This window comes from Deferribacter desulfuricans SSM1 (genome assembly GCF_000010985.1).
GTDB classification, from domain to species: domain Bacteria; phylum Chrysiogenota; class Deferribacteres; order Deferribacterales; family Deferribacteraceae; genus Deferribacter; species Deferribacter desulfuricans.
In genome coordinates this window covers 115,344-173,014 of record NC_013939.1, presented here as the reverse complement: position 1 = coordinate 173,014, position 57,671 = coordinate 115,344, and the positions used below count along the sequence as shown (strand labels likewise).

Genomic DNA, 57,671 nt, shown 5'->3' with positions numbered 1-57,671 from the left:
TGTTTCCAATACCACTATTTTTATCATTCTCTAAGAACAAACCACCTTTAATCATTATGACCAAACTAAAAGTAGGGTTATAATCTCTTTTATTCTCAATAAACTTTATACCATTATCTAATATCACTTTGGAACCTCCAGCATATACAGCACTACTAAACAATAACAAAATAATTATAAATCTAGCTCTTTTTAACAATTACTCTTCTCCCCTTAATTTCTACCTTATCATTTACAATAAGATTTATAGCTTCAGGATAAATCTTATGTTCCTCTTTTAATATTCTTTCAGACAACGACTCAACATCATCATCATCAAATACTGGCACAGCTCTTTGTAATATAATGGGGCCATGATCAACTTTTTCATCAACAAAATGAACAGTACATCCAGTAATTTTTACCCCATATTCCAATGCTTGTTTCTGAGCATTTAGACCAGGAAAACTTGGCAACAAAGATGGGTGTATATTTATAATTTTATCTTTATAAGCATTAATAAAATAGGAAGTTATTAATCTCATAAAACCAGCTAAACAAACTAAATCTATCTGTTTTGAGTTAAGTATATTTACCACATGTTTGTCAAAATCCTCTCTTGAGGAAAAAGAAGCTGGATCAATAAATCTTGCATCCAATCCCACATCTCTAGCAAAAAGTAACCCCTTTGCATCAGCTTTATTACTAATAACGATAGCTATCTCTGCATTTGTGATATTACCATCTTGTATAGCTTTATATATCGCTTTAAAATTTGAACCTCTACCTGACAATAAAACAGCTAATCTTTTCAAAAATCTACTCCCGAAATTTTTACCACTTTTTCTCCACTAAAAACTTTTCCAATTTCTAAAGCTACCTCATCATCTTTATTTAAAATGTTTAATATTTTTTTTGCATCTTCTTTATCTGCAACAATCACCATACCTATACCCATATTAAAAACGGTAAACATCTCTCTTAAATCTATGTTGACATTATTCATGATAAAAGAGTACTCAAATAGTTTAGGGATTTTATCTTTGTATATCTCTACCCCACAATTATCTGGCAATATACGTGGGATATTTTCATAAAAACCACCCCCTGTAATATGGACTAAACCTTTTATTGATATTTTTTCATTGAGTAGTTTAAAGATTTCCTCATAATAAATTTTCGTTGGTTTAAGTAATAAGTCACCAACTGTAATGTTTTTATCTAACTTATCGTCAATCTTTAACCCCAACTGCTCAAAATAAATCTTTCTTAACAACGAATAACCATTGCTATGATAACCATTAGATTTAATACCTAAAACCACATCACCATCTATTATATTTCTGCCATCAATTATATTCTCATAATCAACAACTCCCACACAAAAGCCAGCAAGATCAAACTCCCCTACATCATACATCCCAGGCATTTCTGCAGTCTCACCACCAATCAGAGCACAACCAGCCTCTTTACAACCTTTTGCAATCCCTTTGACAATATCACTCATACTCTCTGCATCAAGTTTTCCTGTGGCAAAATAGTCCAAAAAAAACAGGGGCTTAGCCCCTGTTACTAACACATCATTAACGCACATCGCCACAAGATCAATACCAATCGTATCATACCTTTTTGCCATTATTGCAACTTTTAATTTAGTCCCTACTCCATCAGTACCTGAGACTAAAACTGGTCTTTTATACTTTTTAACAAAAGAAATATCATAAAAACCAGCAAATCCACCAAGTGAACACAAAACATTTGAATTAAAAGTAGATTCTACATAATTCTTAATATTTTTAACAAATTTATTCCCTTCCTGTATATTTACACCACTACTTTTATAATCAACTTTCTTCATTTTCAGTAATACCCTTTTTTAATCTTTCAATCTCTTCAATTATTAACTTTTCAGCTAACTCCGGAACAATCTCCCAAATCACTTTTTCTAAGGTTTCTTTCAAAACATTATTTAACACTTCTTTTAACATCTCTTCACTTAAAACATCTTTAATCGCATTCTTAACAATCTCATCATTTAATTCGCTTTTAAATATATCCTGCAGTTCCTCTTTAAAGGAAGTTAATTCATTTTTAATAATCTCCCCTAACTGTTCAATATCAACAGTAGTTTTAGGTTGTTCGTCAGACTCTTCTATTTCATCAGTTACACTAACAGTCTCTTCATCTATAGACAACTCTCTATCCAAAGCATCATCTATTCGCTCATCCACCAAACTAGATTCCTGTTTCTCAACTTCACCTAAAGATTCACCTTCCTCCACAACAGGCTCATCTTCAGATTTATCTATATCAGCAAAAGTCTCATCTTGGATCTCATTTTCTTGAATTAATTCCGGTTCTTCATCCTGCTCATCTTCTTTATCCAAATCCTCTTCCAATTCCTCAAAGATAGAATCCACATCTTCGGGTATCTCTTCTTCTATTTTCTCATCAGTATCATCACTAAACGCTTCTTCGAGCTCCTCTAACAAATCATCTTCTACCGATTGATCTAATCTATCTTGTTCATCCTCAGCTATTTCAGGGGAAATTTCCTCTTCCAAATTCTCTTCTTCAATTTCAAATTCTTTTTTATCTTCATCTTCTTCCATATCCTTAGAGAGTTCTTCTTCTAAATCTTTAAAAATATCCTCTACTGATTCATCCTTACCTTCTACTTCGCTTTCGAATATATCTTCCACACCTTCAGATTCGCTTTCCACATCCTTCGTTTCCTCTAAAATATCATCAAAAGACTCAATCTCTTCATCAACTATTTTATCTTCAGTTTCTTCAACCCCTTCTTCTGTCACTGTGGATAGTAATTCTTCAAAATCCTCAGATCTTTCTTCTACCTCAGTATGCTCCTCCTCTACAGTTTCAACCTCAGAAAATTTTTCTATAGATTCCTCTAAAGCTTGCGAGTTAAAAGGTTTAAGAAGATATGCATCAGCACCAACTTTCTCTAATTCAGATTCATCAAAATTATCAAAAGCTCCAACTAATAAAATGACTTTACCAGCAGGATTAACCCCTTTTATATCTCTTATAAAATCATCAACTTGAATATCTGGCAATTTATTGTCCAATAGCACAATATCCGGAACAAACTCATTTAACTTCTGTTTTGCTTCTTCAGCTGAGAAAGCCTTTATTACCTGATATTTTTCTTCATCCAAAGAAAGATCAATAACTCTGTGGATTGTAACACTATCATCAATTAACATGATCTTTTTCATACGCAACCTCTATTAATTTTTCGGCATCTATCAAATATAACAAACTATTATTATAATCCACAACACCTTTTAAAAAATTCAATTTTCTTTCATCCTTTTCAAAGGATTTGTATTCATTATACTCTAAAATATCATAAATTTCATCAGAAATTACACCTACATACTTTTTATCGTCAGTTATAAATAAAATATACTTTTTATTCACAGTGCCTTCCAGAAAATTGGATAGATCTAAAATTTTTATATCTTCCTTCGGATCATACTCTTCATATAGTGAAACATGTAACAAATCCTTTAAATCCACTAAAAATAGAACATCAGCTACTTTAAACATCAATGCTTTCATAATCTGGCCCTTTTAAAATTTCCAAAATTGTCTCTTCAGTGAAAGGTTTTACAATAAAACCATCAGCCCCCAATTCTAAAGCCTTCGATCTGTGTTTTTCTGTCCCTCTTGAAGTAATTACATAAATTTTCACACTTTTATCTTGGATATTATTCCTAATTTTATCAATTAGTTCATAACCATTTAAATTTGGCATTTCAAGGTCAGTTATAATATAAGGAACTCTATTAAGCTCCAATGTTTCCAAAGCCTGTAATCCATCCTTTGCTTCCAAGACTTTATAACCATTTTTTGTAAGTATATCTTTTAAATATTTCCTAACAGATATCGAATCATCAACTATCAAAACCCCATTTGAATAATATGTCACTGATTTCTCATCCTTCAATTTATCAATCTTAATAAACTCCCGAGATTTTATTTTAGAGGAGAATAACCTAATGGTATCTAATATAAGTCTTATATCTCCACCTGCACTAACAGAAGTTCCTAAATACTTATCAAGTCTTGCAATAAATGGTTTAAATTTCTTAGTGATTGTTGTTTCTCTACCAAGTATTTCTTCAACTTGGATAATATATTTTTTACTTGGCCCTGAAACTAATATACCAAAAGTATCATTACGGAATTCATTTCTCTTTTTTACCCCCAAAGCAACCATTAAATCTACTATTTCATACACATCTTTTCTTAAATTATAGAAAAAGTGATCACCAATCTTTTTAATATTATTTACATCGATAGGTATAATTTCATAAATCGATTGCAAAGGTATTGCAAACTTCTTATTTTCGCTTCCTACAATCAAATAATCTGCAATAAATTGAGTAACTGGTATCATCAACGTAAACTTAGTAAACTGATCCTTTTTGCTGGAAACATTTATTGTGCCACCCAAATTTTCCACATTTTTCTTAACAACATCCAAACCTATGCCTCGACCAGAAACATCTGAAAGCTTATCCGCTGTAGAAAAACCAGGGTAAAAAAGGTATGATATTAACTCATCAGTTCTTAACTGATTAACTTCATATTCTGAAAGCAACCCATTTTCAACAATTCGCTTCTTTATTTTATCAAGGTCAATCCCTCTGCCATCATCTTCTATTTCAAAGATGATGGATGTCCCAGATCGAAAAGCTGATAATTTAATATTACCTATATTACTTTTCCCTTTTTGTAATCTTTCTTGCTTACTCTCAATACCATGGGAAACCGCATTTCTTACAAGGTGCAAAAACACATCCTGAATTATATCTATAATAGCTTTATCAATTTCTAAATTTTCACCAGAAACAGTTAAATTGACATCTTTACCTTCTTGACGAGCTGTTATAGAAGCAGTCCTCATTGCAATATTAAAAAGGTTTTTTACAGGAACAAGCTTAATATTAGTCAAACTTCTTTCTAATGAGTGAGTCACCCTGTTTATATAATCTATATCATTTTGAATACTTGAAAATTTTTGAAACAGCAAGGTGATAAGACTTGTAATATCTGTGCCTACTTCAACCATTTGCCTTGATAAGATATTTATGTCTGTATACTTATCAAATTCCCCTTCCAAAAATTCTGCCAATAAAATATTCTCACCTTTCTCATCATCATCCTTATCCTTGTCAGTAGAATACATATATTTTTCTCTAAACTTATCAAGGATTTTAACAAGTCTGCTTCTTGCATATTCTAATTCTTTCGAAATAGAGATTATCTCCTTAATATTCTCATTCTGTTTATTTCTCGTAACTACTAATTCACCTGTTAAATTTAACAAGAAATCTATCTTTTCTAAACTTACTCTAACAAAAGACTCCCCAACCTCAGGCTCTTTCACAGGGAAATCTTTATCAGCAACCTCTTGAGCTTTTTTAAAACTAGCAACCGTTGAAATTTTCTCTAATTCAGGTTCATTACTATCTTTCTTGTCACTATCTCCCATTTCTAACAAATTTAAATAGTGTTCTTTTAATTCATCTGTTAAATCCTGTTTGTTTTTCTTTAAGTAATCACTAAGTTCGTGAAATACTTCTAATATTTTTAATATTAAATCTTTTTTCCTCTCAAGCTGGCCAGTTTTAATAGCATCAAATATATCTTCTATACGATGTGTAACCGTAGAAAAATTCTTAAAATCAACCATCGCAGAAGAGCCTTTTAAAGTATGGGTACTTCTATAAATTTCTTCAACAATTGACCAGTTATCTAAATCGTTTAATAACACATTTATACCATTAAAAATGGTCTCAAAATGCTCTTCAGACTCTACTAAGAAAAATTTTATTAATTCTTTTTTATCTATTTTAGCCATAACAATTATACTTTAAATCTATTAACAGCATCATTAAGCACTTCAGCAAGCTGTGATAGAGTTGCAATAATTCTGTTAGTATTTTCAACATTATTAGCAGTATCAACGGCAATATTTTTAACTCTTTCTGCCACTTCAATTACCTCATCAGTTTCCTCCGCCTGAGTAGAAACATTTTCTGCCATTTCTTTCATAGATTCACTAACCTTCTCAAGGCTAACATTAATTTCGATTAAAGCATCACCTGCCTCTTCAGTTTTATGTGAGCTCACTTCAATTTTTGAATAACTTTCTTCAACAAGTTTCACAGTATCCCCTGTCTCTGACTGCACAGTTTTTATCAAATTACTAATCTCTTCTGTTGCCTCATTCGTCCTCTCTGCAAGTTTCCTAATCTCGTCAGCAACCACCGCAAAACCATGTCCATATTCACCAGCTCTTGCTGCCTCAATTGCTGCGTTTAAAGCAAGCAAGTTTGTCTGGTTAGAAATTTCACTAATAACTCTTGTAATTTCATTAATTTCCATCGATTTTTCGCCAAGAGATTTTACTTTCTTACTTGCAAGTTGCGAATACCTTCTAACATCACTCATAGCTTCAATAGTTTCTTGTAATAGCTTACTACCGTTTTTAGAGCTTTCGTTTGCTTGCATAACAAGTTTTAATGACCTATTGGCACTTTCAAGAACGGAAATCATCTGCTTTTTAAATTCACCCAATTTTTCAACAACTTTTTCCAACTCTTCTATCTGTGTTTTAGCTCCAGCTGTTGTCTTTTCCGATGATTGCAATAACTCCTCTGTAGATTTAACAATTGAATCACCAGCTTTCTTAATTTCACCAATTAACTCTTTAATACTTTCAGTCATCAAGTTAAAAGCATCAGCAACCGACCCTAACTCATCTGCAGTAACTTCTGCTTGGACTGTAAGATCACCATCAGCAGCTCTAGATACTACATCCATTAAATGAATAGCTTGACGCTGTAATCTTTGTCTATCCTCTTCTGTTTGGATATAATTTTTGAGTTCATCAAGCATTTCGTTTAATGTTTTTGCAATATCACCAAGCTCATCGTTTCTTCTCACATTAACCCTAACATCATAGTCCCCTTTTTGAATTTGCTTCATCGTTTCATTTATTCTAAAAAGTGGTGAAAAGAGGAGCTTAAAAACTATAAAAGATATTATAAACATTGCAGCAGCAATAACTATCGTAGTTATAAAAGCTTGCTGTCTACCTTTTTCTACCTTACTTAAAACATATGCTCTATTTTTAAAAAAACCTACAATGATACCAAATTTATTCAGTTTCACCCTACCTATAGAACCAATAAAATTATTATTTTGAATGGTTACTTCTTTGCTAATAGATGTTTTCTTAAACAAATTATTTTTCTCTTTCTTAACTAATTCAGAAAAGAATTTATCAGGAGCAATCAACAAACCGTCTTTAACTAAAGTATTCACAAGGACATTACCATCATCATCTAATGAAACAGAAAACCCATAATTTAACAAGTTCTTAGCTGCAGTATGACAAGATTTACAACTTGCTTCAGGAGTGTGAGTATCACTAACAGTAAATGTTTTATTTATAGAGCTTAAGATATAATTTGCATCTATTACAGCACCCAAAGCTCCAATCAATTTATTATTAGAATAAACACCTGTATAATATACAAAGTATGGGAAATCCAAACTTAAAATCGGTTCAAAATAAATTTTACCCTGCTCAAAATCATCAAAATAGATAAATTCATCGATATCAGGCACTTCACCTTCAAAAAGATATTTTTTAGTTATATAATTATAATCTTTATCTATAACAAAAAAACCTTTTATGTACCCTATCTCTTTTCTTGATAAAAGCTCGTCAAATACAGTACCAAGCTTTTCCTTACTTGCAGTTGAAGAAAATGCACTCCTAACCTCTTGTAATCTCGATGTAACTGAGACTGTTGAAATAATATCTTCGTTAACCTGCCCCAAAATTACTCTAACGTTATTAACTTTACTGGCCAATTCTTTTTGGGCCTGAGAAATAGCCAGATTTGTTGAACTTTGATACAAAAAGTAAATTGAAACAAAACCTGTAATAAAAATTAAAAGTAGTACTAAAATAAATAACTTAAGATTTAAGCTTAACCTCATAACAAACTCCTTATGAAACTTTAAGTTTATTGTAAAACTTCTCTATATCTATTACTTTATTTATTTCGTCACTAAGTTTAACCGTTGCGCTGAAAAAATCTTCATCAGTTTGTTTTAATAAAGCTTTATTAATATTTTTTATTCCTAAAACCTCATCTGCAAAAATTCCAATTAATTCATTGTTATATTTTATTATCACAAAACGTGTATTCTCTGTCCTAAATGTGGTAGCCTCATTAAAAATCCCTTTTAAATCAACTATAGGGATAACTTCACCTTGATAATAAATAATTCCTAAAATATGTGAAGGTGCTCCAGGCAATTCAACTATTTGTTTATATTCTAAAACAACAAATACATTACTCATATCCAACAATAAAGATATACCGCCTACTTTAAATTGAATAAAACTCTTTTCATCCTTTTTGACAACAATTACTTCTCTTTTTAATTTTTTATTCAATAACTCTTTAATCATAAAAATCTCTTAACAGTCGAAATTAAAAGATCTACATTAAAGGGTTTTACTATATATTCATCGGCACCTTGCCTTTTACCCCAAAACTTATCACTCTCCTGCCCTTTACTTGTAACAATTATAACTGGGGTATCTTTCAAAAGCTCATCCCTCTTTATTTCACGACATACCTGATAACCGTTTTTACCAGGCATAATAACATCCAAAATGATTACATCATATTCGCTTTTTTTCACCTCTTCCAAAGCTGCATCACCATCAGCAACCGCAACAACAGTAAAACCTTCAGCCTCCAAGGCCTTTTTCATAATCTCTCTTTCAGTCGAACTGTCTTCTGCAATCAATATTTTCTTCATCAAGACCTCCTTACTAAATAGTTAAAAAACCAGTTAAAATTAATGCACCAATTGTATTTTTTGCTATCTCTTTATTATTTCCAAAATAACTTATTATCTTGCTTATATTTCTCTCATTATTGCATAGCTCATAAATCCTCTTTTCAAACTCTGTTAAAGAAGAAATATCTGCTTCAACAGTTTTAGGTGTCAACGAACCATCAAAAATAATCTTATTTATCTCCATCTTCTCTTCTAAATAAAGGTTGTAATTATCTATAAGTTTAGAAACATCATACTTTAGTCTTGAAAACATATTTTCTGGGATATCCACTTCATTTAAATAATATCTATAATCTCCATTCAATAATTCTTCTATTATAGTATTTAAATAAAATTCATAGTATTTCTTCAAAAAGAGATCATCAAAACCTAAATTTCGAAGCTGTTCATAAAGTTCAAACAAGCTTTCTACCTCTAATAAACAAATATTACAAACATCCTGATATAACTCAAATATATCTGCCAGTTTATTATCACCCCTAAAACCATGGATAATAAACCCATTTTGAATATAAAAATGTATATCCCCGTTTTTATTAAAAAATATCAACTCCCCTTCAAACTTATTAATTAATTCTAATAGTTTTTCTATATTTATAAAATCACCCTTCACATCGCTTATCATATATCCAGTTTCAAATTTTAAAACTTTATCAATCAATTCCCTTAAGGATGGTAATACCTGCTCTTCAACTCTAGAAGCTATGCCTGAAACTGCATTTTCACTTTCATTACTCACATTTACTTTAAAATCAACTTGCTCTACACTTTCACTATCATCAATATTTAAAGATTCCGGTTTCTCTCCACTAAGCATCTCTCTTACTTTACGTTCTAAATCTTCTGCCTGAAAAGGTTTGGCAATACAATCAATATTGCTAAATTTATTAATAAACCTATCGCCAACCTTTTCTGCTTTACTGGTAATAAGCAAAATCGGTGTATTCTTCTTTAAATCCTCTCTAATTAGCTTAGCAAATTGAAACCCATTTAGTTTTGGCATTACGAAATCTAATAAAATTATATCAGGATCTGATTCTCTCAGCTTATCTAAACCTTCTTCACCATTGTAAGCGGAAATAAGTTGATAACCATTTTCTTCAGTAAAAATCATCTTAAATAGACGGTGCATTGTGGGGCTATCATCTATAGCAAGAACCTTATACATAAAGCAACCCTCCCTAATTAAATGTGCCAATTTGATGGCAAATAAATTCTCTTATATTCCTCAATAGCATATCTATCAGTCATTCCTGCTATAAAATAAACTATTGCAGTTTTTTTGTCCTTTGCAGCTTTTCTAAAAAGCTCAGGCACTGCATCATAATTATTTTCATAAAACTTATATAAATCAAATAAAACTTTATACGCTTTATCAAACTCTTCTTTAATTATATCACACAAATAAACATTGGCAAATAAAAATTCACGTAAATCTTCAATTAATTTTAGCATTTTATCAGACATCACCACTTTTTCATAATTATTTTCAATAGTTGATAAAACTACATCTTTTACAGCATTATGTATACGCTCACCATGCGTATAACCAAGATTTTTCAAAATATCTTTTGGGATATCATCAAGAGAAATAATTTTTGCTCTAACTGCATCATCTATATCATGATTAACATACGCAATAATGTCAGCTAATCTGACTATTTGCCCCTCCAATGTTTTTGCCAACTTACTTTCATCAAAAATAGGCCCTTTCCCTTTTGAATGTTTTACTATCCCATCCAATACTTCAAAAGTGAGATTTAATCCAAAACCATCTTTTTCCAACTTTTCTACAACAGTTATAGAGTGAGCATAGTGCCTAAAAGGTTTACCTAAAATATCACTTAAAATCTTCTCTCCAGCATGGCCAAAAGGGGTATGCCCTAAATCATGCCCCAATGCTATAGCTTCCACTAAATCTTCATTTAATCTGAGCGACTTTGCTATAGTTTTAGCAATCTGCATAACTTCCAAAGTATGAGTTAATCTTGTGCGATAATGATCACCAAGTGGCGATAAGAACACTTGTGTTTTATGCTTTAATCTTCGAAATGCTTTTGAATGAATTATACGATCTCTATCTCTTTGAAAGTCAGTGCGTAATTCGCACTTTTTTTCAGGTTTACCTCTCCCTTTAGAATCCTTTGACCTAGCAGCTTTGGGGTGTAAAAACTTATCTTCTAAATCTTCAAGTTCTTCCCTTATCATTTATTTTCCTTAAAATAAAATCATTTACAGGTTTAGGGACAAAACAACTTACATCCCCACCAAGTAAAGCAATCTCTCTAACCATACTTGAACTTAAAAAAATGTACTTTTTATTTGGCATCAAAAACACCGTTTCACAATTAGCATTAAGTTTTCTGTTCATTAATGCCAATTGAAGCTCATATTCAAAATCAGAAACAACTCTCAGACCTCTTAATATAACATCTGCATTCTTCTCTTTCATAAAATCAACTAAAAGATTAGAAAAAGATTCCACTTCTACATTAGGCAGATGTAAAACAGATTCTTCAATCATAGTAACCCTATCATTTAAATCAAACAAAGGTTTTTTCCTTTTACTTTCAGCAACCGCCACAATCAATCTATCAAACATTTTAGCACCACGCTCGATAATATCAAGATGCCCATTTGTTAATGGATCAAAAGTCCCTGGATAAATTGCAATCATAATGTCAACTCCAAATAATATATTTTTGTATCTCCATAAGTTTTTGTATCAAACAAAATAAACCTTTCCTCAATTTCAAATTTTGTTCTAATACTTTCTTCATATATTAAAACACCTTTTTTTGCAATAAGTTGATGAGATTTAATAGCATTTAACAACTCTTTTGAATCAATTTTCCCATAAGGGGGGTCAATAAAAATAATATCATACTTAATTCTTAGCTTTTTAAAAGCTTTAAAAACATCGGATTTTATAATCTCGAATTTTTCATTTTGTATAAAACTTGTATTTTTTAAAAGAGTTGAAATATTGATATCAACAAATGTTACAAATTTTGCCCCTCTACTCAATGCTTCAATACCAAACGCACCAGTGCCAGCAAAAAGATCTAACACATATGAATCTACCACTTTATTATAAAGCTTAGAAAAAATTGCCGATCTTACTTTATCACTTGTTGGCCTTACTCCAGAACTCTTGGGCGAGATCAAAGATCTCCCCCTTAATTCCCCACCAGTTATTCTCAAAATACTCACTCCACAATTTATAAGCAATACTGTTTATATCGATTTTTTCATCATAACTAACATTAAAAATTTTTGCAATTACTCCCCCATAGTTTGGATAATTTTTGTATAATTTTGATTTTTTAAATAATTTCAAATAGATATAAATCATAAAAGTTTTAACTACATCTCCAAAGGAAGGGTGAAAATAACCACCCTCTATAAAACGTTCAATACCGCTTGAATTATGCAAACCAATCCGTAAGACAGTAACCCCTTTTTTAATGGCTAAAATATAATAAAATGTTGTAATAGCAATTATTTCACTAAAACCATAATTTAAATTTTTGCCTGATTTTATTAACGCTGCCAGTTTAGTATCTTTAAAAATAACTGCTGGATAAATCCTAATATATTCAAATTTTAACTTATCTATAAAATCAATATTCTGAATTATATCACCATATTCCTCACCAAACATTCCAACCATTATTTGAATCCCTACATTAAAATTATTCTGCTTAAGTAACTTTAAAATCTTAACAACCTCATTAGATGAATAATCCCTACCATTTAATCTTAAAACTTTCTCAGAAAAACTCTGAACCCCTAACTCAACATCCTCAACATTATTATCTTTCATTTCATTAATTAATTCAGTGTCAAAACCAGAAGGGTAGCAAGAAACCCTAACCTTTAAAATATTTATAGAATTTGCTACTTTATACAAAAATTCTCTCTTATCTTTTGGTAATAAATTAAAACTTCCGCCATAAAAAGCTATTTTCCCCCATTTTTTTTTAACTCTTAAAAAAAGATTTACTTGATCTTCTACATCCTTTTTAAAATCATGTAATTTAACACCAGTGATACTGTTTTGTTGACAATAAATACATTTTTTGGGACATCCCGCAAAAGGGATAAAAACAGGTAAAATATCTTTGCCGTTTTTCATTTAGATTAACTGATTATCTTGCAAAAAGGTCAACGCCTTGCTTGCAGCATCAATTTCTGCCTTTTTCTTATTTCTACCTACACCAATAAATTTATTCCCATCAGCAAGTTTTAATTCCACAGTAAAAACCTTATCATGCTCTGGACCTTCTTCTTTCAAAACCTTATACTCTGGGATATAACCAAATTTTTGCTGAGTTATTTTCTGTAGCTCTGTTTTTGGATCAATTATAATCCCTTTTTCAATATATTCATCCATCAATTCACTCATCAGCATCAAAACAATCCGTCTTGCTTCATTATATCCACCATCAAGATATACAGCGCCCAAAAGTGATTCAAAAATGTCTGCTAAAATGGAAGGTTTTGTATATCCCCCACTCACTATTTCCCCTTTACCAAGCATCAAAAAGTCATTTAATCTTATCTTTAAAGCTATTTCACTTATGATATCTTCACTAACAAAAAATGAACGGTATTTTGATAAAACACCTTCTTTAAACTCTTTGTACTTGATTACAAGGTATTCAGTAACAATAAGTTGTAAAACAGAATCCCCTAAAAACTCAAGTCTTTCATAATTTCTCTTCAATTTCTTTTCATAAGCATAAGAAGAGTGTGTGAGGGCCTCAAGTAGCAACGATTTATTTTTAAATCTATACCCTATTAACTCTTCTAATTCTTCAATGTTACTCATACTTTTTCAAGACTAAACAAGCATTAGTGCCACCGAAACCAAAAGAGTTACTCAAGGTGTATTTAATATTTGCATTTATAGGTTTATTTGGAACATAATTTAAATCACATTCTGGATCTGGATTTTCTAAATTGATGGTTGGTGGAACAACACTATTTTTAATAGCCAAAGCACAATATGCAGCCTCCACACTACCTGCTGCACCTAAAAGATGACCTGTCATAGACTTTGTAGAACTTACATAAAGATTATAAGCTTTTTCTCCAAAAACCTTTTTTATTGCTTTTGTTTCAATCAAATCATTGTAAGGAGTGGAGGTCCCATGGGCATTAATATAGTCTATATCTTCTGTAGAAATACCAGCATCTTTAATAGCCAGCTTCATTGCCCTACATGCACCATCCCCTGATTCATCAGGAGCAGTAATATGGTAGGCATCTCCAGTCATACCATACCCAACTACTTCTGCATAAATCTTAGCTCCTCTAGCAAGCGCATGCTCTAACTCTTCTAAAATCAAAATCCCAGCTCCTTCCCCCATAACAAAACCATCTCTATCAGCATCAAAAGGTCTACTTGATTTTTCAGGTTCATCATTCCTCCTTGATAAAGCTTTCATATTTGCAAAACCGGCTACTGCAAGTGGAGTTATGGCACTTTCTGCACCACCAGCAAACATAATTTTAGCATCACCTCTTTGAATAATCTTAAAAGCATCACCTACAGCGTGAGTCCCTGTCGCACAAGCAGTAACAACACTACTGTTTGGCCCTTTTAAACCGTAACGGATAGATATTGCACCACTTCCCATATTGATAATAGCAGAAGGGATGAAAAATGGAGAAACTCTCCTATACCCTTTCTGCATATATACAGCATGCTGATCTTCTATAGTTTTAAAACCACCTATCCCTGATCCTATTATTGCTCCCGCTTCTTCATGGTCTATATTCCCAAAATTTAAATTTGCATCCCTTGCAGCTAGCTCTGCAGCAACCAACGCAAGAACAATAAACTCATCAAATCGTTTTATATCTCTTTTATCTACATATTCTTCTTTATTAAAATCTTTTACCTCTGCAGCTATTTTCACCGGAAACTCAGAGGCATCAAACCTTGAAATATAACCAATTCCAGACTTCCCTTCTAAAATATTCTTCCAATTTTCTTCTACCCCTATGCCTAAGGGAGTAACTAAGCCTATTCCCGTAATAACAACTCTTTTATTCACAAATTCCTCCTAATATTCATTTTATAGATTAACAACATATTACTAGATTCTATCTAAAACAAAACCTAATAATATGCTGTTGTAAAAGTAGAAGGGGTAACCCTTCTACTCCATATGAGCTTTAATATAGTCTATTGCATCTTGTACTGTTTTTATTTTTTCAGCTTCCTCATCAGGGATTTCCATTCCAAATTCCTCTTCAAAAGCCATAATGAGCTCAACAGTATCAAGAGAATCAGCTCCTAAATCATCTACAAAAGATGATTCTGGTTTAATCTCGTCTTCTTCAATATTAAGTTGCTCTGCAATAATTTTTTTTACCTTTGCTTCAATATCTGCCATCTGTTCCTCCTATTTTTTATTAACTAAAATACATGCCACCATTTACATGTATTGTTGTGCCGGTAATATAATCAGATTCAGGGGAAGCTAAAAATGCTACCGCATTTGCTACATCCTCTGGTTTACCAAAATAACCCAAAGGGATTTTTTTGAGCATTTCATCTTTCACATCTATAGACAAACTCTGAGTCATCTCTGTATCTATAAATCCTGGGGCTACAGCATTAACACGTATACCTCTAGTTGCAAGTTCTAGCGCAACACTTTTAGTAAGCCCAATAAGTCCACTCTTAGTAACCACATAATTTGCCTGACCAATATTGCCAGTAAACCCTACCACACTACTAATATTGATAATTTTACCATAACGTTTCTTCATCATACCTCTGGCTACTGCTTTTATACAGTTAAACGCACCTTTTATATTTACATTAAATACTTCATCAAAGTCTGCTGTTTTTAATCGCAAAATAATATTATCTTTTGTTATCCCAGCATTATTTACCAAGATATCAATAGCCCCGAACTCATTTTCTATAAATTTTACCATCCCTTTTACTTCTTCTTCATCTGCAACATTACCTTTATAAATAATACACTCACCTGAAAGAGTATTTTTTATGTAATCTGCTACTTCTTTTGCTTTCTGCTCGTTTGAAGAGTAGTTAATTGCAACTTTACACCCAAGTTGTGCAAGTTTAATAGCAACTGCTCTACCTATCCCCCTTGAGCCACCAGTAACCAAAGCAACTTTATCTTTTAAAATCATATATCCTCCAGCTTACCCAAATCCTCAACTTTTGAAATATTTACAGTTTTAACTTGTCTGTTAATTTTTTTTATTAAACCTGTCAACACATTTCCTGCTCCAATTTCCACAAAAGTTGTGAATCCATCTTCAATCATCTTCTCAATTAACTGGCTCCACCTAACTGGGGACGAAACCTGTTTAATCAAGTTTTCTTTAATTTCAGTAGCTTTAAACTCTAAATCAGCGGTCACGTTAGAATAAACAGGTTTATCAATATCTGAAAATCTCACCTTCTCAAGATAATTTTTCATTTTCTCTTCTGCTGGTTTCATCAAAGCACAATGGAAAGGTGCACTTACAGGAAGTTTAACGACTCTTTTTGCACTTATCTCTTTCGCCCTACTCATAAACTCTTCCACAGCATCACTATGACCAGCTACCACAATCTGATTTGATGAATTATAATTTGCTGGTTCAACTAAAAAACCTTCTTTACTAATACTAATACATAATCTTTCTACATCTTCAACATTAGCTCCAATAACAGCAGCCATTGCACCAACACCTACAGGCACAGCTTCCTGCATAAATTTGCCTCTGTTATGCACAGCAAGTAACGCATCTTCAAAAGTAAGCCCACCAGCAGCAACAACTGCAGAATATTCACCTAAAGAGTGTCCTGCAAATCCATCAAAGTTTATTTTATCTTTTATCAGGTTAAATATACCAACACTCATAACCAATAGAGCAGGTTGTGTATTATAAGTAAGCCTCAGTTCCTCTTCCGGTCCATCAAACATCAACTTTGATAAATCATATTTTAAAATTTCATCTGCCTTTTCTATTAAAACCTTATATTCTTCAAATTTATCAAAAAAATCTTTACCCATCCCAACATACTGAGACCCTTGTCCAGGGAATACCGCAGCAATTTTTGACATATTAACCCCCGATAATTACTATATAGTAAATACTGTTGCAGCCCAAGTTAAACCGCCGCCAAAAGCAGCAGAAACGATATTTGCACCTTCTTTAATTTTCCCATTTTTTCTGGCAATATCTAATGCTGTAGGGATTGATGCTGCAGATGTGTTTCCAAATTTATCTAAAGTGACAATTACTTTATCACTATCAAGTTTTAGCCTCTTGGCCACTGCATCTATTATCCTTAGGTTTGCTTGATGAGGTATTAAAAAATCTATATCTTCAAAATTTAAACCACTTTCTTCTACAGCTTTTACAGCTACATCAGCCATAGCTCTAACAGCAATTTTAAAAACCTCATTACCTTTCATCGAAAACAGATTGCTTTCTATATCAAAATCTTCTCTATTTGATAAAAATGTTGAACCTCCAGCTTTACATTCAAGTAAAGATGTATACTCTCCATCAGCATGTAATAATAAACTTCTTACTCCAGGCTTATCACTTTTAGATAAAATAACAGCCCCAGCTCCATCCCCAAGAAGTACACAGGTGCTTCTATCTTTCCAGTTAACTATTGAACTCAACCTTTCAGCACCAACTATCAATATATTATTTGCAAGATTATTTTTAATTAATGAATCTCCAATGGCTAAAGAATAAATAAATCCAGAACATGCAGCGTTTATATCAAAAGCAAAAGGCCCTTTAATCCCCAATTTACCTTCTAAGTAACAAGCTGTAGAAGGAACTAAAGAATCTGGTGTACATGTTGCTACAATAACTCCATCTATATCTTCTTTTCGTATTTGTGCATCCTCTATTGCTTTAATTGCAGCTTCATAAGCCATTTCACTTGTAGTTTTATCTTCTGAAATCCTGCGCTCTCTAATGCCTGTGCGAGTTACTATCCATTCATCACTCGTATCAACAAACTTTTCAAGATCTTTGTTTGTAAGAATTTTTGATGGGAAATATGAACCTGTGCCTATTATCTTTGAATAACTGTTCATGACACACCTTTTTTTTATAACAAAAACAAAGTAAAAACCTAATCCTAAATTACTTGAAAAAAATTCATTTAAATATGTTGCACAATCATATAACTTTTTGAAAGTTCGTATAATTATGAGTTTGCTTCGTCACTAAAAACCCTCGCAATGACTTTACATTGATCATTACGAGCTCCAACGAAGCAATCTCAAAATGTTTTTTGTCGTGCAACATCCTATATTTCTAAAACTTAATCAGAAGTAATCTTTTTAAATCTGTCTTTTATATTGTTCCAAAAAGTTTCTACTTTGTCAACTTTTAATCTCTCAAGAGATGCCTTAACTCTTTCCTCTATAAGTTGATTTAACCTTTGCTCTGCTAACTCATAAGCAACTTTTATACCATTCTTAACAGCATTAGCATTGGAACTACCATGCCCTATAATACATATACCATTCACACCCAACAAAGGAGCACCACCATATTCGGTATAATCAGCTCTTTTCTTCAGAGATTCAAAAGCAGGTTTTAAAATCAGTGCGGCCATTTTTCTGATAAAATTTTTAGTTAGCTCCTCTTTTAATAACTTGCCAATATACCACGCTGCTGATTCGCTAACTTTTAAAGCTATATTACCTGCAAACCCATCGCAAACAACCACATCTGCCCCGCCTTTATAAAGCTCTTTCCCTTCAACATTACCTATAAACTTAATCAAAGGGGATGTTTTTAAAAGATTAAACGCATTTTTTGTGCTTTCATTACCTTTTAAATCTTCTTCTCCGATACTGAGTAATCCAACAGTTGGTTCATCTTTTTGAAAAACTATTTTAGCATAAGCTGAACCCATAATTGCAAATTGTAAAAAATGTATAGACTTACAATCTACATTTGCACCTATATCTAGTATAACTGAATGCCCCTTTGCATTTGGCAAAACCGCTCCTATGGCAGGTCTATCAACTCCTTCTATCGGTCTCAATATAAGCTTAGCACATGCCATCACAGCGCCAGTATTTCCTGCACTAAAAAAAGCTCTAGCTTCACCTTTCTTAACAAGTCTTAACCCTTCATGAACTGATGATTTCCTCTTTTTTCTAACTGCAACTGAAGGCAAATCATCCATAGTAATAGCTTCTTCTGCGTGTATTACAGATATTTTCTCTTTTGGATAATTCCCAGCCTTATCAAGCTCTTGTTGGATTAAGGTTTTATCACCCACCAATATTATATGAATATCATACTCTTTGGCAGCTAAAATAGCTCCTTTGACTATTTCACGAGGGGCATGATCGCCCCCCATTGCATCTACAGCAATTCTCATAATTTCAGTTTTTACAATTCAGATACTTCTAAAACCTGTTCTTTCTTATAATAACCACACGCTGGGCATACAGAGTGAGGTATTTTTAGCTCACCACAATTATCGCATTTTACAAATGCACCACTTTTCACATGATGATGGCTTCTTCTATGCCCTCTTTTTAATCTTGTTGTTTTCTTCTTAGGAGCACCCATTTTTCACCTCTTCTTTTATTTTTTTAACTTCTTTAAAATTTCTAATCTCGGATCTATAAAAGTATCACTACACTTACAATCTTCATAATTTAAATCAACACCACACCCTGGACAAATCCCCTTACAATCTTCATTGCACAGCCACTTCATAGGTTTTAGCAACATAACCTCTTCTTTTATAATTTCATCGACATCTATAAAATCACCAAGAACATTATAAAAAGATAAGTCCTCATCTTTCAACTCAATTTCTTCTTCACTATTTTCTTCCAGTTTGTTTCTCACAATCTCCAGCTGAATCCTTTCGCTAAACTCTTTCTCAACTAAATCTCTGCACCTATCGCATTTATCCTCTATTGTAAAAGTAACTATCCCGTCCAAAAAATACCCTTTTTTTATAGGATAAATTTCGCCTGTAAAATTTTTTACAACAATATGAGCATCAATATACTCAAAATCAAAGTTAGTATCAAATTTTAAACCATCTGATTTAATTTGTTCGAAATAGATTTTCACTTTTTATACCTCAAAGTAGCGGATAAATATATTTAAACTACTCTTCGTTGTCAAGGACAAACTCAGTATTAATCCTTATAAAACACATTAACAAATCACTAATTATTTGACTTTTATAACAATATTGTTTATAATCTATTATAATATATAATTAATTTATTTTCGAGGTTTTTTCATGTTATATGCCCAAATAGAGTTTGTTTATTTACACAATGCAAAGATAAAAGATGCACCATTACTTTTTATAATGAGGAATAAAGAGAGATTTAGGGGAAAAATTTACGACTTTGATCCCTATTCAGTTATCATTGACGATGCAGAAGTTAAAATTCATATTTACAAAAGGGATATTGCAACAATTGCTTCTGCAAAAACTATTATCGATGTAGACTATATTAGTAAAACCTATTATCAAACTCATAGAGGGAGACACCCAAAACATACAAGACCTCCAATGCAGGATATATTTTTAAATGAGGTTAGAAAATCCAAATCCCCAATTATAGCATATTTAACCAACGGAGTAAAAGTTAGAGGGTTGCTTGTAGGTTTTGATGACTATGTTTTGCTTACATCCTATGAAGACAGACAACAACTTATTTACAAAAGTGCAATATCAACAGTTTACCCATTATATCAAGACAAAGAAATCATTAAATATGATGATGAGAGGTAAGTAATGGAAAAAAACTACAAGATATTAGTAGTTGACGATGAAGAACATACAAGACTGGGTTATGCAGAAGTATTAAAACTTGATGGATATGAAGTAGAAACTGCAGAAACGGGATTAGAAGGTTTAGAAAAGGCCAAACAATCTGATTTTGATGTAATAGTTACAGACCTTAGAATGCCACAAATGGATGGCTTAACCTTTATTGAAAAACTTAGAGAGTTTAACAAAGATGTTAGGGTAGTTATCATTACAGCCTTTGGGACATATAAATCTTACCAAAAAAGTAAACAGCTTGGTGTAATTACATACTTAAATAAACCTGTAAGAGCTAAGGATTTAAAAGACGCTATTACAGATGTTTTGGCCAAGTAAGAGTAAAAATGTTTTATAGTAATATAAACGATATATACGATTTTTTATTCCCTTTTGATGAAACAACTTACAACTTTTTAAAAAGTTATGCAAAAAAAGATCTCCCCATATTGGATATAGGTTGTGCTACAGGAAAATATGTAACCAGATTTAGAAACGATAACTTTAAAGCTTTCGGCCTTGAGTTTGAAAAAGGGTTTAATTTAAACAATCATTTTATTTATGGTGATATGAATCAATTACCATTAAAAGATGAGAGTAAATTTGGATTAATATATTCTATTGGCAATACATTGGTGCACGTAAACGATAAACTTCAATTTTTTAAAATTATTAAAAATAGTATGAAGTTATTAGATCACAAATCATATCTTTTGATACAAATAATAAATTACGATAGGATATATGGTTATAACATAAAAGAATTACCAGTAATTGATAACGAATATATATATGCAAAAAGGCTCTACCATTATGATGATGAATCAAAAATAACCTTTGAAATGGTAGTTACCGACAAAAAAAATAATACCACAAAAACTATAAAGCAGACTATAACACCCATCTTTTTAGAAGATATAAAATTAGCTGCAACGAAAGCAGGCGCTGGTTTTGTCCAGTTTTTTGGCAGTTTTGATGAAGATAAGTTTTTTATCAAAGATAGTTTGATGCTTATCGCTGCTCTATATAAAAATTAACCTATTTTAGCTCTACTCTATTTTCTAAAGCTTTTAAAATAGCAAATTCATCAGAATATTCTATATGTGTGCCAACGGCCAGACCAGATGCAATCCTAGTAATTCTGATGTCGTAATCAGCAAGCAATTTTTTTAAATAATATGCAGTAGTTTCACCATCAACATCTGGATTAGTTGCTATAATTACTTCTGTTACACCCAAATCCCCAACCCTATTTAATAACTTCTCAAAACTCAACATATCTGGAGTAATACCATCAAGAGGTGCTATTCTCCCCCCCAACACATGATATAGCCCCTTATAAATCCCACTATTTTCTATAATGATTACATCTTTTGCTTCTTCAACTACACAGATAGTTTTTCTATCTCTACCTTCATCTAAACATACATAACATATATCTTTATCAGTCAGCGAACCACACTCTTTGCAAAATTTAATATTAGTTTTCAACTTATTAATACTGTTAACAAGCGACTCAACATCTTTATTTGTCATTTTTAAAAGATGTAAAGCCAGCCTAGTGGCCGTTTTTTTCCCAATCCCAGGCAGCTTACTTAATTCAAATACACATCTTTCAAAATCAGCTAATTTAATCATAAATATAAAAGTTAGAACATCCCAGGAAAGTTTAGACCCATGCCACCTGTAAGTTTACTCATTTTTTCTTGCATTAACTCCTGAGACTTTTTAATCCCTTCATTTACCGCTGCTAATACAAGATCTTGTAACATTTCTACATCCTCAGGATCAACAACATCTTTTTCTATCTTGATTTCTACCAATTCCTGTTTCCCATTTACTTTAACTGTCACCATACCACCACCAGCAGAAGCCTCAACTACCTCTTTTGCAGCTTCTTCCTGCATCTCCAACATCTTCTTTTGCATTTTTTGAGCCTGTTTCATCAATTGTTGTATATTCATCACTTCCTCCTTTTTTAAATTTTGATATGCATATAGATTTTTTAACTATTTATCAAGTTTAATTTCTTTTATAGTAGCATCAAATTCATTTTCAATAAGCTTAACAGCACTATTTTCCTTTAATTCATTTTTTAGCATTTTATCTTTAAAAGTTTCTATCTCGGTTACTTTCTCAATCACCCCTTTTTTTTTACTCCCATTTTCGAGCTTTATTACTACATCTTTTACCCCATCAAAAAAACGCTCAGCAGCCTTTTTTACATAATCTAGATTTCCATTCTTCATGATTATATTATAATGGAACACTTTCTCCTCAGAAAAACCTATTACAAGCTTATCATTTTCTATTGCTATAAGATATCCATACCCCAGATTAGAAGCGATATTTGGCCTTTTTTCACCCAACTTATCAATAAAATCTTTCCATAATTTATCTTTATCACTTAGATTAGTAACTGGCTGTGGCTCTATTTTTTTTATCTTACTATCTTTATTTTCACTCATTTTATTATCTGAACTGAAAGCAGATATGGGTAAAATCTTTTCTAAATTTAAAAGCTTAAAAACACCTATCTCAAAAATATCTTTATCAAAAGAATAAAACCTTAAGTCATTATACATTTTTAATAAAACTTGGTGGACAGCAAATAAATACCCATCATCTACATAATCTAGCAATCTATCAAAAAACACTCTTTCATCGTTAGTTAATGAAACATCATTTTTATCGTTGAACTGTTTTAGGATTAACAATGTCTTTGTAAAACTAAGAAACTTTTCAACAACGTATTTATAATCCAAGCCTTTCAAATCTATCTCACTCAATAGCTGTTTTATAGAATCATTATCCTTTAAAATTATCTTTTCAAAAAGTTCATTAATAATCTTATCTTCTGATAAACCAAGTAAATATTTGGTATCATCCAAGAAAACTTTACCGCCAGTATACGCTATAACTTGATCAATAAGGGAAAGACAATCTCTAACACACCCATCAGAGTTCCTAACAATCAGATTAACTGCATCTTCTTCATACTCTATATTTTCTCTTTCTAATATACTCCTGATATGTTCAATAAGTTTTAAATCAGGTATTTTAGAAAAATTAAAGCGTTGACATCGCGAAAGGATGGTAGCTGGTATTCTATGGGCATCAGTTGTAGCAAAAATAAATATCACATAAGATGGTGGTTCTTCTAATGTCTTTAGCAGTGCATTAAATGCCGCCTCCGTCAGCATATGAACTTCATCTATAATGTAAATTTTATATTTAGATTTTGTTGGTAAAAACTTTACAGATTCTCTTAGCTGCCTAATCTCATCAATACCTCTATTTGAGGCTCCATCTATTTCATATACATCTAAAGATGTCCCGTTAGTAACTTCAACACAATTTTCACATTTATTACATGGATTTACACCTTCAGGGCTCAAACAGTTTAATGCCTTTGCAAAAATCCTCGCAGTACTCGTTTTACCAATACCTCTAGGCCCAGTAAAAAGATAAGCATGACTTATTCTGTTTAGTTCTATAGCATTTTTTAATGTCTTAACAATATAATCTTGATATACAATCTCATCAAAAGATTGAGGTCTATATTTTCTTGCTAAAGCTAAATAACCCATAAAATCACCTCGTTAAAAAAATATACCAATATTCAATCTTAATCAATGAAAATTAAAAACCTTATCAATTCTAAAAAATATATCCAAAAGTGAACATTTATGTCAATATATACTCCTCAAAGATTTTTTTGACGAAATTTAACTTTTTCAAATAACTTCAACAAAAAACAAATTAATCAACCCTTCAATATATTTTAATTATCAATATGTTGACTTCATAGCAAAATATAGTTTATCACTTATTTACCGATTTATTTCTAATAAACAGCTATTATAATAGTGTTTTATAAATACTTAATGTATACCAATAAAATATATTGAAATAATTTTATTTTTATTATAAAATATAACTATGTTATATAAATTTAAAAATGTTCAACACAACTAAACTAGGAGGTAATGATGAAAAGAAGAGAATTTTTGAAAAAGGCTGCTGTAACAACCGCTGCAGCTGGCGCTGCATTATCTTTCGGTGCTCCTGCTGTTCATGCTAAAAAAAGATATCTTTGGAAAATGGTTACTACATGGCCACCACACTTCCCTGTTTTTGGTGAAAGTGCTGAATTTATAGCTAAATGGGTTGAAAAAATGTCCGATGGAAGGCTCAAAATACAGGTATATGGCGGTGGCGAACTTGTTCCACCTTTGCAAGCTTTTGATGCTGTTAGTGGTGGTATGGTAGAAATGGGACACGCATGTGCTTACTACTGGGCTGGTAAAGCTCCTGCTACTCAATTTTTTGGTGCAGTTCCTTTTGGACTCAATAGTCAACAGATGACATCATGGATATTGGCTGGTGATGGTCATAAACTTTGGAGCGAACTATATTCAAACTTTAACCTTGTCCCATTTTTAGTTGGAACCTGTGGTGTTCAGATGGGTGGATGGTTTAACAAGGAAATTAACACTATTAACGATGTAAAAGGCCTAAAAATGAGAATCCCTGGCCTTGGCGGTAAAGTAATAGCTAAAGCTGGTGGTACTGCTGTTCTTTCAGCTGGTGGTGAAATTTACACCAACCTTGAAAGAGGCGTAATTGATGCTACCGAATGGGTTGGACCATATCACGATTACAAAATGGGTTTTTATAAAGTAGCAAAATACTATTACTATCCTGGTTGGCATGAACCAGGTACTGCAATTGAAATGTTTGTGAATAAAAAAGCTTATGAAAAACTCCCAACTGATTTGAAAGAAATCATCAAATATGCTGCACAAAGCTCTGCTGCATGGATGTTATCAGAATTTGAAGCAAAAAATAACTATTACTTGCAAAAACTTATAAAAGAGCACAATGTAAAACTCAAAAAATTCCCAACTGACGTTCTAAAAACATTTAAAAAGTATACAGAAGAAGTATTAGATGAAATTACTACAAAAGATCCAATGAGTAAAAAAGTTTACGAAAATTATAAAGCGTTCCAGAAAAATATTGTTGATTGGGATAAAATCTCCGAATTTGCATACCTTAGCGTTCTATATTCATAAAAGAGGGGATTTCCCCCTCTTTTTTTTAAAAAAGTCTATTTAGTCTCACTTTACAACATATATCTTAATTAAATTCTGTTTGAATTTTTGACAAAAACTTATATAATCTAATTATAAATTCACTTGGAGGTAATGATGAAAAGAAGAGAGTTTTTAAAGAAGGCTGCTGTAACAACCGCTGCAGCTGGCGCTGCGTTATCTTTCGGTGCTCCAGCTGTTCATGCTAAGAAAAGATATCTTTGGAAAATGGTTACAACATGGCCACCTCATTTCCCTGTAATGGGTGAAGCTGCTGATATGCTTGCAAAATGGGTTGAAACAATGTCAGAAGGTAGGCTCAAAATACAGGTATATGGTGGTGGTGAACTCGTCCCCCCTCTACAAGCTTTCGATGCTGTTAGTGGCGGTATGGTAGAAATGGGCCACGGAGCATCTTATTACTGGGCTGGGAAATCTCCTGCTACTCAATTTTTTGCTGCAGTTCCATTTGGTATGAATGCTCAGCAGATGAATGCATGGATTTATGCAGGTGATGGCCTTAAACTATGGGAAGAAGTTTATGCAAATTTCAATGTAAAACCAATGCCTGCAGGAAATACTGGCGTTCAGATGGGCGGATGGTTTAACAAAGAAATAAAAACCATCTCTGACTTCAAAGGCTTAAAAATGAGAATCCCTGGTCTTGGTGGTAAAGTACTCGCTAAAGCTGGTGGTACCGCTGTTCTTTCAGCTGGTGGAGAAATCTATACAAACCTTGAAAGAGGTGTAATTGATGCCACCGAATGGGTTGGTCCATATCATGACTACTTGATGGGATTTTATAAAGTAGCTAAATACTATTACTACCCTGGATGGCATGAACCAGGTACAGTTTTAGAAATGTTTGTAAACAAAAAAGCTTTTGAGAGCTTGCCAAAAGATTTGCAGGAGATCATTGTAACTGCTGCTTATAGATCCAATCTTTGGATGCTATCAACATTTGAAGCAAAGAATAATTTTTATCTCAATAAACTTATCAATGAGCATGGTGTTAAACTGAAACAGTTCCCAGAACCTGTACTAAAACAACTCAAAAAATATTCTCAAGAAGTATTAGAAGAAATAGTTGAAAAAGATCCTTTGAGTAAAAAAGTATATGACAACTTTCTTGCATTCAAAAAGAATGTTGTTGCATGGGCTAATATTTCTGAAATTGCTTACGCAAAAACACTTAACCTATAAAAAGAGGGGGTACCCCCTCTTTTTTAAATCATCAATCACAAAATAAACAGCATCTAACAAATTTTCACCAATAAAATCTGCAGTAATATTTTTACTTTTAAGTTTTTCTATTTCTGCTTTTCCATAACCTGTCATAACAAGGGCAGTTTTACACTTACAATTAACTCCTAGTTCAATATCACTAACCTTATCTCCAATAACATACATAAAATCGGTATCAACAGCTAATTCAGTAATAGCTCTATTAATCATGCCAGGTTTAGGCTTTCTACATCCACAATCCTTTTTAAACTCTCTTATTTTTGCATCCTTATGATGTGGACAAAAGTATATCCCATCAATTTTTGCTCCATTATTTTCTAAAAGTCTTACCATTTTGTTATGCAGTTTATATACATTTTCCAAAGGGAAATAACCTTTTGCAACTCCAGCCTGATTCGTAACAACAATGGCCAAAATATCCAATTTGTTAAGTAATCTAATAGCCTGATAGACGAATGGGTAAATTATAAAGTTATCTTCATGATTAATATAACCTGCTTCAATATTGATTGTGCCATCTCTATCAATAAATACTGTAGGTCTCTTCATCCTTTTTCACCCTTTTAAATCTTTTATGAATTAAATACCATTGATCTGGATGCTTTTTTATAACATCTTCATAAACCATATTTATTTTTCTTGCCATAGAATTTAACCTTACTTTTAAATCCCCTTTTTTTTCAGGAAATATTAAATCATAATGAATCATTTTATAATAGCCATTTTCCCTTATGACAAAAATGGGTAAAATTGGTATTTTTTTACGAATAGCAATCAATGGAATTCCAGCTATAAAAGTCGTTTTTAATCCAAAAAAATCAACATAAATACTATCTTTTTCCATTGCACCATGATCAAGTAAGCTTCCAATATAATAATCATCGTCCAATAACTTTGATACTTTCAAAGCCACATCCCTATGAGTAAAATATTCTATTCCCTGGCTCCCCCTCTGCTTTTTAACAAAGCTATCAATTTTCTTATTTTTAATCCTTCTACCAATGATTGCTATTTTCTTCTTAAATATCTTTTTTACAAAAACTGGGCCAAACTCCCAAGAGCCAATATGAGCACTAACCACTAACAAAGAATTATATTTACCAATTTTATTATATAAATTTTTTTCATCTTCAATAATTACATTGTTTACTATAAACTCAGCGTCAATTTTATCTAAATAAAGCAACTCGAAAAAAGATCTAAAGATATTTTGAAAATTTCTCTTCAAAAAAAAGTTATTAGGCCTAACACCTATTACTTCACAATTTTTTATAGCTACTTTTCTGCGATCTTTTATAACATAAAAAGCGATAATCCCCAATATATCAGCTAACTTATACAAAGTTTTAAGCTCAAATTTTCTCAATATGTTAATAAAAAAGAGCACTACAACTTCCTATCTATAAAATCTAAAATCTTAGAAATTTTATTTTTAGCAATATTATTTAGCTCATTTTCAAATCCATCAAAATCACAATTTAAAATTACTTCATCTTTTAAATATGACTCAAAATCTTCCTTATTCTTTACAGTATAAATCAAATTATATTTTTTAGCCAAATCGTATATCTCTTTAAAATTCCACATATTTTCACCACATCCTATAACTTTTCTAAACTGCAACGACTCAAAAATATTATGCCCACCGATATTGTTTACTACTGAGCCCCCAACAAAAATTTTGCTAGAAATTTTATAAAACTTCTCCAACATCCCAAACTTATCCACTAAAATAACTTTACTTTTTAATATTTTATCTTCTCCTTCACTCCACTTAGCAACGCTATAATCATAATTTTTTATAATTTTATATACTTCATCAACCCTGTTTAAATGCCTTGGTACAATTATCAATTTATCGTATTTATCTTTTACTTGGCCAAATGCATTCAAAACTAACTCTTCTTCCCCTCGGTGTGTACTTCCAGCAGTGAAAAAATTCCCTTTTAAAAACTCTAATTCATCAATTTCCACATCTTTTTTTACAAAAAACTTCAAATTTCCTAATAATTCTAAATTTTCTTCTCCCTCTAATATCTTCTTAAATTTTATATAATCATCTTCACTTTTTACAAAAATTTTATCAAATCTTGTTAATAAATATTTAAATATAAATTTTAGTTTATAATAACTTTTAAAACTCCTATCAGATATCCTGCCATTAATCATAACTAAAGATGTTTCTTTGCTTGCAGTAATTATTAAATTTGGCCAAATCTCTGTATCTACAATAAAAAAAAGTTTTGTATTCAAAAGCTGAATTAAGTATCTTATTGCAAAGCTGTTTTCAATAGGCAATAAAAAACATACATCAGGTTTTAATTCCTTTATTGCGATCTCCTTCCCTGAGTAAGTAACAGTGGTCACAACAATTGATAGATCAGGAAATCTCTTTCTAATCTCATCAACTAATACTTTAAGGCTTCTAACTTCTCCAACACTTGCACAATGAAACCAAATACTCTTTTCTATCTCTTTATCTATTTTAATAAACCCAAACCTTTCAAAATAATCTTTTTCTTCTTTCTTCCAAAGAGCTGCTAAATAACCTAAAGGTACAATAAAAGGGATTAAAATAAAAATAAGCAAATTGTATATAATTTTAAGTATTGTCATTCAACAACTCCAGCATCCTTTTCTGAAGGAATAATCTATCCTGCTCCAAAAGAGTTTCATCCATATTCTTTGAAAAATAGATCGGCTCACCATATACTATTTTTATTTTTGAAAAAGGGTATGGCAAAACAAATCTATCCCAACTTTTAAACTGTTTATACTTATAACATTTTGCGATAGCAGGAACAATTGGCCTCAATTTTTTCTTGGCAAGATAAATTACTCCAGGCTTCACTTCATAAATTGGCCCCTTAGGGCCATCCACAGTAATAGCAGCATCATATTCTTCACCCATTAAACGCTTTGCACCAATAACGGCCTTCACCCCACCTCGAGACGATGAACCTCTCACTGTTTGAAATCCAAACTTCTTTAAAAAATAATCGGCAATGTCACCATCTTTACTTTCTGAAACAATTGTAACAATTTTTTCATTTTTATGTAAATTAACAAAAGGGAACAGCTGCCCATGAAAAATGGCAAAAACTATTTGCTCCCCTCTTTCTCTTAAACTATCCACTACTTCTCTATTAACTAATTCATACCTCAACGTTTTATAGTAATTTTTTAGTATGTGATATCCTATGTTTAAAACAGATTCATTCATTTACAGCGTTTTTTACCACACTTGAAATTATCTCAACTTCTTCATCTTCTAAAAATGGGTTCATTGGTAATGACACAACCTTTTCAGCTAATTTTTCAGATACTGGGAAGTCTCCTTTCTTATAACCAAGTTTACTAAAACTCTTTTGCAAATGAACAGGGATGGGATAATAAATAGCAGAAGCGATTTCATGCTCTTGTAATCTTTTTTGAATTAAATCCCTTTTCTCACTTACTATAGTAAATTGATGATAAACATGTTGACCATTATCATTTTCAGCCTGTATCTTTACAAAATCAGACAAACGATCTCTATACAAATTTGCTATCCTAATTCTGTCATTGTTAAGTTTATCAATATACTTAAGTTTTACTCTCAAAATTGCAGCCTGGATATCATCTAGCCTAGAATTAAATCCCAACATCTCATGGTAATATCTTGTAAAAGAACCATGATTTCTCAATGCTTTTAATGTATTGTAAACACTTTCATCATCAGTCGTTATGAGACCTCCATCCCCATAACAACCCAAATTTTTACTTGGAAAAAAACTAAAAGCACTTACATCACAAATTGAGCCAATTTTTTTCCCTTTGTATTCTGCACCAAAAGATTGAGCACAATCATCAAGTACTTTTATATTGTATTTCTTCGCTACTTCAATAACCTCATCAAGATTAGCTGGATTACCAAATAGATGAACAGGGATTATAACTTTTGTTTTTTCAGTAATTTTATTTTCTAACTGAGTAACATCTATGTTCATAGTTTCTTCGTCAACATCCACAAAAACAGGTTTCGCATTGCAATAAAGAATAGCCTCAGCAGTTGCAATAAAGGTAAATGGCACAGTTATTACCTCGTCCCCCTCGCCAACACCTAATGCTCTCAAAGCAAGATGCAAAGCCTCAGTACCACTGCCAACACCAACAGCATATTTAACTCCAAGATATTCAGCCACTTCCTTTTCAAAGGATTCTACATTTGGACCTAAAATAAATCTCGTTTCTTTTAAAGAGCTTTTAACTGCCTTATCTATCTCTTCTCCAATTAAATTCATTTCCCTTTTTAAATCTAACATAGGTATCATAACTTTCCTCCAAACTTATTTTCTTTGTTCTTCTTTTGGATCTAATAAATCTCTTAGCCCTTCACCCAAGAGATTGTACCCAAGCACTGTTAAAAATATTGCAACTCCAGGGAAAAATGATAACCACCAGGCAAACATTATATTATCTTTTCCAACTGTCAAGATATTTCCCCAAGATGGAGTAGGTGGCTGGACACCAAGCCCCAAAAAGCTCAATGCAGACTCTGTCAAAATAGCTCCAGCTATCCCCAAAGTTGCAGTAACAAAAATAGGTGTAAAAACATTTGGTAAAACATGCTTTAAAAGAATCTTCCATGTTCTAAGCCCTAATATTTTTGCAGCAATTACATAATCCCTTTCTTTTACGCTTAGAACTTCTGCTCTAACCATCCTTGCGACACCCATCCAACTCGTCAAACCAATAACTATCATTACATTTACAAGACTTGGTTTTAAGAAACCGATAACTGCAAGGATCAGAAAAAAAGATGGGAAGCTTAGCATAACATCAACAAAACGCATAACCATACTATCAATAAAACCCCCATAATAACCTGCAATCAATCCGAAAGCTGTACCAATAACAATTGAAATACCAACAGATATAAAGCCCACTAAAAGTGATACCCTAGAACCATAAACTATCCTACTAAATACATCTCTCCCTAAATCATCTGTCCCAAAGAGATGATCTTTTGATGGTGGTAAGAATATATTATTCAAATCTATCTTATAAGGATCATGAGTCGCAATAACTGGAGCAAAAACAGCTATAACAAAAAAACTAACAACAATAACCAAGCCTACCCAAAAAAGTGTACTACCCTTTTTTCCCATACCTAATCCTTGGATCTACTAGAGCATAAACCACGTCAGCAACTAAATTTCCAATCAACGTTAAAACTGCTCCAATAACCAAAATACCCATTATTGTTGGATAATCTCTCATCATAACAGATTGGTAGAAAAGCTGCCCCATACCTGGTAGCCCAAAAATAGATTCAAATATCACACTACCACCAATAAGCCCTGGAATCGATAAACCTAATATTGTAATTATTGGTAACAACGCATTTCTTAACGCGTGCTTAAACAATATTTTATTTTCTGGAAGACCTCTACTTCTAGCAGCCTCTACATATTCTTCATTTAACACTTCAAGCATACTGTTTCTTGCAAATCGTGATAACCCAGCAAGTCCACCAAAGACCGATATTCCCACAGGCATTATAGTATGTTTGATAACATCAATAATTTTACCAAACATAGTCAATGAATCAAAATTATAAGATTTAAGACCTGATATTGGCAGCCATCCAAGAACAACGCCAAAATAATACATACAAAGAAGAGCTAGCCAGAAAGTGGGTATTGCAAAACCGATAAAAACAAAAATAGTTACCCCTCTATCAAACAAGGTATCTTTATAATAAGCAGATAAAACACCTAAAGGTAACGCTATAATAAAAATTAACACCATAGCAGTTACATTCAAATAAATAGTCAAAGGCAATCGCTCTTTTATTTTTTCTAAAACCGGCTTCCTATCTAAAGCAAATGATTCACCAAAATCCAATTTGGCAACCTTTTTTAGCCAATTAAAATACCTGATATGTATGGGCTTATCAAGTTCATACATTTTAATAAATTTTGCTCTTGCAGTTTCTGAAACTTTAGGATTCATCTGAGATAAAAACTGCACAGGGTCACCTGGAGCAAGATTGATAACAATAAAACTAATCATCGTAATCCCTATAAGCATAGGGATCATACCTAGCAATCTTTTAATTATATAATTTAACATATTTCTACTTTTATCTACTTTGTAAAATGATATCGCTGTTCAGCTTTTGGAACGTACCAATCTATAAAATTGTACATCAGACCCGCTGGAGCTGGAGAAACATTTCTAAACCTCTTGTGAAGAGCTATCAATGCATCAGGTACATACAGAAAAGTATAAGGTTGATCTTCTGCTAAAATTTCTTGAATTTTGTGATAATAACTCTTTCTCTTTTCAACATCAAACTCAACACGAGCCTTTTCAATTAGATTATCCACCTCTTTATTTTGATAACATATAAAATTTAACTTTTTATCTCTACAATTTGAAGAGTGCCATACATCATACAAATCAGGCTCCTGAGGTATACTCCAACCCAAAATAACAACCTGAAAATTCCGTTTATCAATATACTCGCTAATAAATGTTGCCCATTCTAAAATTCTAATTTCTACCTTAATCCCAATTTTTTCCCAGCTTTGTTGAACTATTTCAGCTATCCTACTTCGAGAACTGTTCCCCTGATTTGTCAAAATAGTTATCTTAAACTTTTTTCCGCTCTTTTCTAAAATACCATCGCCATCCACATCAGACCAACCAACCTCTTTTAAAAGTTCTTTAGCCTTTTCCAAGTTATAATCATATTTTTTTACATTTGGGTTATACCAAATGGTCCCTGGCTTGTATGGCCCTGTAGCCTTTACACCAAGACCAAACAAAACCCCTTTGATAATATCATCTTTAGGGGTAGCATAGGTTAATGCTTGTCTAACCCTTTTATCAGCAAATAAGCTATTTTTCAGATTATAACCAATATATGTGTAGGAATTAGCCAAGTATTTATATTTTTTATAATATTTTTTAAATCTTGTATTCTCAGTCTGTTTTGTATATTGCAAAGGGAATAAACCCATCATATCAATGTTTTGATTTAACAGTTCTAAGAACATTGATGAAGTATCAGGTATAACTCTGTATATATATCTTTCTATGTGTGGTTTCCCTTCAAAATAATCTTCATTTGCAACCAATGTAATATGGTCCTGAGATTTCCATTCTAAAAATTTATATGGTCCTGTTCCTATTGGTTTCCTCTGTAATGGGGATTTTGTTATTGGTTTCCCTTTTAACAAGTGTGCAGGTAAAATCGATACTGTCCAACTTGCTAATGCTGGTGCATAAGCCATTTTATAATAAACTTTAACTGTATAATTATCGGGTGTTTCAACTTTTTCAATTAATCTAAAATCTGCATCATACGCAGTAGGTGTTTTATCATCCACAATTATTTCGTATGTATACTTTACATCCTCAGATGTAAAAGGTTTCCCATCCTGCCACTTTACACCCTTTTTAAGATAAAATGTGATTACTTTTTTATCCTCTGAAACTTCCCATTTCTCAGCCAAATCACCTACAAGATTAAGATTTTTATCATATTTTAATAAGCCATTGTAAATAAGCCCTGCAACAGAATGAGATGCCGAATCAGTAGCTAATATTGGTATTAAATTACTTGCGTCACCAATACTCCCCTCAACTAAAGCATCACCAAAAGCTACAGTTTCATTTTCAAGCTTTTCTTTGTTTTTTTTAGATACAGGTTCCTCGTTTGTCCCACAAGAAGTAAAAACAAAAATTAACAGTAATAGTAAAAAAAGCCTCTTGGCAAATATCATTTGCTCTGCAATGGAACCTGAGGCAAATTGTTTTTCTGCTCTACCGGCGCATTAACAGGAATATTATTTAAAATACTTTCTCCTGTTCTATTCTTTGACATAATTGTCAACGTAATTGAAGTAAAAAAGAACACAATAACCAAAATTGTCGTAATCTTATTCATAATATTTGCTGGTGTAGCTGGCCCAAAGCTATCACTTGAACCACCACCAAAAGCTGAGCCTAAATCAGACTCTTTTCCCGACTGCAATAAAACAGCTAAGATTAAGAGTATACTAACAAACACATGAATGGCTATTATTATGCTATACATTACTCACCTCTTTATTCATAATATTTTAAAATTTTTATAAAAGATTCAGCTTTTAAGCTTGCACCACCAACTAAAGCACCATCTATCTCTGGTGAACTCATCAATTCTTTAATATTCTCTGGTTTGACGCTTCCACCATACATTATTCTAATACGTTGAGCTACATCATCGTCATAAAGCTTAGCTATATATTTTCTAATTTCCATATGCATCTTTTCAGCATCGTCTTTCGAGGCTGTTTTTCCTGTCCCTATTGCCCATACAGGCTCATAAGCAATTACAACATTATTAATCAACCCTTTTTCAACACTTTTTAATCCCAAACCAACTTGCCTTAAAACTGTCTCAACCTCACAACCAGCTTCTCTCTCTTCTAAAAGCTCACCCACACATAAAATAACATTTAATCCTTTTTTTAGTGCGTGTAATACTTTTTTATTTATTACCTCATCTGTTTCCCCAAAAATATGTCTTCTTTCAGAGTGTCCTAAAATAACATAATTACACCCAGCACCTAAAAGCATATCAGCAGAAATTTCTCCAGTATACGCACCAGAATCTTCAAAATACATATTCTGACCAGCTAAGATATGGCTATCATTTAAATATTTCTTGATTTCATATATAGAGATAAATGGTGGTGCAAAACCAAAATCCACACTTAATTGATCCACACCACTATCAATAACAGATTTCACAAGCTCAACGCCCTCTGAAATAGTGGTATTCATTTTCCAATTACCAACGATCAAAGGCTTCCTCATCCTTCTTTCCCCTCACTTTTCTTTTCCACAATAGTTTTAATATCTTTACCCATTTCGCATGTCCCATTAAAAATAACACCATCTTCAACTATCAAAGATGGCGTTTTAATACTTCCGTTTACAACTGCAGGCTTATACAACTCTACTTTATTTTTTGCAACAATATTTCCTTCAAAATAACCAGAAATTTTTACAACACCAGCCTCTATATTTGCTTTAACTTTTCCAGATTCAGCAATAACAAAAGTATCACTACTTTTAACATCCCCTTGAAAATCACCATCAATTCTCACCATACCATCAAAGATAAGTGTCCCTTCAAATTTGGTATTTTTACCCAAAAATGCATTAATTGCATTACTTTCGTTTTTACCCTTTATCATAACTCGCCTCTCAAAACATTTATTATTCTATTTAAATCATCATTACTATTAAACTTTATAACAATGCTTCCACCCTTTTTTTTCAATTGAATGTCTACCTTGGTTTCAAAATAACTCTCAAGCTCTTCTTCTAGTGTGGAAATAAAGAGGTCCTTCTCAATACTCTTTTTAGTTTCTGCAGGTTTACTTTTAAGCTTAGAGACTAACTTTTCAGCTTCCCTTACTGATAGTTCTTTATCTATAATATCTTTCAAAACTCTCAACCTGCTTTGAAGATCATCTATCACAAGTAAACATCTTGCATGCCCCTCACTTATAAGCCCTTCTTTTAACGCTTTAAGACTTTTTTCATCAAGCGCCAACAATCTAAGAGTATTTGCAACAGCAGATCTACTTTTACCAACAATACTGGCAACCTGTTCCTGAGTATAACCATATTTATCCATCAATTTTTTATAAGCTTCTGCAAGCTCAACAGGATTCAAGGATTCTCTTTGTACATTTTCAATTAAGCCTATCTCAAGTCTCTCTTTATCATCCTGCTTATCTATAACTATTGCTGGAATCTTTTTAATACCAGCAAGACCAGCAGCTCTCCACCTTCGCTCACCAGCTATAATCATAAAACTATTTTGAGAGATTTTTTCTACTAATATGGGCTGTAAAACCCCTTTTTTCTTAATAGATTCAGCTAAATTATTTAAAGATTCTTTATCAAAATTTTTTCTGGGTTGATTTGGATTTGCCTGTATATTTGTAATATCTATTTCTATAACCTTTTTCCCCGCTTCTCTATCTTTGCTTGTAGGTATAAGAGATTCTAATCCTCTACCTAGTGGGTTTCTTTTCGTCATCTTCTACTTATCACCTCTTTTGCTAATTCTATATAACTTTCTGCACCTTTAGACCTTATATCATAAGAAATAATTGGTAATCCATGGCTTGGAGCTTCACTAAGTTTAACATTTCTTGGAATTATGGTTCGAAACATATCTTCTCTAAAATATTCCCTCACTTGTCTGTATACTTCTTTTGATAAATTATTTCTGGGGTCATACATTGTAAGTAAAATCCCTTCCAATTTCAACTCAGGATTTAAATTTTCTCTAATTAATCTTACAGTATTTAACAGTTGGCTCAACCCTTCTAATGCATAATATTCGCATTGCAACGGGATCAATACAGTATCAGCTGCTGTCAGAGAATTTATCGTCAATAAACCAAGAGAAGGCGGACAGTCTATAATAATGAAATCAAAATCATCCTTTTTCATATCAAGATGTTTCTTTAATCTTGTCTCTCTAGATAGAACTGTCACCAACTCTATTTCAGCAGCAGTTAAATCTATTTTACTAGGAACTAAGTAAAGATTGTTTATTTGAGTTTCTAATATAATCTCGTCTAGAGAAACGTCACCCACTATAGCGTCATAAACAGACTTTTCCAACTCATGTGGTAGATAACCAAGCCCGCTTGTAGCATTTGCTTGCGGATCCATATCCACAATCAAAACCTTAGCTTCTGCAATAGCTAAAGCAGAAGAAAGATTTACTGCTGTAGTCGTCTTACCAACACCACCTTTTTGATTTGCTACTGCTATAATTTTACCCATAACTTGGAAGATTACTCCATATTCATCTAAAAATCAACCCACCGATTTTTAGATTTTTATATCTAAAAACTGAAACAGTTCGATTAAAGAAAACCTGTATTTATTGTAAATATCATTCATCATAATTTTGAAAATAACAGAAGTAGCTTCAGCATCATAAAGCGCTCTATGCCTCTTATAATTAGATTTTATTCTAACATTGTATTTTTCTATTAAAGCATCCAGATTGTGATATCTTGACAACACATTTACTTTTTTAGAAAGTGCTAATGTATCTAAAACAAACTCAAAAGGTTCATCTATTAAATATTCCTTTGATATTCTTCTCAAAAAAGCCATATCTTTCCTTGCATTATGAGCAACTGGAATACACCCTTTTGCAAATTCTATAAAATTATAATAAGCTTCACATTCATCAGGAGCATTTGCAACATCCTCATCTGTAATCCCATGAATCTTTTGAGAATCCTCTGGAATAGGTATCCCAGGATTTACTAATACATGAAATTTGTTTTTGTAATCAATCACAAACCCAGGCTTTATTTTTACTGCGCCGATTTCAACAATTCTATCTCCATCAAAAGGATTTATCCCAGTAGATTCTATATCAAAAACACAATACTCAACTTCATTAATTTTTTTATCTAACAATTCTGCGTATTCAAGTATCATACTATTTTTTGATTATCCTTGTAATATCATTATAAAAAGCAAAAAACATTAATGATATTAGCAATGCAAGGCCAATATATTGAGCAACCATTCTAACCTTTAAACTTACTGGTCTTCTTATTATCATTTCAATGATATAAAATAAGAGATGTCCACCATCCAAAACAGGTATAGGCAAAAGGTTCAAAATAGCAAGATTTATACTGATTACTGCCATGAATGCAAGCAAGCTAGAAAACCCAGCTTTTGCAGTCTCTGATGCCATCTGAAAAATCATTATTGGACCACCGATATTATCAGCTGGCACAACCTTTTGTATAATTTTAACAATCCCTAAAAGGGTAAGTTTTGTAACCTCATTTGTCTTCTTAAACCCCAAAACAAAAGATTCAAACAGATTATACTTTACTTCTATATAATCACCTTTAGGCATTATGCCTATTAAACCAACATATTTATCTTCACCAAAAATATTTTTCACTTTCTCCTTTTTAGGTACTAAAGTTAAACTGATTATATTGCCATCTCTATCAATTTTAACATGTACCTCTTCTCCAGCTTTGAATTTTATATAATTTCCGATATCTTCCCAAAACTTTACTTTGTGGCCATCAATTTCTATTATTTTATCACCAGGCTGTATCCCTGTTATAGCCGCAGGCATCCCATCTTTTACTTCACCAATAACAGGTAAAAGTTTTTCTATACCAGACATAAAGATGAAAGAAAAAATAATGATAGCAAGTAAATAATTAAATAAAGGACCTGCCAAAACAATAAAAAATCTATACCATACAGGCTTATTTGAAAAAGCCTTATCAGCATCTTCATCACTTACAACATCATCCTCTTCATCTGGATTTTCCCCATACATTTTTACATATCCACCTAATGGGATCAAAGACAAAGCATATTCAGTCTCGCCCATTTTTTTTGAAATAAGTACAGGCCCAAATCCGATTGAAAACCTTAATACTTTTACACCGAACAATTTTGCAAATATAAAATGTCCAAATTCGTGGATAAATACTAAAATGCCAAAAACTAAAATTGCAGATATAATACCCATCAAAACCTCTTTTTTATAAAATCTAATGCATACATTCTTGCGGTTTTATCTACTTCTATAATATCATTGATAGATTTGACATCAACTTGTTCTATTTTTTCAAGAACCGATTCAATTACACTTGGGATATCAATAAATTTTATCTCTTTTTTCAAAAAGCCTTCCACAGCCACTTCATTGGCAGCATTTAATGCAATATAATACACTGCCTTATCATTATTCAAAACTTCGAATGCCAACTTTAAACATGGATACCTTTTAAAGTCCGGTTTTAAAAACGTCAATTTTTCAAGTTCATAAAAGCTCAACCTTTTTGTATCAAGTGTCAGTCTTTCAGGATAACTCAACGCATAAGCTATTGGAACTCTCATATCAGGAAAACCAAGCTGAGCGATATAGCTCCCATCACAAAAAGAGACCATTGAATGAATAATACTCTCAGGGTGGATAATCACATCTAATTTATCAGTTGAAACATCAAATAAAAATTTTGCTTCAATCAGCTCTAACCCTTTATTCATCATAGTTGCTGAATCTACAGTTATTTTCTTACCCATTTTCCAATTTGGATGTTTCAACGCTTCATCAATTTCAACAAATTCAAGAGAATCTATTGGTCGCCTTCTAAATGGACCACCACTTGCTGTTAAAATTATTTTTTCTAAAAATTCTTTTTTATGCCCTAAGATTGATTGAAATATAGCAGAATGCTCACTATCTACAGGTATTATTTTTGCTCCATTTCTTTTAGAAATGTTATTTAGTATGCTACCAGCTGTTACCATAGACTCTTTATTTGCTAAAGCAATATCTATCCCTCTTTGTAAAGCGTGATACGTTGGTAATAATCCAGAAAACCCTACTGCAGCAGAAAGTATAATATCTATTTCTTCATTTTTTATAATATTCAATAACTCATCTAATCCAAATAAGACATCTCCATTATCACTACTATCTACACCTGTTAATATTGCATATTTTGCATCGATATCTTCTTTGAAGTTTAATAATTTATCCTTACTACTATGGGCAGATATAAAAACTACCTCAAATTTATCCTTATTTTTCTTAATTACATCAATTGCTTGAGTACCAATGGATCCAGTGGCTCCAACAACTCCAACCTTTTTCATCCTACCTCACAAAAAAATAAATATAGTAATAGAGAGCTGGAGCGCCAAAAATCAGAGAATCAATGCGATCAAGCATACCACCATGGCCAGGGAATATATTCCCACTATCCTTAACCCCTGACTTCCTTTTAAACATTGATTCCACTAAATCTCCTAAAACTCCTGCTGTAACAACAATAAAAGCGCTAAAAATTATATTTTGAAAGTTTAACTTAAGAAAAACCGTACCATAAATTATTGCAGCAATAAACCCACCGATATACCCTGCGATCAACCCTTCCACACTTTTTTTAGGACTTATAAGTTCGTAAAGTCTTCTTTTTCCAAATTTAATACCAAAAAAATATGCAAAACTATCGCTTAACCATATAATAAAAAAGAGGTAAAAGATATAATGGTAACCTTCATGTCTTAAAAGCTGTAAATGTGAAATCATAAAAGATATATAAAAAACTGCTAAAAATGTTATTGAAATCGTCTTATAAGTATCATCTAAGGGCTTTGAGCCTAAGAGTTTTAATACCAACGTAAAAAAGCATATAATAAATACTGCAAACAGAAAAATATTTAAATCCTTTAAATAAAAGGCAAACGGAATTAAAAACGCACCTATAAAAGTAGGTACCTTTAAAAATTTAAACTCACTTTTTTCTATCAGTCTAGAAAACTCATATGTTGCAATCAATATCACAACTTCCAAAACTAAGAAAAAGTAAAAATCACTGAAATAAATTACAGCAAAGATAAGTAAAGGGATCAATATTAATGCTGTTGCTACCCTTTTCTGTTTTTCGCTCAAAATTCTCCTCTCATAATCTGTTCATCTGTCATCCCAAAACGTCTAACTCTCGATTTATAATTATCCAATGCCTTATCAAACTCTTTCTCATCAAAATCTGGCCATAATACTTCAGTAAAATACAACTCAGCATATGCAAGACGCCACAACATAAAATTGCTTATTCTCATCTCTCCACTTGTCCTAATCAAAAGGTCCACATCAGGGATTTCTGGATTATATAAAAAGTCTTTAAAATCTTCTTCTTCTTTAATCTCTTTTAAGCCTGACTTCAAAATTTTATTTACTGCATCTACAATCTCACTTCTACCACCGTAGTTTAATGCTAGGTTTAATACCATCCCAGAATTATTACTTGATGCATCAATAAGTTTTTCCAACTTAGATCTCGGCTCCTCAGGTATCTGTTCTAACCTCCCAGATACGACAAGCTTTATATTTTTGTCTATTATTTCATTAAACTTTTTATCAATAAATTCATTTAATATTTCCATTAAACCATTTACTTCATCCTTTGGCCTAAGCCAGTTTTCTGTGGAAAAGGCAAAAAGAGATAAATATTTAATCCCCAGTTTTGAGGCATAACTTACAATTTTATTGACAGATTCCATACCGGCCCTATGGCCAAAAATACGCGGCAGGTTTCTCTGCTTTGCCCACCTGCCGTTGCCATCCATTATTATTGCAACATGTAAAGGGTTTTTATCGTTAGTCACTTATAATTCCATAATCTCTTTTTCTTTTTTTGCTGTAATTTCATCAATTTTCTTAATATATTCGTTTGTTAATTCTTGGATTTTTTCTAAAGCTTTCTTTGCCTCATCCTCTGAAATTTCTTTCTCTTTTTCCAACTTTTTAATCTTATCATTTCCATATCTTCTTTCATTACGTATTACAACTCTTGCCTCTTCAGCCATTTTATTTACAAGTTTCATCAACTCTTTTCTTCTTTCTTCAGTCAACGGAGGAATCGGAACCCTGATCATTTTTCCATCATTAGAAGGGTTAAATCCCATACCGCTATTCATAATAGCTTTTTCAATCACTGGTACCATATTGGGTTCCCAAGGCTGAATAGTAACAAGTCTAGGGTCAGGAACTTGAATAGTAGCTACCTGTGGAATTGGAGTAGGGGTCCCATAATAGTCAACTTTAATGTTTTCAAAAAGTGCAGCAGAGGCTCTCCCTGTCCTAACACCTTTTAATTCTTCCTTATAATATGCAACACTTTTCTCCATCTTACTTTTTACTTCTTCAAAAATTTCATTTATCATTTTCACCCTCCACTAAAGTTCCTACTTTTCTGCCCAAAACAATATCTTTTAAATTACCTTTACCAAAAAGATCAAACACTATAATAGGTATTTCATTATCCATACACATACTTATTGCAGTAGAGTCCATCACCTTTAAACCTTTTGTTAATACATCAATATATTTTATTGTATCAAATTTCACAGCATTTTTGTTCTTCATCGGATCAGAGTCATAAACTCCATCCACTTTTGTGGCTTTGATAACTACGTCAGCATTTATTTCTGAAGCTCTCAATGTGGCTGCTGTATCAGTAGTAAAATATGGATTCCCAGTACCTGCACCAAAGATTACAACACGCCCTTTTTCAAGATGCCTTATAGCTCTCCTCCTTATGAATGGCTCAGCAACTTGTCTCATTTCTATTGCTGATTGTACCCTTGTGGGAATTCCTAAAGTTTCAAGAGCATTTTGAAGGGCTAAAGAATTAATAACTGTGGCTAGCATCCCCATATAATCTGCTGATACTCTATCCATCCCTTTAGCTGATTCAGAGACACCTCTAAATATATTGCCTCCACCCACTACTATTCCAATCTGCACACCTAAATCATAAATTTCCTTAATTTCCTGAGCAATAAATTTAACCACATCACCATCTATACCAAAATTCTGTTTCCCCATCAAAGCTTCGCCGCTTAATTTTAACAATATCCTTTTATACTTTGTATTATCCACCTTCACCCTCCAGCTCTTTTTCTGCCTTTAATACATAATTAAAAACAAATTCCTTTTTAACAAAAGGTAATTTCACAATCTCTTTATATTCAATTTTATAAACTTTTTTATAATCATCATTTATAATTTTAATATCACTCTTTTTAATCGGGATATTTAAATCCGTAGCCTCATCCATTAAATTTCTTACAATATTATAATCGGGAAATCTCTTCTCATTATATATAACATTTTCAAATGCATTCTTAAATATATAATATTTTACCCAAGGTTTAGCAAAGAGAACACCCACATATATTAAAATGAAAAATATAGCTAATTTAATTATTAATCTAAACATAATATTCTCCTGTGTTAAATATCAATTTAACACATTTAATGTATAACTTTCAATACCCTATTTAATCTTAACTTAAAACCGTCACGGAAATCCCAAGACCAATAAATTATCCAGGCCTTCCCTTTAATTTTATCTTCCGATACAAAACCCCAATATCTACTGTCATAGCTTGAATCTCTATTATCCCCCATTACAAAATAGTAACCTTTTGGTATAATAAAACTTTCAGTATTATCCCTTGGAGTAAAATTGCCTGGTAATATAAAACTTGATTTATAAATAGCGTAAGGCTCATTTAAAGGTTTATCATTTATATATACCTTTTTGTTTATAAGCTGAAATTTATCCCCAGGTGTTGCTATAACTCTTTTTATAAAATCCTTTTCTGGTTCCACTGGCCATTCAAAAACTATTATATCACCTCTTTTAGGTTTGCCAAATTTATAAGCCAATTTATTAACAAGGATATGATCACCTATCAAAAGCGTATTAAGCATTGAGCCAGAAGGTATTTTATAAGCCTGTATAATAAAGGCTCTGATAATCATTGCAATTACAAAAGCAACAACTAAAGAATCTATCGTATCTTTAAATTTACCTTTTTTAACCTCTTTAACCTCACTGCTCATTTAATCCTCCCCCAATTTTAACACAGCGAGAAATGCCTCTTGAGGTACATCTACTTTTCCAATCTGCTTCATTCTCTTTTTCCCTTCTTTCTGTTTTTCAAGTAGCTTTTTCTTTCGTGTGATATCACCACCATAACATTTGGCGGTAACATTCTTTCTATAAGCCTTCACAGTTGATCTAGCCACAATCTTGTTCCCTATAGCAGCTTGTATTGCCACATCAAACATCTGCCTTGGGATAAGTTCTTTCAACTTATCCACCAATTCTCTACCCTTATAATAAGCATTATCTTTGTGAACAATAATACTTAAAGCATCCACTGGCTCTTTATTTATGAGAATATCCAGTTTAACAAGTTCACTAGGTTTATAACCTGAAAACTCATAGTCAAAGGAAGCATACCCTTTTGTCCTAGACTTTAATTTATCATAAAAATCGATAACAACTTCAGCTAAAGGAATTTCATATTCTAAAATCACTCTTTGCTCAGATATATAATTAAAATTCTTTTGAACCCCTCTTTTATCTTGTAAAAGTTGTAAAACTCCTCCTAAATACTCAGAAGGTACTATTATTGTAGCTTTTATAAACGGTTCTTCTATCTCCTCAATATCACCAATAGGTGGCAAAGAAGCTGGATTGTCAATTTCTAACATTTCCCCATTCTTCTTTTTCACACGATATATTACAGTAGGTGCAGTAGTAATAAGATTTAAATCAAACTCCCTTTCCAATCTTTCTTGAACAATTTCCATATGTAACAAACCTAAAAAACCACACCTAAAACCAAAGCCCAGCGCAGCAGAAGTCTCAGGCTCAAAAGTTATTGAACTATCATTTAAAGATAATTTTTCAAGTGCATCACGCAAATCATCATAATCTTTTGTATCAACTGGATATATCCCACAAAAAACAACAGGCTTCACTTTTTTAAAACCGGGAAAAGGCTTATCTGTAGGTTTATCTGGATGAGTTATGGTATCACCTATATTAACATCCTTTAACTCTTTTATCCCAGCAATAATAAATCCAACTTCACCAGCTGAAAGTTCATCCACATCTGTAGATAGCGGAGTAAATACTCCAACTCTCCCTACTTCATATTCCTTCTTTGATGACATAAAAATTATCTTATCACCTTTTTTAATCTTTCCATCTATTACCCTAACAAGGGTAACAACCCCTTGATAAGAATCATACCAAGAATCAAACACCATAGCTTTCAAAGGCTTATTCAGATCACCTTTTGGAGGAGGAATTTTATTGACAATCGCTTCTAAAATCTCTTTTGTCCCTGTTCCTTCTTTTGCACTTGCTAAAATTGCCTCTGATGCATCTAAGCCTATAACCTCTTCTATCTCTTCTTTTACTTTTTCTGGGTCAGCTCCAGGCAAATCTATTTTATTTAAAACTGGAATTAACTCTAAATCATTATCCAATGCTAGATAAACATTTGCAATTGTCTGGGCCTCAACACCTTGAGAGGCATCTACTACTAAAAGTGCCCCTTCACAAGCTGCCAAACTTCTTGATACTTCATAAGTGAAATCAACATGTCCTGGGGTATCAATTAAATTTAATTGATACCTGTTTCCATCATCTGCATCATAATAAAGTCTCACAGTTTGAGCTTTGATTGTGATTCCACGCTCCCTCTCTATCTCCATTTTATCCAGTACTTGATCTTTCATTAGTCTTTTATCAAGTGCTCCAGTAAATTCTATAAGTCTATCTGCAAGAGTGGATTTACCATGATCTATATGTGCAATAATCGAAAAATTTCTAATAAACTTTTGATCCATAAAAAACCGTTCCTTTATATTTTACTTCTTCCTACACACACATAATTAAATCCAATTTCTCTCATCTTTTTAGGTTCATAAATATTACGTAAATCAGCCAAATTATGATTCCTCATCAAGCTCTTAATTTTTTCCATATCCAGCTTTCTAAACTGGTTCCATTCAGTAACAATTACAAGGCAATCTGCCCCTTCTACAGCGCTATATTCATCTTTACTATATTCAATACTATCCCCAAATATACTTTTTGCATTTTCCATTGCAATAGGATCAAAAGCTTTTATCTTTGCACCATATTTTAACAATTCGTTTATTATAACTATTGATGGAGACTCCCTCATATCATCAGTATTAGGTTTAAAAGCAAGCCCCAAAATTGTTATATTGACATCTTTTAAAGAACCTTCTTTTTTTTCTTTTCCCAATAGTCCCAAAATCTTATCGACCATCAAAAGCTTTTGCCTCTCATTTGCTTCAATTGCAGCGTCAACAACTTTTATATTATAGCCATACTCCTTAGCTATGTTGCATAATGCCAGAGTATCCTTAGGGAAACAACTACCACCGTAACCAGGGCCAGGATGTAAAAATTTAGGGCTTATTCTTCCATCCATACCCATCGCTTTTGCTACTTTATGAACATCAGCACCCACTAGATCACATAAATTTGCTATTTCATTAATAAATGTAATCTTTAACGCCAGAAAAGCATTTGATGCATACTTTATCATCTCAGCTGTTTCAATATTAGTAACCACAAAAGGTGCTTCTCCAAGATAGTGTGCACTATAAATATCTTTCATTATAGCCACTGCTTCATCACTTTCAGCACCAATAACTATTCTATCTGGTCTCATAAAATCGTTGACAGCAGCCCCTTCTCTTAAGAATTCAGGGTTACTAACCACATCAAACCTAAATTTATCACCCACAATTTCTTTTATAATCTTTTTAACCCTTTGACCTGTACCAACAGGGACAGTACTTTTATTTACTACCACTTTATACCCGTTCATATTTTTTGCTATATCTCTTGCCACATTTTCAACATAAGTAAGATCAGCACTACCATCCTCTTTAGGTGGGGTACCAACTGCAATAAAAATAACAAGATTATCTTTAACTGCCTGAGCTACATCGGTAGTAAATTTTAATCTCCCAGCCTTACTGTTTTTCTCAACAATAACATCAAGTCCTGGCTCATAAATAGGTATTTCACCATTATTCAACATATCAATCTTCTTCTTATCTATATCAACACAGGTTACAAACATACCAAATTCAGCCAAGCAAGCTCCAGTAACCAAGCCCACATATCCAGTGCCAACAACCGCAATTCTCATCATAAACCTCCAAATTAATAAACTTACTATTAAGAAAGATCGTTAAAAACTAACCCTGAATCAAGTTTAGGATAGAAATATGTAGATTTTTGAGGCATCACAAGGCCATTTTCAGCTATCTCTTTAACTACCTCTATATCAACACCTTTTACAATAAAAGCTAAAACATCTTTCTCTTTTTCCAATTTTTTTATCTGCTCCATATTTTGAACAAAATATATACCCTCTTTTTTAAGCAGTTTTTCATCAGTAAAACCTAATATTGGTTTTAAAACTGTTTCTTCTAAAACAAAAGTATCAACCTTTCTATAAATCGGATGCAGTTTTTCATATTCCTCTTCTAAAATCGAGATAAAAGCAAATTTCCCATTATAATAAACAATAAAAGAAGGCACATCTGATTCTTTCTGTTTTTTTTCGGCAACCTTAAAATCATCAACTTTTTCAACTTTATAGCTTCTCTTTAATTTTTCAAAAAAATCATCAATTTTATCATTAAATTCAACAACACGATGCGTAGGAAATACCTTCAAACCTTCATCATAAAAATTCACAAACATCATCATAACAAAATCATAAGGTTTTATATCTTCAGGAGAATCACCATTTAATTCACGCATATAATCCCTATATTTAAGAGCCGTTTCGTACCTATGGTGTCCATCAGCTATATAGATTTTTTTATCTTTCATAAATTGTTCAATACTTTTCTTCATTTCCTCATCGCTAATCAGCCATAAACTATTTTTAACTTTTTCATCATTAACTGCTGAAGCTACCGGCATCTCTTTCTTTATGCTGGAAAAAATCTTCTCTAAAAAATTATCTCTATCAATATAAAGACCAAAAATTTGACTAAAATTTGCTTTTGCTGCCTTCATTAAATTGAATCTGTCCATTTTAGGCCCAGATAAAGTCTTTTCATGAGGAAAAACATTACCTTTATCGTACTCTTCCAATTTTAGTAAACCTATAAAACCAGTTCTTACATACTTTTTACCTTCATATTCATATTCCTGCTCGTAAAGGTAAAAAACAGGCTCAGGATCTTTAATTAATATCTTCTCCTTTTTCCACATCTCATACTTTTTAGCTGCTTCTTCATATTTATTTTCACCATCAGGTAAAATCAAATTTACAACATTATATGGGGATCTAAGTTTTAGTACCTCTTTCTGCTCCGGACTAATCACATCATAAGGTGGAGCAATAACCTGCTTCAATAACGTTTTTTCTAAATTGTATCTTACACCTTTAAACGGTTTTACCATGACCACGACAACCTCCTCATTTCAAAACAATTTTAGCAAACTTCTTCTTACCAACCTTCAATACAAACTCTTCATCCTCAATAATCTTGTATATATCTTCTACCCTATTCCCATTTATATAAATAGCACCCTGGGATGCCAATCTTCTTATCTCACTATTTGATGAAACAAAATTTATATTTTTTATAATATCTATAAGTTTCAAACCTTTTTCTAAAGTATATTCAGGCAAGTCATCTGGGATCTCTTTTTTACTAAAAAGCTTTTCAAACTTTTCTCTAGCCTCTTTAGCATCGTTTGTGCTATGGAATCTTGTAACAATCTCAGCTGCAAGAGCTTTCTTTACTTCCATAGGGTGCAGCTTTCCATTTTCTATATCACTTTTCATCCTATTTATTTCATCTTCACTTTTATCAGACAACAAAAGATAATATCTAAACATTAGCTCATCAGAAATAGACATTATCTTGCTAAACATGGTAAAAGGATCTTCTGTAATCCCCACATAATTACCTAGCGATTTACTCATCTTTTGAACACCGTCTAAGCCCTCCAATATGGGCATAGTTATTGCAATTTGAGGTTCTTGGCCATAATCTCTCTGTAAGTCCCTTCCTACTAAAAGGTTAAACTTTTGATCAGTTCCACCAAGCTCAACATCCGCTCTTAACGCTACAGAATCGTATCCTTGAACAAGGGGGTATAAAAACTCATGTATGCTTATTGGTTTGTTAGTTGAAAATCTTTTTGAAAAATCATCCCTCTCAAGCATCCTTGCAACGGTATACTTTGAAGCAAGCTTAATCATATCATAAGAAGTCATCTTATCCATCCATTGACTATTAAATGCCACTTCTGTCTTTTCTGGATCCAAAATTTTAAATACCTGCTCTTTATAAGTCTCTGCGTTTTTCAAAACTTCCTCTCTTGATAGAGCTTTCCTAGTTTCCGATTTCCCAGTTGGGTCTCCAATCATACCAGTAAAATCACCTATCAAAAAGATAACCTGATGCCCTAAATCCTGAAAATGTTTAAGTTTCTGTATCAATACAGTATGTCCAAGATGTAAATCTGGCGCAGTAGGGTCAAATCCAGCTTTAACCCTTAACGGTTTACCTTCTTTTAACGATTTTTCAATCTTCTTCTTTAACTCTTCTTCTACAATAATCTCTTCAGTGCCTCTCTTGATCAACTTTAACTGCTCATCTACAGGTAACAAATCACCCTCCTATTAAGCTATCATTTTTAAATAAGTCTGGATTATATAATCACCAAAAAAAATGTATATAATTGTTGCTAGCCCAATAAACGGGCCAAAAGGGATTGGATACTCCCTATTTTTAAATAGATATATAAAAAAAAGCCCTATGGTAGCTCCTACAAATGAACTCAAAAACAATATAAAAAAAAGTGGTTTATAACCCAAAAATGTACCAATCATAGCAAATAATTTAATATCTCCACCACCCATACCTTCTTTTCCAGTAAAAAGCTTATATACAAAACCTGGTATAAAAAGCAACAAAAAACCTACTAACCCTCCTATCAAGCTTATAATAAGCTTTTTTTGCAATATACCAAAAATTATTCCTACAGGAATCCCTCCCAAAGAAATTTCATCTGGAATTATCCCTGTTTCAAAATCATTATCTAATGCAGTAATTAAATCAATAATTCCAGCACAAATTAGCAAAGAAATTAATACAAAGTATTGCACAAAATAAACATTTAATCCAAATTTGTAATAAAGCCCTACTGTAATAATTGCAGTTATTATCTCTACTAATGGGTATTGTATCGAGATTTTCACTCCACAAACACGACATTTACCTCTAAGCAACAGGTAACTAATCACCGGGATATTATCATACCACTTAATTTTTGAACCACATTTAGGGCAACTGGAGCCTGGAGAAATTATTGATTTGCCATAAGGCAATCTGCTTATGACTACATTAAAAAAACTACCAAAAATTAATCCTAAAATAAAAAAAAATAGATAATCCATACCCTTATTGATTATTCTCTTTTAGAGATACCTCGATTGCAAAAATTTCACCGTCAATTTCAAAAAAAACAGCAATACAAGGGACATTACTAGGCCTTTTTATTTTGTGTCCTTTACCAGTTATCACATTTGGTATAGATATTTTGAATTTTAATCCTCTATCAGTAAAAATTTTTTTAGCTCCACCCGCAATCATATTTATAAGTTCTCCAACTGCATCTATAACATCATCATCAATATCTACCTTTTCTTCTCCAATGAATTTAGAAACTACTTTTAAAGCCAAAGATTCAGGAAAACTTACAACCACAGAACCAACAGCCTGACCAGTCAAACCAATAACACCTGAGATATCGTAACTTGGCTCATCACCTTTTTTCAACCCCACTGATTTCTTTTTAGGTTTTATACCAAGCATTGTCTCAAAAACAGATAACGTTGACTCTATAAATGGATTAATATGCTCAGCTTTCATCTTCACCCCTTATCCCAACAATCACAATTTTATTTTTATTTGCAAACTTTACACATTCATCCTTATCTACTACAAAAGTCTTGTTTGCTTCTAAAGCCAGTATTTTACCTTTATTATCTTTTATATTTTTCAATGTGTCAATACCTACGGTGGGGACATCAAACCTTAGATCTTGACAAGGTTTTGATACTTTTACAATAACTCCACCATTTTTTGCATATTTACACCCTCTTTTTATCGCCTCATCAGTCCCCTCAATGGCTTCAACAGCCATTACAGCTTTATTTTTTACAACTACAGTTTGCCCAATATCAACTCTGCCTATCTCTTTTGCCACTTTAAAACCAAACAAGATATCTTCCATCTCTTGCCCAGTAGGTTTCATTTTCGTCAAAACACCTTCTTCTACCAATAAATCTTTAAAAACATCTGTCTGCTTTAATACAGTAATCCCTCTTTCTTCCAATAACTCCACAATTTTCAGCATTATTGTATCATCTTTCCTATCCTTTAAGCTCATAAGAAGCTTAACTGAAAACATATCAAACTTTAAGTTGCTATACAACAATGACTTATTTATTTTACCTGCAAATAGTACTGATTCAACACGTTCTTTTTCTAGGGTGTCCAATACCTTTTTGGCTTGTCCAACACTAAATTTGTAAATCTTATCGGAAACTCCACTTAAATCAGTATTTATCTCTTCATTAAATGCTATGGTTACAACCTCGTGTCCCATAGCTTTTAGGTTATTAATCGCAATTAAAGGTAAATTGCCATAACCGGCTAAAACTGCAGTTTTCATAGAATCTACTTTCTCAACAGGCTATCTACAGTAAGGGCAACTTCTAATGATTTAAGCTCATGTTCAACCGATACAACTCTGCAAGATCTATTGTCTATGCAGTCAATAAAGTTTTTAATTTCCAATTTTAAAGGGTTATCTTTATACACAAACATTCTTTCTAGAATGTATTCATTTTTATATGTTAGTTCTTTATTACCAAAAATATGCTGACTTACACCCTGTCTATAAATATTAATATCCTGATTAGTATAATCGAGGTATATAAAAGCATCCTCTTGAGCGATACTCATTGTTCTATCTTTTTTTTGCGTAACTCTACTTACAATGATATTTGCCACTGTCCCTTTTTTAAACTTTATATTAACTGATGCAAAATCTGAAAGATTTGAATAAACAGAGCCACCTAATGCCTGTATATCTACTACTTCATCCTCTAATATATTTAAAATAATATCTATGTCATGTATCATAAGGTCTAATATAATACTATCATTTTTCATCCTTTCAGAAAAAGGCCCTACTCTCCTTGACTCAATCAAATAAGGGTTATTAACAATTTTCTTTAATTCCATTACAGCGCCATTAAATCTTTCCACATGTCCAATATTCAAAACCAAATCATTCTTTTTAGCAATCTCAAAAAGTTCTTTTGCCTCTTCTAAATTTGTTGTTATAGGCTTTTCAACCAAAACATGTTTCCCAGCTAATAAACACTCTTTAGCAACTTCATAATGATATTTAGTGGGGACAGCAATTGTCACTGCCTCAACGGAATCCAACATTTCTCTAAAATCTGTATACCCTCTAACACCAGTGAGTTTTGATTGTTTATTAACCTCATCCTCATTTATATCACAAATACCCATCAATTTTACTTCAGGGATTTCATCATAAAGATTTAAGTGGTACTTCCCCATTCTTCCAAGACCTATTAACCCCATCCTAATCATAATTATCTCCTGATGACACCTCTTTTAGATTCTTTTAAAAATTCAACAAACTCCAACCCCTCATCACTTTTTACAAGTTGTGACATCTCATTGAGAGCTTCATTTTTTGTTAACGATTTATCAAGAAATATTTTCAAAAGCCTTTTTAATTCATTCCTTACATCAGAACTTACACCTCTTCTTCTAAGTCCAACAACATTTAAACCATGAATTACTGCTGGACTTCCCTCCACCAAAGTGAAAGGCGGAACATCCATAGTGATTCTGCTCATCCCACCAATCATTGCCATTTTACCAATCCTGACAAATTGATGAACAGCTACAAAGCCCGATATTACAGCCATATCACCCACATGAATATGACCAGCCAATCCTGAATAACTTGTTAAAATAATATTATTACCCAGTTTGCAATCATGAGCTATATGAGAATTTGCCATTATAAAACAGTTGTCTCCAACAACTGTTGTCCAATCCTCCTTTGTTGAGGCACGGTGTATTGTTACAAACTCCCTAATAACACAATTTTTGCCAACTATAAGCTTTGTATCTTCACCTTTATAGCTTATGTCTTGAGGAGCTCCACCCAAATGAGCATTTGGAGAGATAACTGTCCCTTCTTTGATCTCAGTATTCTCTTCTATAACAGCACCAAAACCTATCTTTACATTATCATGTATTATACAATTTTTCCCTATAAAAACATTTGGTCCAATATCTGCTTTTGAAGAAACTTCGGAACTTTTATCTATAACTGCTGTTTTATGTATCATTTTTGCACCATAGCCATAAATTCTGCTTCACAAACAACTGCACCATCAACCTTAGCTTCACCTTTTAATTTCCAAACATCTTTTTTCCTCTTTACAACGGAGACTTCTAACATAAGTTGATCACCAGGTATAACAGGCTTCCTAAATTTAGCATTATCTATAGCCATAAAATAAACCTTTGCATTCTTTTTTTCTTCTTCAGAATAAAATTGGAATGCAAGTATACCACCAGCCTGAGCTAAAGCTTCAATTATTAATACCCCTGGCATTACTGGATTTTCAGGAAAGTGTCCAAGAAAAAACTCTTCGTTCATTGTCACATTTTTCAAAGCCTTTATAGTCTCATTATCCATTTCTAACACTCTATCAACAAGTAAAAATGGGTATCTGTGTGGCAGAATATCTTTAATCATATTAATATCCATTTTCCTTAACCCTCACTTCAAATATTTATCTAAATTCTTTAAAATTACATTCATCTTTAACCATTTTTTATGTTCCATTATTGGGCTTCCAGAATATACTCCAGGCTTTTTCACGTTACCAGGGACCCCAGCTCTAGAAGCAATAATTGTCCCTGAAGGTATTTTAACATGATCTGCTACCCCAGACTGTCCACCAATAATCACAAAATCTCCAATTTCAGAACTACCAGCAATACCAGCCTGAGATACAATAATACAATATTTACCTATTTTAACATTATGTCCAATTTGTACTAAATTGTCGATTTTTGTCCCTTCACCTATTATTGTGTTGCCAAGTGTCCCTCTATCAATAGTACAATTAGCTCCAATCTCCACATCATCTTCAATTAAAACTGAACCCACCTGTTTGATTTTTAAATGTCCAGTTGGAGTATTCACATAACCAAACCCATCACTACCAATTACGCTTCCAGCATGGATAATAACATTATCACCGATCTGCACATCTGAATATATTACTACATTTGAATATATTTTACAATTCTTCCCAATTCTTACATTTTTGCCTATTTTAACCCCACCATCAATAAAGCTATTTTTACCAATTTTCACACCATCATCAATTTTTGTAAAATCACCAATGTAAACTGGAGACTCAACAAAAATATCTCCTAAGATAGCATGATTAGAAATATAATGTTCCACATTCTCGTCTGGATAAAAGAGATCAATTACTGTTTTAATAGCAAATTTTAAGTCATCAACAAAGATATAAGGCAATGGGATCTTTGCCTCTTTTAGTTTTGCATCTACAATTGCAGCCACAAAACCACTATTTTTATCAAGTTTATCAATAAGATTAGATTTCCCAATAAACGTTATACTTTTATCCTTTGGAAAATCAACCGATGCAACATCTAATACTTCTACATCTTCACCACAAAAATCTGCTTTTAAATGTTTAGCAATTTCACTTAACTTCATTTCTTTCTAGCATGCCATTCTTTATTATATCTTTCAATTACAAGACTTGTTATATCAACCTTCCCTGAATTATACAACACGCCAGATTCTCTTGCTTCTAAAATTATATCATATTTTAATTCTTTACCTAATTTTTCCACAACTGCTTTTAAATCGGTAGCAATCTTTGATATAAACTCTTGCTCTTTCTTTTTTAATTCTTCATTAGAATCAGCCACATATCTTTTCAAATCTTTAAGTTTTTGCTGATACTCATCAAGTTTTGCCTGTTTTGCATCCTCAGATAATAGAGCGCTTTGATTATTTATTTCCTCTTGCATCTTTTTTAACTCGTTTTGCTTTTCTGAAATTTCCTTTTGCTTTGCACTGTAAAGCTTCTTCATCTCTTCCACTGCAGCTTTACCTGCATCACACTCATCTAAAGCTTTTTGCATATTCACAACAGCCACTTTAAGCTCAGCATACGCCGAACCAATCAATACAAAAAATATTGCTAAAAACAAAACACCTACTTTCCTCTTCATAATACATTCCTCCTTCTATATTTAATTTAAAACATTCCACCTATAGAAAAATCCCACCTATCAGGTGATTCGCCGGATTTTCTATCCAATTTTTTACCATATTCAAGTCTTAGTGGTCCTATTGGACTAAACCATCTAAAACCAAAACCAGCGGATTTCCTTAAATCATAGGAAAAATAATCTTCCCCATTATCATAAACTTGTCCCGCATCAAAAAAGACAACACCTTTCAGTTTTGCCGATTCTGAAATAGGAAATGTTACTTCTGCATTAAATAGCACATATTTATCTCCACCATAATCATAACCAGTTTCATCTTTTGGCGAAATATCTCCGTATTTAAAACCTCTTACACTATACATCCCCCCAAGACGATACCTCTCATCAACTGGTAGAGGATCATCATCCAACGATTTTAAATAACCAATTTCTCCATGTAGCATCCCTACAAATTTCCAGAAAAGTGGAAAATATTGAGAAGATTCTAGTCCGAGTTTAACAAAATCGTTATCCCCTCCCAATATACCACCAGCATATTTTACAAATATTTTTGATCTATTCCCTCTTGATGGGTCAATAGGGCTATCAAGTGTACTCCAAACAAGTGATGGGGTGAAACTTATTGTAGTTGTTTCACCTTCTTGGTCTTTTATATAGTCTGATGCTGTATCATCTATGTTATAAATCTTAATTTTATCATAAGCGAACCTATAGTAAGCATAAAGTTTACGTTTAATTATAGCATGTCCTAATCTTAAAGCACCACCTTTTGATTTCTTGGTGTACTCATAATAACTTCTCTTCAGATTATACAGGTCAAATCCAAACGTAATAGGTCTATCAAAAAGCCAAGGATTTGTAAAACTTAAAGTGTAATCAGTCCTTTTCGATGAAAATTCTGATTTCAAACTCAACTTATAACCAAGCCCAAAGAGATTATTTTGGGATAACTGTATCGTTCCTACAAAACCGTCTAAAGTTGAATAACCTGCACCTAAACTAAACATCCCTGTAGGCTTCTCTTTAACATCAAGCTTTAAATCTATTTTATCCTTATCAACAGGATCCTCTACTAAATTCACTTCTTCAAAATAACCTGTATTCTCGATATGTCTTTTTGACGCTTTTATTTTTTTGCTATTATATATTTCACCTTCATGTATATCAAATTCTCTTCTAATAACCCTATCTCTAGTTTTAGTATTACCACCTATAATTATCTCATTTATATGAACTAAAACATTTTCCTCAACATTATAAACTATATCAACATATTGTTTTTCATCATTTATAGAAGTATCTGGATCGATATTAGCAAAAGCATAACCTATTTCTGTAAACGCATCAGTTAGAGAATCTATATCTTTTCTAAATTTTTCACTTGAAAAAATATCACCCTCTTTAAGCGAAAGCCTTTTTCTTAATTCTTTATCACTTCTATGAACATTCCCTTTAAACCTAATCTTTCTAACTTTATACTGTTTCCCTTCTTCTATCCTAAATGTTATTGTGATTTTTGTCTTATCTTCATTTAGTTTTACTTCAGGTTCAGCCACTTTTACTCTCATATAACCATTATTCAAATATTTGGCTCTTATTCTCTCTCTATCTAAAGCCAATTCATCTCTTTTGAGTTTTCCACTACCTGTAAGCCACGACCAAAACCCTTTTTCATCAGTCTCTACTATCTTTTTTAGTTCTTTATCTTTATACACATTATTGCCATAGAAGTTGATTTTAACCACTTTTGCTTCTTTTCCTT

Annotated in this window: 66 protein-coding genes (2 of these 66 cut by a window edge); 5 read left to right on the top strand and 61 right to left on the bottom strand. The window is 32.2% G+C overall.

The features are described from left to right. From DEFDS_RS00855 to DEFDS_RS00745, 23 genes are all read right to left on the bottom strand, one after another. A protein-coding gene (locus tag DEFDS_RS00855; RefSeq protein WP_013006929.1) for a M16 family metallopeptidase crosses the window boundary here: on the bottom strand, nucleotides 1–199 show its beginning. 1,067 nt of this gene lie to the left of the window's left edge; only the first 199 of its 1,266 coding nucleotides appear in the window; its start codon is at nucleotides 197–199; its stop codon lies off the left edge, out of view. After that, nucleotides 183–794, bottom strand: coding sequence for a phosphoribosylglycinamide formyltransferase (gene purN, locus DEFDS_RS00850; protein WP_013006928.1), 612 nt, complete (start codon nucleotides 792–794; stop codon nucleotides 183–185). Before purN ends, DEFDS_RS00855 begins: the two co-directional genes overlap by 17 nt. Beyond that, entirely contained in the window at nucleotides 791–1,837 is a 1,047-nt protein-coding gene (purM, locus tag DEFDS_RS00845; protein WP_013006927.1) for a phosphoribosylformylglycinamidine cyclo-ligase, read from the bottom strand. Before purM ends, purN begins: the two co-directional genes overlap by 4 nt. Next, nucleotides 1,824–3,218, bottom strand: a complete 1,395-nt coding sequence (locus DEFDS_RS00840; RefSeq protein WP_013006926.1) for a response regulator — start codon at nucleotides 3,216–3,218, stop codon at nucleotides 1,824–1,826. Before DEFDS_RS00840 ends, purM begins: the two co-directional genes overlap by 14 nt. Continuing rightward, nucleotides 3,196–3,564, bottom strand: coding sequence for a hypothetical protein (locus DEFDS_RS00835; RefSeq protein ID WP_013006925.1), 369 nt, complete (start codon nucleotides 3,562–3,564; stop codon nucleotides 3,196–3,198). Before DEFDS_RS00835 ends, DEFDS_RS00840 begins: the two co-directional genes overlap by 23 nt. Continuing rightward, entirely contained in the window at nucleotides 3,545–5,872 is a 2,328-nt protein-coding gene (locus DEFDS_RS00830; RefSeq protein WP_013006924.1) for a hybrid sensor histidine kinase/response regulator, read from the bottom strand. Before DEFDS_RS00830 ends, DEFDS_RS00835 begins: the two co-directional genes overlap by 20 nt. Nucleotides 5,873–5,877: 5 nt before the next feature. Further along, the gene (locus tag DEFDS_RS00825; protein WP_013006923.1) at nucleotides 5,878–8,025 is read right to left on the bottom strand and encodes a methyl-accepting chemotaxis protein; all 2,148 of its coding nucleotides are present in this window, start codon (nucleotides 8,023–8,025) and stop codon (nucleotides 5,878–5,880) included. Nucleotides 8,026–8,035: 10 nt separating this feature from the next. Further along, on the bottom strand, nucleotides 8,036–8,503 hold the full coding sequence (locus tag DEFDS_RS12495; protein WP_013006922.1) for a chemotaxis protein CheW: 468 nt from the start codon (nucleotides 8,501–8,503) through the stop codon (nucleotides 8,036–8,038). Next, a complete protein-coding gene (locus tag DEFDS_RS00815) occupies nucleotides 8,500–8,859 on the bottom strand; it encodes a response regulator transcription factor (protein ID WP_013006921.1) in 360 nt (119 codons plus the stop codon). The genes DEFDS_RS12495 and DEFDS_RS00815 overlap by 4 nt, the downstream gene beginning before the upstream one ends. A gap of 13 nt (nucleotides 8,860–8,872) precedes the next feature. Then, the gene (locus tag DEFDS_RS00810; RefSeq protein ID WP_041223526.1) at nucleotides 8,873–10,069 is read right to left on the bottom strand and encodes a response regulator; all 1,197 of its coding nucleotides are present in this window, start codon (nucleotides 10,067–10,069) and stop codon (nucleotides 8,873–8,875) included. Between the two features lie 17 nt (nucleotides 10,070–10,086). Next, the gene (locus DEFDS_RS00805; RefSeq protein WP_013006919.1) at nucleotides 10,087–11,109 is read right to left on the bottom strand and encodes a deoxyguanosinetriphosphate triphosphohydrolase; all 1,023 of its coding nucleotides are present in this window, start codon (nucleotides 11,107–11,109) and stop codon (nucleotides 10,087–10,089) included. Further along, a complete protein-coding gene (gene coaD / locus DEFDS_RS00800; RefSeq protein ID WP_041223525.1) occupies nucleotides 11,090–11,581 on the bottom strand; it encodes a pantetheine-phosphate adenylyltransferase in 492 nt (163 codons plus the stop codon). The genes DEFDS_RS00805 and coaD overlap by 20 nt, the downstream gene beginning before the upstream one ends. Then, nucleotides 11,575–12,069 carry a 16S rRNA (guanine(966)-N(2))-methyltransferase RsmD gene (rsmD, locus tag DEFDS_RS00795; RefSeq protein WP_231841021.1) on the bottom strand — a complete coding sequence of 165 codons (495 nt, stop codon included), beginning with the start codon at nucleotides 12,067–12,069 and terminating at the stop codon, nucleotides 11,575–11,577. The genes coaD and rsmD overlap by 7 nt, the downstream gene beginning before the upstream one ends. Beyond that, complete coding sequence (locus tag DEFDS_RS00790; protein ID WP_013006916.1) at nucleotides 12,029–13,039, bottom strand: radical SAM protein; 1,011 nt, start codon at nucleotides 13,037–13,039, stop codon at nucleotides 12,029–12,031. The genes rsmD and DEFDS_RS00790 overlap by 41 nt, the downstream gene beginning before the upstream one ends. Continuing rightward, nucleotides 13,040–13,735 carry a ribonuclease III gene (gene rnc / locus DEFDS_RS00785; RefSeq protein WP_013006915.1) on the bottom strand — a complete coding sequence of 232 codons (696 nt, stop codon included), beginning with the start codon at nucleotides 13,733–13,735 and terminating at the stop codon, nucleotides 13,040–13,042. Next, nucleotides 13,728–14,966, bottom strand: a complete 1,239-nt coding sequence (gene fabF / locus DEFDS_RS00780; RefSeq protein WP_013006914.1) for a beta-ketoacyl-ACP synthase II — start codon at nucleotides 14,964–14,966, stop codon at nucleotides 13,728–13,730. The genes rnc and fabF overlap by 8 nt, the downstream gene beginning before the upstream one ends. 105 nt (nucleotides 14,967–15,071) lie before the next feature. Next, on the bottom strand, nucleotides 15,072–15,308 hold the full coding sequence (gene acpP, locus DEFDS_RS00775; RefSeq protein WP_013006913.1) for an acyl carrier protein: 237 nt from the start codon (nucleotides 15,306–15,308) through the stop codon (nucleotides 15,072–15,074). A 19-nt stretch (nucleotides 15,309–15,327) separates the two neighbouring features. Next, nucleotides 15,328–16,074 carry a 3-oxoacyl-[acyl-carrier-protein] reductase gene (gene fabG / locus DEFDS_RS00770; RefSeq protein WP_041223776.1) on the bottom strand — a complete coding sequence of 249 codons (747 nt, stop codon included), beginning with the start codon at nucleotides 16,072–16,074 and terminating at the stop codon, nucleotides 15,328–15,330. Next, complete coding sequence (gene fabD, locus DEFDS_RS00765; protein WP_013006911.1) at nucleotides 16,074–17,000, bottom strand: ACP S-malonyltransferase; 927 nt, start codon at nucleotides 16,998–17,000, stop codon at nucleotides 16,074–16,076. The genes fabG and fabD overlap by 1 nt, the downstream gene beginning before the upstream one ends. A gap of 18 nt (nucleotides 17,001–17,018) precedes the next feature. Further along, nucleotides 17,019–17,996, bottom strand: coding sequence for a beta-ketoacyl-ACP synthase III (locus tag DEFDS_RS00760; RefSeq protein WP_013006910.1), 978 nt, complete (start codon nucleotides 17,994–17,996; stop codon nucleotides 17,019–17,021). Between the two features lie 230 nt (nucleotides 17,997–18,226). Next, the gene (plsX, locus tag DEFDS_RS00755; RefSeq protein ID WP_013006909.1) at nucleotides 18,227–19,300 is read right to left on the bottom strand and encodes a phosphate acyltransferase PlsX; all 1,074 of its coding nucleotides are present in this window, start codon (nucleotides 19,298–19,300) and stop codon (nucleotides 18,227–18,229) included. A gap of 11 nt (nucleotides 19,301–19,311) precedes the next feature. Then, nucleotides 19,312–19,494: a 50S ribosomal protein L32 gene (rpmF, locus tag DEFDS_RS00750; RefSeq protein ID WP_013006908.1), complete on the bottom strand. Its 183-nt coding sequence runs from the start codon at nucleotides 19,492–19,494 to the stop codon at nucleotides 19,312–19,314. A gap of 15 nt (nucleotides 19,495–19,509) precedes the next feature. Continuing rightward, entirely contained in the window at nucleotides 19,510–20,010 is a 501-nt protein-coding gene (locus DEFDS_RS00745) for a YceD family protein (RefSeq protein ID WP_013006907.1), read from the bottom strand. A gap of 175 nt (nucleotides 20,011–20,185) precedes the next feature. Between DEFDS_RS00745 and hfq the strand changes: the two genes are divergently transcribed. Genes hfq through DEFDS_RS00730 form a run of 3 tightly spaced genes read left to right on the top strand, consistent with a single transcriptional unit; the run spans nucleotide 20,186 to nucleotide 21,756 of the window. Next, nucleotides 20,186–20,686 carry an RNA chaperone Hfq gene (gene hfq / locus DEFDS_RS12860; protein ID WP_013006906.1) on the top strand — a complete coding sequence of 167 codons (501 nt, stop codon included), beginning with the start codon at nucleotides 20,186–20,188 and terminating at the stop codon, nucleotides 20,684–20,686. A 3-nt stretch (nucleotides 20,687–20,689) separates the two neighbouring features. Further along, complete coding sequence (locus DEFDS_RS00735; RefSeq protein WP_013006905.1) at nucleotides 20,690–21,058, top strand: response regulator; 369 nt, start codon at nucleotides 20,690–20,692, stop codon at nucleotides 21,056–21,058. Nucleotides 21,059–21,066: 8 nt separating this feature from the next. Continuing rightward, nucleotides 21,067–21,756, top strand: a complete 690-nt coding sequence (locus DEFDS_RS00730; protein WP_013006904.1) for a class I SAM-dependent methyltransferase — start codon at nucleotides 21,067–21,069, stop codon at nucleotides 21,754–21,756. Between the two features lies 1 nt (nucleotide 21,757). On the opposite strand, the gene recR is transcribed toward DEFDS_RS00730, so the two are convergent. The 3 genes from recR to dnaX are packed head-to-tail and all read right to left on the bottom strand — an operon-like array spanning nucleotide 21,758 to nucleotide 24,309. Continuing rightward, a complete protein-coding gene (gene recR / locus DEFDS_RS00725) occupies nucleotides 21,758–22,357 on the bottom strand; it encodes a recombination mediator RecR (RefSeq protein WP_013006903.1) in 600 nt (199 codons plus the stop codon). An 11-nt stretch (nucleotides 22,358–22,368) separates the two neighbouring features. Then, on the bottom strand, nucleotides 22,369–22,683 hold the full coding sequence (locus DEFDS_RS00720; RefSeq protein ID WP_013006902.1) for a YbaB/EbfC family nucleoid-associated protein: 315 nt from the start codon (nucleotides 22,681–22,683) through the stop codon (nucleotides 22,369–22,371). A 45-nt stretch (nucleotides 22,684–22,728) separates the two neighbouring features. Further along, the gene (gene dnaX, locus DEFDS_RS00715; protein ID WP_013006901.1) at nucleotides 22,729–24,309 is read right to left on the bottom strand and encodes a DNA polymerase III subunit gamma/tau; all 1,581 of its coding nucleotides are present in this window, start codon (nucleotides 24,307–24,309) and stop codon (nucleotides 22,729–22,731) included. A 399-nt stretch (nucleotides 24,310–24,708) separates the two neighbouring features. Between dnaX and DEFDS_RS00710 the strand changes: the two genes are divergently transcribed. Both DEFDS_RS00710 and DEFDS_RS00705 read left to right on the top strand, forming a co-directional pair. Next, a complete protein-coding gene (locus DEFDS_RS00710; RefSeq protein WP_013006900.1) occupies nucleotides 24,709–25,797 on the top strand; it encodes a TRAP transporter substrate-binding protein in 1,089 nt (362 codons plus the stop codon). Between the two features lie 132 nt (nucleotides 25,798–25,929). After that, nucleotides 25,930–27,018, top strand: coding sequence for a TRAP transporter substrate-binding protein (locus tag DEFDS_RS00705; protein ID WP_041223523.1), 1,089 nt, complete (start codon nucleotides 25,930–25,932; stop codon nucleotides 27,016–27,018). On the opposite strand, the gene DEFDS_RS00700 is transcribed toward DEFDS_RS00705, so the two are convergent. The 35 genes in view from DEFDS_RS00700 to bamA are tightly spaced (at most 48 nt apart) and all read right to left on the bottom strand, a layout consistent with a single transcriptional unit that may run on beyond the window. Beyond that, nucleotides 27,013–27,609 carry a D-glycero-alpha-D-manno-heptose-1,7-bisphosphate 7-phosphatase gene (locus tag DEFDS_RS00700; protein WP_013006898.1) on the bottom strand — a complete coding sequence of 199 codons (597 nt, stop codon included), beginning with the start codon at nucleotides 27,607–27,609 and terminating at the stop codon, nucleotides 27,013–27,015. The two genes, DEFDS_RS00705 and DEFDS_RS00700, sit on opposite strands and share 6 nt — an antisense overlap. Further along, complete coding sequence (locus DEFDS_RS00695; protein WP_013006897.1) at nucleotides 27,584–28,447, bottom strand: lysophospholipid acyltransferase family protein; 864 nt, start codon at nucleotides 28,445–28,447, stop codon at nucleotides 27,584–27,586. Before DEFDS_RS00695 ends, DEFDS_RS00700 begins: the two co-directional genes overlap by 26 nt. After that, nucleotides 28,447–29,676 (bottom strand): 3-deoxy-D-manno-octulosonic acid transferase, encoded by a 1,230-nt coding sequence (locus tag DEFDS_RS00690; protein ID WP_013006896.1) that lies wholly within the window; start codon nucleotides 29,674–29,676, stop codon nucleotides 28,447–28,449. Before DEFDS_RS00690 ends, DEFDS_RS00695 begins: the two co-directional genes overlap by 1 nt. Then, nucleotides 29,663–30,283: a lysophospholipid acyltransferase family protein gene (locus DEFDS_RS00685; RefSeq protein ID WP_013006895.1), complete on the bottom strand. Its 621-nt coding sequence runs from the start codon at nucleotides 30,281–30,283 to the stop codon at nucleotides 29,663–29,665. The genes DEFDS_RS00690 and DEFDS_RS00685 overlap by 14 nt, the downstream gene beginning before the upstream one ends. Then, nucleotides 30,276–31,373, bottom strand: a complete 1,098-nt coding sequence (locus tag DEFDS_RS00680; RefSeq protein ID WP_013006894.1) for a DegT/DnrJ/EryC1/StrS family aminotransferase — start codon at nucleotides 31,371–31,373, stop codon at nucleotides 30,276–30,278. Before DEFDS_RS00680 ends, DEFDS_RS00685 begins: the two co-directional genes overlap by 8 nt. A 15-nt stretch (nucleotides 31,374–31,388) precedes the next feature. Beyond that, nucleotides 31,389–32,210: a nickel transporter permease gene (gene nikC / locus DEFDS_RS00675; RefSeq protein WP_013006893.1), complete on the bottom strand. Its 822-nt coding sequence runs from the start codon at nucleotides 32,208–32,210 to the stop codon at nucleotides 31,389–31,391. Next, nucleotides 32,194–33,177, bottom strand: coding sequence for an ABC transporter permease (locus DEFDS_RS00670; RefSeq protein WP_013006892.1), 984 nt, complete (start codon nucleotides 33,175–33,177; stop codon nucleotides 32,194–32,196). The genes nikC and DEFDS_RS00670 overlap by 17 nt, the downstream gene beginning before the upstream one ends. 14 nt (nucleotides 33,178–33,191) lie before the next feature. Then, the gene (locus DEFDS_RS00665; protein ID WP_013006891.1) at nucleotides 33,192–34,835 is read right to left on the bottom strand and encodes a peptide-binding protein; all 1,644 of its coding nucleotides are present in this window, start codon (nucleotides 34,833–34,835) and stop codon (nucleotides 33,192–33,194) included. Next, on the bottom strand, nucleotides 34,832–35,149 hold the full coding sequence (secG, locus tag DEFDS_RS00660) for a preprotein translocase subunit SecG (RefSeq protein WP_013006890.1): 318 nt from the start codon (nucleotides 35,147–35,149) through the stop codon (nucleotides 34,832–34,834). The genes DEFDS_RS00665 and secG overlap by 4 nt, the downstream gene beginning before the upstream one ends. A gap of 11 nt (nucleotides 35,150–35,160) precedes the next feature. After that, on the bottom strand, nucleotides 35,161–35,913 hold the full coding sequence (tpiA, locus tag DEFDS_RS00655) for a triose-phosphate isomerase (protein ID WP_013006889.1): 753 nt from the start codon (nucleotides 35,911–35,913) through the stop codon (nucleotides 35,161–35,163). Continuing rightward, on the bottom strand, nucleotides 35,910–36,296 hold the full coding sequence (locus DEFDS_RS00650) for a bactofilin family protein (RefSeq protein WP_013006888.1): 387 nt from the start codon (nucleotides 36,294–36,296) through the stop codon (nucleotides 35,910–35,912). The genes tpiA and DEFDS_RS00650 overlap by 4 nt, the downstream gene beginning before the upstream one ends. Further along, the gene (locus DEFDS_RS00645; RefSeq protein ID WP_013006887.1) at nucleotides 36,293–37,150 is read right to left on the bottom strand and encodes a ParB/RepB/Spo0J family partition protein; all 858 of its coding nucleotides are present in this window, start codon (nucleotides 37,148–37,150) and stop codon (nucleotides 36,293–36,295) included. Before DEFDS_RS00645 ends, DEFDS_RS00650 begins: the two co-directional genes overlap by 4 nt. Then, nucleotides 37,147–37,908: a ParA family protein gene (locus DEFDS_RS00640; protein WP_013006886.1), complete on the bottom strand. Its 762-nt coding sequence runs from the start codon at nucleotides 37,906–37,908 to the stop codon at nucleotides 37,147–37,149. Before DEFDS_RS00640 ends, DEFDS_RS00645 begins: the two co-directional genes overlap by 4 nt. A 48-nt stretch (nucleotides 37,909–37,956) precedes the next feature. Then, a complete protein-coding gene (locus DEFDS_RS00635; protein ID WP_013006885.1) occupies nucleotides 37,957–38,580 on the bottom strand; it encodes a 3'-5' exonuclease in 624 nt (207 codons plus the stop codon). 1 nt (nucleotide 38,581) lies between these two features. After that, nucleotides 38,582–39,649 carry an RIP metalloprotease RseP gene (rseP, locus tag DEFDS_RS00630; RefSeq protein WP_013006884.1) on the bottom strand — a complete coding sequence of 356 codons (1,068 nt, stop codon included), beginning with the start codon at nucleotides 39,647–39,649 and terminating at the stop codon, nucleotides 38,582–38,584. Beyond that, a complete protein-coding gene (gene dxr, locus DEFDS_RS00625; protein WP_013006883.1) occupies nucleotides 39,649–40,782 on the bottom strand; it encodes a 1-deoxy-D-xylulose-5-phosphate reductoisomerase in 1,134 nt (377 codons plus the stop codon). Before dxr ends, rseP begins: the two co-directional genes overlap by 1 nt. A gap of 1 nt (nucleotide 40,783) precedes the next feature. Then, nucleotides 40,784–41,581, bottom strand: coding sequence for a phosphatidate cytidylyltransferase (locus DEFDS_RS00620; protein WP_013006882.1), 798 nt, complete (start codon nucleotides 41,579–41,581; stop codon nucleotides 40,784–40,786). Next, nucleotides 41,578–42,297 (bottom strand): isoprenyl transferase, encoded by a 720-nt coding sequence (locus DEFDS_RS00615; RefSeq protein ID WP_013006881.1) that lies wholly within the window; start codon nucleotides 42,295–42,297, stop codon nucleotides 41,578–41,580. The genes DEFDS_RS00620 and DEFDS_RS00615 overlap by 4 nt, the downstream gene beginning before the upstream one ends. Next, a complete protein-coding gene (gene frr / locus DEFDS_RS00610) occupies nucleotides 42,298–42,855 on the bottom strand; it encodes a ribosome recycling factor (protein ID WP_013006880.1) in 558 nt (185 codons plus the stop codon). Further along, a complete protein-coding gene (pyrH, locus tag DEFDS_RS00605) occupies nucleotides 42,845–43,579 on the bottom strand; it encodes a UMP kinase (RefSeq protein ID WP_013006879.1) in 735 nt (244 codons plus the stop codon). The genes frr and pyrH overlap by 11 nt, the downstream gene beginning before the upstream one ends. Beyond that, nucleotides 43,566–43,913 (bottom strand): hypothetical protein, encoded by a 348-nt coding sequence (locus DEFDS_RS00600; protein ID WP_013006878.1) that lies wholly within the window; start codon nucleotides 43,911–43,913, stop codon nucleotides 43,566–43,568. Before DEFDS_RS00600 ends, pyrH begins: the two co-directional genes overlap by 14 nt. A 35-nt stretch (nucleotides 43,914–43,948) precedes the next feature. After that, nucleotides 43,949–44,542 (bottom strand): signal peptidase I, encoded by a 594-nt coding sequence (gene lepB, locus DEFDS_RS00595; protein ID WP_013006877.1) that lies wholly within the window; start codon nucleotides 44,540–44,542, stop codon nucleotides 43,949–43,951. After that, nucleotides 44,543–46,345 carry a translation elongation factor 4 gene (gene lepA / locus DEFDS_RS00590; protein WP_013006876.1) on the bottom strand — a complete coding sequence of 601 codons (1,803 nt, stop codon included), beginning with the start codon at nucleotides 46,343–46,345 and terminating at the stop codon, nucleotides 44,543–44,545. It abuts the gene before it with no gap. 14 nt (nucleotides 46,346–46,359) lie between these two features. Continuing rightward, nucleotides 46,360–47,688, bottom strand: a complete 1,329-nt coding sequence (locus DEFDS_RS00585) for a UDP-glucose dehydrogenase family protein (protein WP_013006875.1) — start codon at nucleotides 47,686–47,688, stop codon at nucleotides 46,360–46,362. Between the two features lie 29 nt (nucleotides 47,689–47,717). After that, nucleotides 47,718–48,959, bottom strand: coding sequence for a DUF1015 domain-containing protein (locus tag DEFDS_RS00580; protein ID WP_231841020.1), 1,242 nt, complete (start codon nucleotides 48,957–48,959; stop codon nucleotides 47,718–47,720). A gap of 16 nt (nucleotides 48,960–48,975) precedes the next feature. Further along, a complete protein-coding gene (gene tyrS, locus DEFDS_RS00575) occupies nucleotides 48,976–50,178 on the bottom strand; it encodes a tyrosine--tRNA ligase (RefSeq protein ID WP_013006873.1) in 1,203 nt (400 codons plus the stop codon). Between the two features lie 12 nt (nucleotides 50,179–50,190). After that, complete coding sequence (locus DEFDS_RS00570; RefSeq protein ID WP_013006872.1) at nucleotides 50,191–50,967, bottom strand: prepilin peptidase; 777 nt, start codon at nucleotides 50,965–50,967, stop codon at nucleotides 50,191–50,193. A gap of 4 nt (nucleotides 50,968–50,971) precedes the next feature. Beyond that, complete coding sequence (locus tag DEFDS_RS00565) at nucleotides 50,972–51,442, bottom strand: chemotaxis protein CheX (protein WP_013006871.1); 471 nt, start codon at nucleotides 51,440–51,442, stop codon at nucleotides 50,972–50,974. Further along, entirely contained in the window at nucleotides 51,432–52,247 is an 816-nt protein-coding gene (locus tag DEFDS_RS00560) for an LpxI family protein (protein ID WP_013006870.1), read from the bottom strand. The genes DEFDS_RS00565 and DEFDS_RS00560 overlap by 11 nt, the downstream gene beginning before the upstream one ends. Nucleotides 52,248–52,252: 5 nt before the next feature. Next, complete coding sequence (locus DEFDS_RS00555; protein WP_013006869.1) at nucleotides 52,253–53,200, bottom strand: Gfo/Idh/MocA family protein; 948 nt, start codon at nucleotides 53,198–53,200, stop codon at nucleotides 52,253–52,255. Between the two features lie 2 nt (nucleotides 53,201–53,202). Next, nucleotides 53,203–53,973, bottom strand: coding sequence for an acyl-ACP--UDP-N-acetylglucosamine O-acyltransferase (gene lpxA / locus DEFDS_RS00550; protein ID WP_013006868.1), 771 nt, complete (start codon nucleotides 53,971–53,973; stop codon nucleotides 53,203–53,205). Then, entirely contained in the window at nucleotides 53,970–54,398 is a 429-nt protein-coding gene (gene fabZ, locus DEFDS_RS00545) for a 3-hydroxyacyl-ACP dehydratase FabZ (protein ID WP_013006867.1), read from the bottom strand. The genes lpxA and fabZ overlap by 4 nt, the downstream gene beginning before the upstream one ends. A gap of 12 nt (nucleotides 54,399–54,410) precedes the next feature. Then, nucleotides 54,411–55,385, bottom strand: coding sequence for a UDP-3-O-(3-hydroxymyristoyl)glucosamine N-acyltransferase (gene lpxD, locus DEFDS_RS00540; protein WP_013006866.1), 975 nt, complete (start codon nucleotides 55,383–55,385; stop codon nucleotides 54,411–54,413). Beyond that, nucleotides 55,382–55,909: an OmpH family outer membrane protein gene (locus DEFDS_RS00535; RefSeq protein WP_013006865.1), complete on the bottom strand. Its 528-nt coding sequence runs from the start codon at nucleotides 55,907–55,909 to the stop codon at nucleotides 55,382–55,384. Before DEFDS_RS00535 ends, lpxD begins: the two co-directional genes overlap by 4 nt. Nucleotides 55,910–55,935: 26 nt before the next feature. Further along, nucleotides 55,936–57,671, bottom strand: partial view of an outer membrane protein assembly factor BamA gene (gene bamA, locus DEFDS_RS00530; protein WP_013006864.1) — the 3' portion only. It continues 505 nt past the right edge of the window; the window shows 1,736 of its 2,241 coding nt (coding positions 506–2,241); its start codon lies beyond the right edge, outside the window — the gene reads right to left on this strand; the stop codon is at nucleotides 55,936–55,938.

What these genes read in the sequence shown, in the direction of transcription:
- DEFDS_RS00635 (WP_013006885.1), bottom strand. Translation starts at nt 38,580, where the DNA reads ATGATACTTGAATACGCAGAATTGTTAGATAAAAAAATTAATGAAGTT.
- DEFDS_RS00790 (WP_013006916.1), bottom strand. Translation starts at nt 13,039, where the DNA reads ATGAAAAACGGCAAAGATATTTTACCTGTTTTTATCCCTTTTGCGGGA.
- frr (WP_013006880.1), bottom strand. Translation starts at nt 42,855, where the DNA reads ATGATAAATGAAATTTTTGAAGAAGTAAAAAGTAAGATGGAGAAAAGT.
- rseP (WP_013006884.1), bottom strand. Translation starts at nt 39,649, where the DNA reads ATGGGTATTATATCTGCAATTTTAGTTTTTGGCATTTTAGTATTTATC.
- DEFDS_RS00560 (WP_013006870.1), bottom strand. Translation starts at nt 52,247, where the DNA reads ATGAAAACTGCAGTTTTAGCCGGTTATGGCAATTTACCTTTAATTGCG.
- DEFDS_RS00580 (WP_231841020.1), bottom strand. Translation starts at nt 48,959, where the DNA reads ATGGTAAAACCGTTTAAAGGTGTAAGATACAATTTAGAAAAAACGTTA.
- DEFDS_RS00825 (WP_013006923.1), bottom strand. Translation starts at nt 8,025, where the DNA reads ATGAGGTTAAGCTTAAATCTTAAGTTATTTATTTTAGTACTACTTTTA.
- DEFDS_RS00805 (WP_013006919.1), bottom strand. Translation starts at nt 11,109, where the DNA reads ATGATAAGGGAAGAACTTGAAGATTTAGAAGATAAGTTTTTACACCCC.
- fabZ (WP_013006867.1), bottom strand. Translation starts at nt 54,398, where the DNA reads ATGGATATTAATATGATTAAAGATATTCTGCCACACAGATACCCATTT.
- DEFDS_RS00730 (WP_013006904.1), top strand. Translation starts at nt 21,067, where the DNA reads ATGTTTTATAGTAATATAAACGATATATACGATTTTTTATTCCCTTTT.
- dnaX (WP_013006901.1), bottom strand. Translation starts at nt 24,309, where the DNA reads ATGGGTTATTTAGCTTTAGCAAGAAAATATAGACCTCAATCTTTTGAT.
- purM (WP_013006927.1), bottom strand. Translation starts at nt 1,837, where the DNA reads ATGAAGAAAGTTGATTATAAAAGTAGTGGTGTAAATATACAGGAAGGG.
- DEFDS_RS00720 (WP_013006902.1), bottom strand. Translation starts at nt 22,683, where the DNA reads ATGAATATACAACAATTGATGAAACAGGCTCAAAAAATGCAAAAGAAG.
- DEFDS_RS00705 (WP_041223523.1), top strand. Translation starts at nt 25,930, where the DNA reads ATGATGAAAAGAAGAGAGTTTTTAAAGAAGGCTGCTGTAACAACCGCT.
- nikC (WP_013006893.1), bottom strand. Translation starts at nt 32,210, where the DNA reads ATGGGAAAAAAGGGTAGTACACTTTTTTGGGTAGGCTTGGTTATTGTT.
- DEFDS_RS00650 (WP_013006888.1), bottom strand. Translation starts at nt 36,296, where the DNA reads ATGATAAAGGGTAAAAACGAAAGTAATGCAATTAATGCATTTTTGGGT.
- DEFDS_RS00815 (WP_013006921.1), bottom strand. Translation starts at nt 8,859, where the DNA reads ATGAAGAAAATATTGATTGCAGAAGACAGTTCGACTGAAAGAGAGATT.
- hfq (WP_013006906.1), top strand. Translation starts at nt 20,186, where the DNA reads ATGTTATATGCCCAAATAGAGTTTGTTTATTTACACAATGCAAAGATA.
- DEFDS_RS00555 (WP_013006869.1), bottom strand. Translation starts at nt 53,200, where the DNA reads ATGATTAGGATGGGGTTAATAGGTCTTGGAAGAATGGGGAAGTACCAC.
- DEFDS_RS00735 (WP_013006905.1), top strand. Translation starts at nt 20,690, where the DNA reads ATGGAAAAAAACTACAAGATATTAGTAGTTGACGATGAAGAACATACA.
- DEFDS_RS00760 (WP_013006910.1), bottom strand. Translation starts at nt 17,996, where the DNA reads ATGAACAGTTATTCAAAGATAATAGGCACAGGTTCATATTTCCCATCA.
- rpmF (WP_013006908.1), bottom strand. Translation starts at nt 19,494, where the DNA reads ATGGGTGCTCCTAAGAAGAAAACAACAAGATTAAAAAGAGGGCATAGA.
- DEFDS_RS00690 (WP_013006896.1), bottom strand. Translation starts at nt 29,676, where the DNA reads ATGACAATACTTAAAATTATATACAATTTGCTTATTTTTATTTTAATC.
- rnc (WP_013006915.1), bottom strand. Translation starts at nt 13,735, where the DNA reads ATGAGTAACATTGAAGAATTAGAAGAGTTAATAGGGTATAGATTTAAA.
- DEFDS_RS12495 (WP_013006922.1), bottom strand. Translation starts at nt 8,503, where the DNA reads ATGATTAAAGAGTTATTGAATAAAAAATTAAAAAGAGAAGTAATTGTT.
- lepB (WP_013006877.1), bottom strand. Translation starts at nt 44,542, where the DNA reads ATGAGCAGTGAGGTTAAAGAGGTTAAAAAAGGTAAATTTAAAGATACG.
- tpiA (WP_013006889.1), bottom strand. Translation starts at nt 35,913, where the DNA reads ATGAGGAAGCCTTTGATCGTTGGTAATTGGAAAATGAATACCACTATT.
- DEFDS_RS00710 (WP_013006900.1), top strand. Translation starts at nt 24,709, where the DNA reads ATGATGAAAAGAAGAGAATTTTTGAAAAAGGCTGCTGTAACAACCGCT.
- fabD (WP_013006911.1), bottom strand. Translation starts at nt 17,000, where the DNA reads ATGTCAAAAATTGCTGCGGTATTCCCTGGACAAGGGTCTCAGTATGTT.
- DEFDS_RS00600 (WP_013006878.1), bottom strand. Translation starts at nt 43,913, where the DNA reads ATGTTTAGATTAATAATTAAATTAGCTATATTTTTCATTTTAATATAT.
- lpxD (WP_013006866.1), bottom strand. Translation starts at nt 55,385, where the DNA reads ATGAAGTTAAGTGAAATTGCTAAACATTTAAAAGCAGATTTTTGTGGT.
- DEFDS_RS00535 (WP_013006865.1), bottom strand. Translation starts at nt 55,909, where the DNA reads ATGAAGAGGAAAGTAGGTGTTTTGTTTTTAGCAATATTTTTTGTATTG.
- DEFDS_RS00700 (WP_013006898.1), bottom strand. Translation starts at nt 27,609, where the DNA reads ATGAAGAGACCTACAGTATTTATTGATAGAGATGGCACAATCAATATT.
- DEFDS_RS00680 (WP_013006894.1), bottom strand. Translation starts at nt 31,373, where the DNA reads ATGATACCTATGTTAGATTTAAAAAGGGAAATGAATTTAATTGGAGAA.
- lepA (WP_013006876.1), bottom strand. Translation starts at nt 46,345, where the DNA reads ATGGATCAAAAGTTTATTAGAAATTTTTCGATTATTGCACATATAGAT.
- recR (WP_013006903.1), bottom strand. Translation starts at nt 22,357, where the DNA reads ATGATTAAATTAGCTGATTTTGAAAGATGTGTATTTGAATTAAGTAAG.
- secG (WP_013006890.1), bottom strand. Translation starts at nt 35,149, where the DNA reads ATGTATAGCATAATAATAGCCATTCATGTGTTTGTTAGTATACTCTTA.
- DEFDS_RS00645 (WP_013006887.1), bottom strand. Translation starts at nt 37,150, where the DNA reads ATGACGAAAAGAAACCCACTAGGTAGAGGATTAGAATCTCTTATACCT.
- DEFDS_RS00835 (WP_013006925.1), bottom strand. Translation starts at nt 3,564, where the DNA reads ATGAAAGCATTGATGTTTAAAGTAGCTGATGTTCTATTTTTAGTGGAT.
- DEFDS_RS00670 (WP_013006892.1), bottom strand. Translation starts at nt 33,177, where the DNA reads ATGTTAAATTATATAATTAAAAGATTGCTAGGTATGATCCCTATGCTT.
- DEFDS_RS00585 (WP_013006875.1), bottom strand. Translation starts at nt 47,688, where the DNA reads ATGAGAATTGCGGTTGTTGGCACTGGATATGTGGGCTTGGTTACTGGA.
- DEFDS_RS00830 (WP_013006924.1), bottom strand. Translation starts at nt 5,872, where the DNA reads ATGGCTAAAATAGATAAAAAAGAATTAATAAAATTTTTCTTAGTAGAG.
- DEFDS_RS00570 (WP_013006872.1), bottom strand. Translation starts at nt 50,967, where the DNA reads ATGGATTATCTATTTTTTTTTATTTTAGGATTAATTTTTGGTAGTTTT.
- DEFDS_RS00640 (WP_013006886.1), bottom strand. Translation starts at nt 37,908, where the DNA reads ATGGGTAAAATTATAGCAGTAGCAAATCAAAAAGGTGGTGTTGGTAAG.
- dxr (WP_013006883.1), bottom strand. Translation starts at nt 40,782, where the DNA reads ATGAAAAAGGTTGGAGTTGTTGGAGCCACTGGATCCATTGGTACTCAA.
- plsX (WP_013006909.1), bottom strand. Translation starts at nt 19,300, where the DNA reads ATGAGAATTGCTGTAGATGCAATGGGGGGCGATCATGCCCCTCGTGAA.
- DEFDS_RS00810 (WP_041223526.1), bottom strand. Translation starts at nt 10,069, where the DNA reads ATGTATAAGGTTCTTGCTATAGATGATAGCCCCACAATGCACCGTCTA.
- DEFDS_RS00565 (WP_013006871.1), bottom strand. Translation starts at nt 51,442, where the DNA reads ATGAAAGCTGAGCATATTAATCCATTTATAGAGTCAACGTTATCTGTT.
- DEFDS_RS00685 (WP_013006895.1), bottom strand. Translation starts at nt 30,283, where the DNA reads ATGAATGAATCTGTTTTAAACATAGGATATCACATACTAAAAAATTAC.
- DEFDS_RS00840 (WP_013006926.1), bottom strand. Translation starts at nt 3,218, where the DNA reads ATGAAAAAGATCATGTTAATTGATGATAGTGTTACAATCCACAGAGTT.
- lpxA (WP_013006868.1), bottom strand. Translation starts at nt 53,973, where the DNA reads ATGATACATAAAACAGCAGTTATAGATAAAAGTTCCGAAGTTTCTTCA.
- acpP (WP_013006913.1), bottom strand. Translation starts at nt 15,308, where the DNA reads ATGGCAGATATTGAAGCAAAGGTAAAAAAAATTATTGCAGAGCAACTT.
- DEFDS_RS00665 (WP_013006891.1), bottom strand. Translation starts at nt 34,835, where the DNA reads ATGATATTTGCCAAGAGGCTTTTTTTACTATTACTGTTAATTTTTGTT.